The organism is Kitasatospora sp. NPDC001095 (assembly GCF_053598615.1).
On record NZ_JBSFKQ010000049.1, the window covers coordinates 1 to 57,325 of the forward strand.

48 protein-coding genes (1 of these 48 cut by a window edge) are annotated in these 57,325 nt (G+C 73.8%); 30 read left to right on the top strand and 18 right to left on the bottom strand.

What is annotated here, in order from left to right:
• Nucleotides 1–138: 138 nt before the first annotated feature.
• The 3 genes from ACWDBB_RS29340 to ACWDBB_RS29350 all read right to left on the bottom strand — a co-directional run bounded on the left by ACWDBB_RS29340 (nt 139) and on the right by ACWDBB_RS29350 (nt 4,795).
• Entirely contained in the window at nt 139–1,626 is a 1,488-nt protein-coding gene (locus ACWDBB_RS29340) for a TolB family protein (RefSeq protein ID WP_449792471.1), read from the bottom strand.
• 153 nt (nt 1,627–1,779) lie between these two features.
• Nucleotides 1,780–3,210 carry a hypothetical protein gene (locus ACWDBB_RS29345; RefSeq protein WP_449792472.1) on the bottom strand — a complete coding sequence of 477 codons (1,431 nt, stop codon included), beginning with the start codon at nt 3,208–3,210 and terminating at the stop codon, nt 1,780–1,782.
• Nucleotides 3,211–3,361: 151 nt separating this feature from the next.
• On the bottom strand, nt 3,362–4,795 hold the full coding sequence (locus ACWDBB_RS29350) for a hypothetical protein (RefSeq protein WP_449792473.1): 1,434 nt from the start codon (nt 4,793–4,795) through the stop codon (nt 3,362–3,364).
• Between the two features lie 216 nt (nt 4,796–5,011).
• Here ACWDBB_RS29350 and ACWDBB_RS29355 point away from each other — a divergent pair, with 216 nt between their 5' ends.
• The 4 genes from ACWDBB_RS29355 (at nt 5,012) to ACWDBB_RS29370 (ending at nt 9,675) form a co-directional block, all read left to right on the top strand.
• A complete protein-coding gene (locus tag ACWDBB_RS29355; protein WP_449792474.1) occupies nt 5,012–5,923 on the top strand; it encodes a LysR family transcriptional regulator in 912 nt (303 codons plus the stop codon).
• Between the two features lie 76 nt (nt 5,924–5,999).
• The gene (locus tag ACWDBB_RS29360; protein ID WP_449792475.1) at nt 6,000–6,542 is read left to right on the top strand and encodes a TetR/AcrR family transcriptional regulator; all 543 of its coding nucleotides are present in this window, start codon (nt 6,000–6,002) and stop codon (nt 6,540–6,542) included.
• A gap of 85 nt (nt 6,543–6,627) precedes the next feature.
• A complete protein-coding gene (locus ACWDBB_RS29365) occupies nt 6,628–7,581 on the top strand; it encodes a Gfo/Idh/MocA family protein (RefSeq protein ID WP_449792476.1) in 954 nt (317 codons plus the stop codon).
• A 225-nt stretch (nt 7,582–7,806) separates the two neighbouring features.
• Nucleotides 7,807–9,675 carry an endonuclease/exonuclease/phosphatase family protein gene (locus ACWDBB_RS29370; protein ID WP_449792477.1) on the top strand — a complete coding sequence of 623 codons (1,869 nt, stop codon included), beginning with the start codon at nt 7,807–7,809 and terminating at the stop codon, nt 9,673–9,675.
• Between the two features lie 148 nt (nt 9,676–9,823).
• Here the strand turns inward: ACWDBB_RS29370 and ACWDBB_RS29375 are convergent, their stop codons facing one another.
• The 3 genes from ACWDBB_RS29375 to ACWDBB_RS29385 form a co-directional block, all read right to left on the bottom strand.
• Complete coding sequence (locus ACWDBB_RS29375) at nt 9,824–12,199, bottom strand: ATP-binding cassette domain-containing protein (protein ID WP_449792478.1); 2,376 nt, start codon at nt 12,197–12,199, stop codon at nt 9,824–9,826.
• A 68-nt stretch (nt 12,200–12,267) separates the two neighbouring features.
• Complete coding sequence (locus ACWDBB_RS29380; protein WP_449792479.1) at nt 12,268–12,681, bottom strand: VOC family protein; 414 nt, start codon at nt 12,679–12,681, stop codon at nt 12,268–12,270.
• Between the two features lie 216 nt (nt 12,682–12,897).
• A complete protein-coding gene (locus tag ACWDBB_RS29385; RefSeq protein ID WP_449792480.1) occupies nt 12,898–14,130 on the bottom strand; it encodes a C40 family peptidase in 1,233 nt (410 codons plus the stop codon).
• A gap of 283 nt (nt 14,131–14,413) precedes the next feature.
• On the opposite strand from ACWDBB_RS29385, the gene ACWDBB_RS29390 reads away from it, so the two are divergent.
• From ACWDBB_RS29390 to ACWDBB_RS29410, 5 genes are all read left to right on the top strand, one after another.
• A complete protein-coding gene (locus ACWDBB_RS29390; protein ID WP_449792481.1) occupies nt 14,414–14,677 on the top strand; it encodes a response regulator transcription factor in 264 nt (87 codons plus the stop codon).
• Nucleotides 14,678–14,800: 123 nt separating this feature from the next.
• Complete coding sequence (locus tag ACWDBB_RS29395) at nt 14,801–15,181, top strand: CU044_2847 family protein (RefSeq protein WP_449792482.1); 381 nt, start codon at nt 14,801–14,803, stop codon at nt 15,179–15,181.
• Nucleotides 15,182–15,187: 6 nt separating this feature from the next.
• Nucleotides 15,188–16,954: a VMAP-C domain-containing protein gene (locus ACWDBB_RS29400; RefSeq protein WP_449792483.1), complete on the top strand. Its 1,767-nt coding sequence runs from the start codon at nt 15,188–15,190 to the stop codon at nt 16,952–16,954.
• Nucleotides 16,951–17,979, top strand: a complete 1,029-nt coding sequence (locus ACWDBB_RS29405) for an AAA family ATPase (RefSeq protein WP_449792484.1) — start codon at nt 16,951–16,953, stop codon at nt 17,977–17,979. The genes ACWDBB_RS29400 and ACWDBB_RS29405 overlap by 4 nt, the downstream gene beginning before the upstream one ends.
• Nucleotides 17,966–20,971 (top strand): TIR-like protein FxsC, encoded by a 3,006-nt coding sequence (locus tag ACWDBB_RS29410; RefSeq protein ID WP_449792485.1) that lies wholly within the window; start codon nt 17,966–17,968, stop codon nt 20,969–20,971. The genes ACWDBB_RS29405 and ACWDBB_RS29410 overlap by 14 nt, the downstream gene beginning before the upstream one ends.
• Before the next feature lie 276 nt (nt 20,972–21,247).
• On the opposite strand, the gene ACWDBB_RS29415 is transcribed toward ACWDBB_RS29410, so the two are convergent.
• Nucleotides 21,248–21,382 carry a class I SAM-dependent methyltransferase gene (locus ACWDBB_RS29415; protein ID WP_449792486.1) on the bottom strand — a complete coding sequence of 45 codons (135 nt, stop codon included), beginning with the start codon at nt 21,380–21,382 and terminating at the stop codon, nt 21,248–21,250.
• A gap of 249 nt (nt 21,383–21,631) precedes the next feature.
• On the opposite strand from ACWDBB_RS29415, the gene ACWDBB_RS29420 reads away from it, so the two are divergent.
• From ACWDBB_RS29420 to ACWDBB_RS29450, 7 genes are all read left to right on the top strand, one after another.
• The gene (locus tag ACWDBB_RS29420; RefSeq protein WP_449792487.1) at nt 21,632–23,359 is read left to right on the top strand and encodes an acyclic terpene utilization AtuA family protein; all 1,728 of its coding nucleotides are present in this window, start codon (nt 21,632–21,634) and stop codon (nt 23,357–23,359) included.
• Nucleotides 23,356–24,954: an acyl-CoA carboxylase subunit beta gene (locus ACWDBB_RS29425; RefSeq protein WP_449792488.1), complete on the top strand. Its 1,599-nt coding sequence runs from the start codon at nt 23,356–23,358 to the stop codon at nt 24,952–24,954. The genes ACWDBB_RS29420 and ACWDBB_RS29425 overlap by 4 nt, the downstream gene beginning before the upstream one ends.
• 15 nt (nt 24,955–24,969) lie before the next feature.
• The gene (locus tag ACWDBB_RS29430; protein WP_449792489.1) at nt 24,970–26,976 is read left to right on the top strand and encodes an acetyl/propionyl/methylcrotonyl-CoA carboxylase subunit alpha; all 2,007 of its coding nucleotides are present in this window, start codon (nt 24,970–24,972) and stop codon (nt 26,974–26,976) included.
• A gap of 13 nt (nt 26,977–26,989) precedes the next feature.
• Entirely contained in the window at nt 26,990–28,162 is a 1,173-nt protein-coding gene (locus ACWDBB_RS29435) for an acyl-CoA dehydrogenase family protein (RefSeq protein WP_449792490.1), read from the top strand.
• Between the two features lie 284 nt (nt 28,163–28,446).
• Nucleotides 28,447–30,045: an AMP-binding protein gene (locus tag ACWDBB_RS29440; RefSeq protein WP_449792491.1), complete on the top strand. Its 1,599-nt coding sequence runs from the start codon at nt 28,447–28,449 to the stop codon at nt 30,043–30,045.
• Nucleotides 30,046–30,158: 113 nt separating this feature from the next.
• Nucleotides 30,159–30,779, top strand: coding sequence for a TetR/AcrR family transcriptional regulator (locus tag ACWDBB_RS29445; RefSeq protein WP_392871252.1), 621 nt, complete (start codon nt 30,159–30,161; stop codon nt 30,777–30,779).
• Between the two features lie 145 nt (nt 30,780–30,924).
• A complete protein-coding gene (locus tag ACWDBB_RS29450) occupies nt 30,925–33,405 on the top strand; it encodes a SpoIIE family protein phosphatase (protein ID WP_449792492.1) in 2,481 nt (826 codons plus the stop codon).
• A gap of 84 nt (nt 33,406–33,489) precedes the next feature.
• On the opposite strand, the gene ACWDBB_RS29455 is transcribed toward ACWDBB_RS29450, so the two are convergent.
• From ACWDBB_RS29455 to ACWDBB_RS29490, 8 genes are all read right to left on the bottom strand, one after another.
• Nucleotides 33,490–35,061: an MFS transporter gene (locus ACWDBB_RS29455; RefSeq protein WP_449792493.1), complete on the bottom strand. Its 1,572-nt coding sequence runs from the start codon at nt 35,059–35,061 to the stop codon at nt 33,490–33,492.
• Between the two features lie 69 nt (nt 35,062–35,130).
• The gene (locus ACWDBB_RS29460) at nt 35,131–35,763 is read right to left on the bottom strand and encodes a TetR/AcrR family transcriptional regulator (protein ID WP_449792494.1); all 633 of its coding nucleotides are present in this window, start codon (nt 35,761–35,763) and stop codon (nt 35,131–35,133) included.
• A gap of 170 nt (nt 35,764–35,933) precedes the next feature.
• Nucleotides 35,934–36,326: a cell division protein SepF gene (locus tag ACWDBB_RS29465; protein ID WP_449792495.1), complete on the bottom strand. Its 393-nt coding sequence runs from the start codon at nt 36,324–36,326 to the stop codon at nt 35,934–35,936.
• 282 nt (nt 36,327–36,608) lie between these two features.
• Entirely contained in the window at nt 36,609–37,124 is a 516-nt protein-coding gene (locus ACWDBB_RS29470; RefSeq protein WP_449792496.1) for a DinB family protein, read from the bottom strand.
• 102 nt (nt 37,125–37,226) lie between these two features.
• Entirely contained in the window at nt 37,227–37,970 is a 744-nt protein-coding gene (locus tag ACWDBB_RS29475; RefSeq protein WP_449792497.1) for a TVP38/TMEM64 family protein, read from the bottom strand.
• A gap of 48 nt (nt 37,971–38,018) precedes the next feature.
• Entirely contained in the window at nt 38,019–38,570 is a 552-nt protein-coding gene (locus ACWDBB_RS29480) for an RICIN domain-containing protein (protein WP_449792498.1), read from the bottom strand.
• A 17-nt stretch (nt 38,571–38,587) separates the two neighbouring features.
• Nucleotides 38,588–39,367 (bottom strand): dienelactone hydrolase family protein, encoded by a 780-nt coding sequence (locus ACWDBB_RS29485; protein WP_449792499.1) that lies wholly within the window; start codon nt 39,365–39,367, stop codon nt 38,588–38,590.
• 159 nt (nt 39,368–39,526) lie between these two features.
• Nucleotides 39,527–40,762 (bottom strand): MFS transporter, encoded by a 1,236-nt coding sequence (locus ACWDBB_RS29490; RefSeq protein ID WP_449792500.1) that lies wholly within the window; start codon nt 40,760–40,762, stop codon nt 39,527–39,529.
• A 106-nt stretch (nt 40,763–40,868) separates the two neighbouring features.
• On the opposite strand from ACWDBB_RS29490, the gene ACWDBB_RS29495 reads away from it, so the two are divergent.
• The 12 genes from ACWDBB_RS29495 to ACWDBB_RS29550 all read left to right on the top strand — a co-directional run bounded on the left by ACWDBB_RS29495 (nt 40,869) and on the right by ACWDBB_RS29550 (nt 51,452).
• Nucleotides 40,869–42,053, top strand: coding sequence for an ROK family transcriptional regulator (locus ACWDBB_RS29495; RefSeq protein ID WP_449792501.1), 1,185 nt, complete (start codon nt 40,869–40,871; stop codon nt 42,051–42,053).
• Between the two features lie 91 nt (nt 42,054–42,144).
• Nucleotides 42,145–42,561 carry a TOBE domain-containing protein gene (locus ACWDBB_RS29500; protein WP_392871285.1) on the top strand — a complete coding sequence of 139 codons (417 nt, stop codon included), beginning with the start codon at nt 42,145–42,147 and terminating at the stop codon, nt 42,559–42,561.
• Nucleotides 42,562–42,674: 113 nt separating this feature from the next.
• Nucleotides 42,675–43,133: a hypothetical protein gene (locus tag ACWDBB_RS29505; RefSeq protein ID WP_449792502.1), complete on the top strand. Its 459-nt coding sequence runs from the start codon at nt 42,675–42,677 to the stop codon at nt 43,131–43,133.
• Nucleotides 43,130–43,834: a glycerophosphodiester phosphodiesterase gene (locus ACWDBB_RS29510; protein WP_449792503.1), complete on the top strand. Its 705-nt coding sequence runs from the start codon at nt 43,130–43,132 to the stop codon at nt 43,832–43,834. The genes ACWDBB_RS29505 and ACWDBB_RS29510 overlap by 4 nt, the downstream gene beginning before the upstream one ends.
• Nucleotides 43,831–44,100, top strand: a complete 270-nt coding sequence (locus ACWDBB_RS29515) for a hypothetical protein (RefSeq protein WP_449792504.1) — start codon at nt 43,831–43,833, stop codon at nt 44,098–44,100. The genes ACWDBB_RS29510 and ACWDBB_RS29515 overlap by 4 nt, the downstream gene beginning before the upstream one ends.
• A gap of 101 nt (nt 44,101–44,201) precedes the next feature.
• Nucleotides 44,202–45,308 (top strand): AI-2E family transporter, encoded by a 1,107-nt coding sequence (locus ACWDBB_RS29520; RefSeq protein WP_449792505.1) that lies wholly within the window; start codon nt 44,202–44,204, stop codon nt 45,306–45,308.
• A gap of 60 nt (nt 45,309–45,368) precedes the next feature.
• Nucleotides 45,369–46,241, top strand: coding sequence for a Vgb family protein (locus tag ACWDBB_RS29525; protein WP_449792506.1), 873 nt, complete (start codon nt 45,369–45,371; stop codon nt 46,239–46,241).
• Nucleotides 46,242–46,468: 227 nt separating this feature from the next.
• Nucleotides 46,469–48,247, top strand: coding sequence for an aa3-type cytochrome oxidase subunit I (gene ctaD, locus ACWDBB_RS29530; protein ID WP_449792518.1), 1,779 nt, complete (start codon nt 46,469–46,471; stop codon nt 48,245–48,247).
• A 117-nt stretch (nt 48,248–48,364) separates the two neighbouring features.
• Nucleotides 48,365–48,898: a hypothetical protein gene (locus tag ACWDBB_RS29535; protein WP_449792507.1), complete on the top strand. Its 534-nt coding sequence runs from the start codon at nt 48,365–48,367 to the stop codon at nt 48,896–48,898.
• 134 nt (nt 48,899–49,032) lie between these two features.
• Nucleotides 49,033–49,749, top strand: a complete 717-nt coding sequence (locus ACWDBB_RS29540; protein WP_449792508.1) for a response regulator — start codon at nt 49,033–49,035, stop codon at nt 49,747–49,749.
• Between the two features lie 159 nt (nt 49,750–49,908).
• Nucleotides 49,909–50,382: a pyridoxamine 5'-phosphate oxidase family protein gene (locus tag ACWDBB_RS29545; RefSeq protein WP_449792509.1), complete on the top strand. Its 474-nt coding sequence runs from the start codon at nt 49,909–49,911 to the stop codon at nt 50,380–50,382.
• 230 nt (nt 50,383–50,612) lie between these two features.
• Nucleotides 50,613–51,452 carry an alpha/beta fold hydrolase gene (locus ACWDBB_RS29550; RefSeq protein ID WP_449792510.1) on the top strand — a complete coding sequence of 280 codons (840 nt, stop codon included), beginning with the start codon at nt 50,613–50,615 and terminating at the stop codon, nt 51,450–51,452.
• Nucleotides 51,453–51,538: 86 nt separating this feature from the next.
• On the opposite strand, the gene ACWDBB_RS29555 is transcribed toward ACWDBB_RS29550, so the two are convergent.
• Nucleotides 51,539–53,236 (bottom strand): sensor histidine kinase, encoded by a 1,698-nt coding sequence (locus tag ACWDBB_RS29555; RefSeq protein WP_449792519.1) that lies wholly within the window; start codon nt 53,234–53,236, stop codon nt 51,539–51,541.
• A gap of 573 nt (nt 53,237–53,809) precedes the next feature.
• Here ACWDBB_RS29555 and ACWDBB_RS29560 point away from each other — a divergent pair.
• The gene (locus ACWDBB_RS29560) at nt 53,810–54,661 is read left to right on the top strand and encodes a universal stress protein (protein ID WP_449792511.1); all 852 of its coding nucleotides are present in this window, start codon (nt 53,810–53,812) and stop codon (nt 54,659–54,661) included.
• A 195-nt stretch (nt 54,662–54,856) separates the two neighbouring features.
• Nucleotides 54,857–55,864: an Acg family FMN-binding oxidoreductase gene (locus ACWDBB_RS29565; protein ID WP_449792512.1), complete on the top strand. Its 1,008-nt coding sequence runs from the start codon at nt 54,857–54,859 to the stop codon at nt 55,862–55,864.
• 96 nt (nt 55,865–55,960) lie between these two features.
• On the opposite strand, the gene ACWDBB_RS29570 is transcribed toward ACWDBB_RS29565, so the two are convergent.
• Both ACWDBB_RS29570 and ACWDBB_RS29575 read right to left on the bottom strand, forming a co-directional pair.
• The gene (locus ACWDBB_RS29570; RefSeq protein WP_449792513.1) at nt 55,961–56,440 is read right to left on the bottom strand and encodes a copper chaperone PCu(A)C; all 480 of its coding nucleotides are present in this window, start codon (nt 56,438–56,440) and stop codon (nt 55,961–55,963) included.
• 2 nt (nt 56,441–56,442) lie between these two features.
• Nucleotides 56,443–57,325: the end of a heavy metal translocating P-type ATPase gene (locus ACWDBB_RS29575; protein ID WP_449792514.1), read on the bottom strand. It continues 1,355 nt past the right edge of the window; the window shows 883 of its 2,238 coding nt (coding positions 1,356–2,238); the start codon falls outside the window, past its right edge; it ends in the stop codon at nt 56,443–56,445.

Consider the following 57,325-nt stretch of genomic DNA (forward strand, 5'->3'; position numbering starts at 1 on the left):
CGCTCTTCCGTTCGGTGGAGGCGAATCGATTCGCCTCCACCGCACGGCCCAGAACCACCTGCCCCACCCTCCCGCTGCGGGGGCGGGACGCCGGCCCGGCCGACGTCCCGCCCCCGTCGCGGTTCCTCCGGGGGCGGGTCACTGCTCGTCGCCGTCCTCGCCCTGGTCGTCGTCACCCGCGTGGAGCCCGGTGGGCTTGGCGAAGACCTGGGAGTTCTCGACCGCCGGGCCGTTGCCGCCGGCGACCAGGTTGCCGCTGGTCGAGCCGAACAGCACGGTCCTGCCGTCGGCCGACACGAACGGGTCGTTCGACGAGCCGTTGCCGAGCGAGCCGTCCGCAGCGGTGGTGACCCGTTCGGTGCGGCCGGTGCGGAGGTCCTGGCGGTAGACGTCCCAGCCCGGGTGCTGCGGGCCCGGCACCAGGTTGTCGGCGGCGGACGAGAAGTAGACCCAGCGGTGGTCGGCGGTGATCGAGCCGTGGCCGGAGGAGGCGACCGAAGCGGTGCCGGGCAGGCCGCCGCTGACCCGCGTCACGGTGCCCGTCCGCAGGTCCCGGACGTGCACCACGGTGTGGTAGCGGTGGCCGCCGGTCGAGCCGCCGGGCTCGGGTAGGGCGTAGACCGCGTACCGTCCGTCGGGGCTGATGGTGGCGTCGAAGGCCGCGTTGGTGAGCTTGCCCTCGGTGTCGTAGCTCGCGGGCGAGATCGTCCGGGAGGCCACGTCGTACGTGTAGTAGGTGGCGGTCGTCGGGCGGGCCAGGAGCGGCGACGCCCCGGCGGACGCGGCGGGGGCGGGCGTCTCCTCGGGCGGCAGCAGCGCGGAGCTGGAGCCGAAGCCGATGGTGCGGCCGTCCGCGCTGATCGTCGGACGGAAGGACGTGTTCTCACCCGCCCGGCCGTTGTGGTCGCGGGTGACCAGCCGGGTGGTGTGGGTCCAGCGGTCGGTGAGGTAGACGTTGATCTTCCAGGTGTACGGCCTGGTGAGCGAGGGGCCGGTGGTGGGCTCCGTTCCGGGCTCCGGCTCCGGCTCCACGACGGTCGGGTCCAGGTCGTTGCGCGAGGACACGTAGACCACGTACCGGCCGTTCCCGCTGACCTGCGCGTTGTACGAGGCGTGGTACTGGTCCTTGTCGGTGTTGGTGGGGCTGCTGCTGACCAGCTCGGTGTGGCCGGTCCTGCGGTCCCTGATGTACACCTCGGTGCGGTCCTTGACCTGCGCGCCGGGCGCCACGTTCTCGCCGTCGCTCTCGAAGACGACGTAGCGGCCGTCGGCGCTGATCCCGGCCTGGTCGGTCGAGCCGCTCGGCGCCGCACCCGAGTCGGACAGGTTGACCTGCTCGACGCGGCCGGTGCGCAGGTCCTTCACGTAGGCGTTGCTCCAGCCCGCCGGGGGCTGGGGCAGCAGGTTCGTGGCCCGGGACGTGAACAGCGCGTAGCGGCCGTCGGCGCTCAGGCCCTGGGCCGAGGACGGGTTGTCGGGCACGGTGCCGTTGACCCCGGTGCTGACCTGTGAGGTGCCACGCGGCGGCGTGGCGGCCTGGGCGGGCGCGGCGGTGACGGCCAGTACGGCGGCGGCGGCCAGCACGCCGCCGCCCGCCGACCACCGGTTGCGGGTGGTACGTGTCATGAGGTTGTCCTCCCCAGCGATCGCCCGGCCGGGCTCCCTCCCGGCGACGGGCTTTCGCAGAGCCAATCGTCGGGAGGGTCGGAGGGTCAACGTCCTCGGTCGATGTCGGCGGAAAATACGTCAACGGACGTATGCGGAACGGGAGTCAGGGCGTCACAGGCGGCGCAGGAAGACGTCCTGCTGGTCGCCGGTGTTCCCCGGGACCAGGTTGCCGCCCACGGCGGTGAAGATCACCGTGTTGCCGGCGGCGTCCACGGCCGGGCTGTAGGAGGCGGCGCCGGTGGTCTGCTCGCCGTCCCGGGTGAGGCTGACGCGTTCGATCAGGCCGGTCCTCAGGTCGCGGCGGAACACGTCGGTGCTGTCGTTGGTGTCGCCGGGGACGAGGGTCTCGGCGTCGGAGGCGAAGTAGACCCAGCGGTCGTCGAACGTCATGACGCCGCCGAAGGACGACCACTTCGTGCTGGTGCCCGGCAGGTCGGTGTTGACCTTGGTGACCTTGCCGGTGGCCAGTTCGTGGACGTACACGTCCATCCGGATGCCGTGGGCCGGGCCGGGGAAGCCGCCGATGAAGATCGGGAGGCTGTAGACCGCGTAGCGGCCGTCCGGGCTGATCCGGCCGTCCCGGGAGCCGATCAGCTTCCCGGTGTCGTCCAGACTGCCGCCGACGATGCCGGTGGCGGCGTTCCAGACGTAGTAGCGGTAGTAGTGGGGCCCGGTCAGCCCGGGCGCCCCGCCGTCGGGCGCGGACTCGGCGTCGGCAGTCGGGTCGGCGGTCGGGTCCGTGCCCGGGTCGGTGGCCGGGTCCGGCGGTTCCGGGAGCAGGTTGCCGGCCCGGGAGGTGAAGCCGACCGTGGAGCCGTCCGCGCTGATCGTCGGCTCGAAGGAGTTGTTGTTCGCGCCCTCTCCGTCCGCGCCGACGGTGACCAGCCGGCTGGTGTGGGTCCAGCGGTCGGTGATGTAGACGTTGTTCTTGCCGCGCCGCAGGACGCCCGGGGCGAGGTCGCTGCGGTTGGAGACGTAGGCGACGTAGCGGCCGTCCCGGCTGATGCTGGGGCTGAGGGCGCCGTAGCGGCTCTGGTCGTCGGTGCTCGGCAGGGCGGCGGCGGTGACCAGTTCGGTGTGGCCGGTCCAGCGGTCGCGGACGAAGACGTCGCTGGCGTGCGGCACCTGGCCGGGCACCACGTTGGTGGCGGCGGTGCTGAACGCCACGTAGCGGCTGTCGCCGCTGATCGAGGCCTCGGTGGTGGGGGCGTTCAGCGGGGAGCCGTCGTCGGCGACGCTGGCCCGCTCGATGTGCCCGTTGCGCAGGTTCCGCACGTAGATCTCGTCGGAGTTCGGGGTGCCGGCCACGGGCAGCAGGTTGGTCGCGGCGGACGTGAAGAGCGCGGAGCGGCCGTCCTCGCTCAGCCCGAGCGCGGACGAGGGTCCGTTGAGCTGCTCGCCCTTCGGGCCCTCGCTGACCTTGGCGGTGTCGCCCTTGGGCGGCTTGGCCTCGGCGGCGGGCATCGCGGCGCCGGCCACGGCGGTGGCCGCCAGGACGGCGGCGGTGCGGGCCAGCCATCGGCGGGTGCGTGCGGTGGTCATGGATCGTCCTCCCCTGGGGTCGCCCGGCCGCGCTCCCTCCCGGCGGCGGGCTTCCGCAGAGCCAACCGTCGGGAGGGCCGGTGGTCAACGGCCACGGGTGATCCCGTCGGGAAATACGTCAACAGGCGTATCCCGCAGGGGAGTCAGGCCGTCACAGGCGGCGCCGGAAGACGTCGGTGGTGGCGCTGTCGACGACGGGCGCCAGGTTGCCGTCCTCGGCGCTGAACAGCAGCGTCGTGTCGCCGTCGTCGACCTGCGGGAAGAAGGCGGAGGTGGTGCTCTGCGAGCCGTCCTGGGTGAGGGGGACCCGCTCGGTGAGCCCGGTGCGCAGGTCGGTGCGGAAGATGTCGGCCTGCCCGTTGGTGTCGTCGGGGACGAGGTCGGTGACCTCGGAGGTGAAGTACACCCAGCGGTCGCCCAGCGACATCACGGGGTTGTAGGACGATTCGAGGGTGCTGCCGGACAGCGGCTGGTCGACCTTGGTGGTGCGGCCGGTGGCCAGCTCGCGGACGTAGACGTCCTGGTGGCGGCCGTGCGAACCGGGCCGGCCGCCCTCCTCGTAGACCGTGTAGAGCGCGTAGCGGCCGGAGGGGCTGATCCGCCCGTCGCTGCCGGTGCCGATGAGCTCGCCGGCCGCGTCGTAGCTGGCGCCGGTGATCTTCCCGGTGCGGGCGTCCCAGACGTAGTACGGGTAGGCGCGGATGGCGGCCAGCGCGGCCTGGGCGCCGGCGGTCCGCGGGGACTGCGCCGCCTCGGCCCGGTCGGCGCCGCCCGAGGCGGCTTCCGCGGCGGCCGCGGGCGGGGTCTGGTCGGCCGGGAGCAGGTTGCCGGCCCGCGAGTTGAAGCCGATGACGGTCCCGTCGGCGCTGATCGTCGGGCGGGAGGAGTTGTTGTCGGCCGGGGTGCCGTCCGCCCCGGTGGAGATCAGCCGGGTGGTGTGGGTCCAGCGGTCGGTGACGAAGACGTTGAACTTGCCGCGGCGCACGCCGGGGGCGAGGTCGGTGCGGTCGGAGGAGTAGACCACGTAGCGGCCGTCGGCACTGATGTCGGCGTCGAAGGCGTTGCGGCCGCTCTGGTCGTCGCCCGCGCCGGAGCTGCCGTCGCCGGTGGTGACCAGCTCGGTGCGTCCGGTCCAGCGGTCGCGGACGAAGACGTCGGTGGGGTGCTTCGGCTGGCCGGCCACCACGTTGCCGGCGTAGCTGCTGAACACCACGTACCGGCCGTCGCCGCTGATCGCCGCGTCGTAGGTGCCCGCGTCCAGCGCGGAGCCGTCGGGTGCGACGCTGATCCGCTCGGTGTGGCCGTTGCGCAGGTCCCGGACGTAGACGTCGCCCACCGCCCCGGCGCCGCCGGGCAGCAGGTCGGTCGCCGAGGAGGAGAACAGCGCGTAGCGGCCGTCGCCGCTCAGACCGAGGGCGAGCGAGGGCCCGTTCAGCGCCTCGCCCTTGGCGCCCTCGCTGACCCTGGCGGTGTCTCCCTTGGGCGGCCGGGCCTCGGCGGCGGGCATCGCGGCCCCGGCCACGGCGGCGGCCACCAGGACGGCGGCGGTGCGGGCCAGTCGGCGGCGGGTGCGTGCGGTGGTCATCGATCATCCTCCCCAGATGACGGCCCCGGGCCCTCGGCCCCCCGTGGCCCGGTCGGTAAGAGCCAAGCGCCGTACGGACGGTCGGTCAACGACCTGGAGGGATCTCGTCCGGAAATGCGCCTCCCGTGCCGCCTCCGGCCGAAACCGCTGCTCCGGGCACTGCCGCCGCCGCTCCGGCCGGTCCGGCGTGCCGCGCCGCGCTGGCAGAATTGGTGCGTGATCGACGCACGACGGCTGCGGACCCTGCGGGCCGTGGCGGACCACCGCACCGTGACCGCCGCGGCGGCCGCCCTCTACCTGACCCCCTCCGCGGTCTCCCAGCAGCTGGCCGCCCTGGAGCAGGAGACCGGCCACCACCTGCTCGCCCGGGAGGGCCGGGGCGTGCGGCTGACCGCCGCCGGGGAGATCCTGCTCGGCCACGCCGACGTGGTGCTCGCCCAGCTGGAGCGCGCCGAGGCCGACCTCGCCGCGTACAGCGCGGGCGTCTCCGGGGAGGTCACCGTGGCCTCCTTCGCGACCGCCATCGCCTCCGTGCTCTCCCCGGCCGTCGGCCTGCTCGCCGAACGCGCGCCCGGGGTGCGGCTCAAGGTGCTGGACGCCGAGGGCGACGCCAGCCTGCCGATGGTGCTGGACGGCCGGGCCGACCTCGCGGTGGCCGTCGAGTACCGGGGCGCGCCGCGCGCCGACGACGCCCGGCTGACCAGGGTGCCGCTGTACGCCGAGCCCTTCGAGGCCGTCCTGCCGGTCGGCCACCGGCTGGCCGCCGAGTCGGGACCGCTGGCCGTCGCCGCGCTCGCCGACGAGCCGTGGATCGGGCCGTACCCGGGCAACCCCTGCCACGACGTGGTGCTGCTGGCCTGCGAGCACGCCGGGTTCCAGCCCCGGCTGCTGCACTCCTCCGACGACTTCCGGGCCGTGGTCGCGCTCGCCTCGGCGGGCCTCGGGGTGGCGCTGGTGCCGCGCTCGGCGCTGCGCGGTGTGGACCTCCGCGAGGTGGCGGTGCGCCCGGTGGACAGCGAGCTCGCCACCCGCAGGGTCTTCGCCGCCGTCCGGGCCGGCGCGGACGGGCATCCGCTGGTGCGGCCGGTGCTGGACTCCCTCGCCGAGGCGGCCGCCTCGGGCGCGTGAGCCCGCCGGGCGCGTACCGATGCAGGACGGTACCGATCGGTGCCGTTCGGCGTCGGGGGTGGCTAGGATCTGCCGCATGGCAGTCAACGCGAGGGCGCGCCTGCTGAGCACGGCGGAGTCCCTCTTCTACGCCCACGGGATCCGCGCGGTCGGCGTGGAGCGCATCCTCTCCGAGTCCGGCGTGGGCCGGGCCTCCTTCTACCGGCACTTCGCCGGCAAGGAGGCGCTGGTGACGGCGGTCCTGGAAGGCCGCGACGCCCGGTGGCGGGCGTGGCTCACCGAGCGGGTCGCGGCCCACGGCGGCCACCCGCTGTACGTCTTCGACGCGCTGGCCGAACGCTTCGCGGCACAGGACTACCGCGGCTGCGTCGCGATCAACACGATGACCGAGATCGCCGACCCGGCCAGCCCGGCCCGCCGGATGGCGGCCCTGCACAAGACCCGCGTCATCGAGCTGGTCGAGCAGCTGATGCGGGGCGCGGACGTCCCCGAACCCGGGGAGCGGGCACGGCAGTTCGCGCTCCTGATGGACGGCGCCATCGTCACCGCCCTGCGCGAGGGCACCCCGGACGCCGCCTGGCGCGCCCGGGGCATCGCCGAGGCCCTGCTGGCGGCCTGACCCACTGCCGGAGGCCGGGCGAGCCTCCGCCCGACCCGCCCCATAGGGTGGGGGCGGCCGACGACCGCGCACCACAGGAGCCCTCATGAGTTCGACCGCCGCACCCGAGACCCGGCTCCCGGTCGGGGTGATCGGCCTCGGCGACATCGCGCAGAAGGCCTACCTGCCGGTGCTCACCGCGCTGCCCGGCCTCGACCTGCGGCTGATGACCCGGGACGCGGCCAAGCTGGACCGGCTCGGCGAGGCCCACCGGATCGCCCCCGAGCACCGCTTCACCGACCTCGGCGCGCTGATCGACGGCGGCATCCGCGCCGCCTTCGTGCACGCCGCCACCGACCAGCACGTCCCGATCGTCGAGCAGCTGCTCACCGCCGGGGTGGACGTCTACGTCGACAAGCCGCTCGACTACACCCTGGACGGCGCCCGCCGGCTGGTCGACCTCGCCGACCGCACCGGCCGCTCGCTGATGGTCGGCTTCAACCGCCGCCACGCGCCCGGCTACGTCCAGGCCAGGGAGCGTCCGCGTGACCTGATCGTCCTCCAGAAGAACCGCGAGGGCCTGGCCGAGGCCGCCCGCACCCTGGTGTACGACGACTTCATCCACGTCGTGGACCTGCTGCGCTTCCTGGCCCCCGGCGAGATCGAGCACGTGGACGTCCGGGCCCGCACCCGGGACGGGCTGGTCGAGCACGTGGTGCTCACCCTCGGCGGAGCGGGGTTCACCGCGCTGGGCATCATGAACCGGGTCTCCGGCTCCACCGAGGAGGTGCTGGAGGTCTCCGGCGGCGACTCCAAGCGCGAGGTGCGCAACCTGGCCGAGGTGATCGACCACCGCGGCCAGCCGACCGTCCGCCGCCGCGGCGACTGGGTGCCGGTGGCCCGTCAGCGCGGCATCGAGCAGTGCGTACTGGCCTTCCTGGCGGCCGTCCGCTCCGGGCAGACCCTGGACGCCCACGACGCGCTGCGCACCCACGAGCTGTGCGAGCTGGTCGTCGAGCGGATCGAGGCTTCCTGGGAGTCCGCTGGGAGCGGCCTGTGAGGAGCTCGGACTGACCGTGTGTCACGTCACCCCGGTGGAACCGACAGTTCACCGGCAGGGTCTTGTCGGGGCATTTTCTACGCGCGTATCTTGAGGGGCGCCGCGGGGGGCGGGAGTCCGTCCTCCGCTTCTTCCCCACGCGAGTAGCGCGCGCTCGAAGCGCGCCTCCGCCCGGACCGTCGTGCTGCACCAGTGCGGCACGACGGAGCTAGGAGTCCTGCCCCGGTGACCACCGCCCCCGCACCCCGTCCCCGCAGAGCCCTGCTGCGCGCCGCCCTGATCCCGGCGTCGCTGGCCGCCTCGCTGGTGCTCGTCCCGCTGCCGGTGGCCACCGCCGCCTCCACCGCGACTCCCGCCCCGACCGAGGTCGGCCCGCTGCGGATCCACGACATCCAGGGCAACACCCGGATATCCCCGCAGGCCGGCAAGCCGGTCACCGGCGTGCCCGGCATCGTCACCGGTGTGCGCGCGTACGGCAGCTCCAAGGGCTTCTGGATCCAGGACCCGAACCCGGACGCCGACCCGGCCACCAGCGAGGGCGTCTTCGTCTTCACCGGCGGCAACCCGACCGTGAAGGTCGGCGACTCGGTGCTGGTGAGCGGCAAGGTCACCGAGTACTACCCGAACTTCGGCGGGGGCTCGCAGTCCCTCACCGAGATCTCCGCCCCGGGCACCACCGTCCTGTCGGCCGGCAACCCGCTGCCCGCCCCGGTCGTCGTCGACACCCGCAACATCCCCGGCACCTACGCCCCGCCGGCCGGTGCGGACGGCTCCATCGACGGCGTGAAGCTCGACCCGGAGAAGTACACCCTGGACTTCTACGAGTCCCTGGAGGGCATGCTCGTCCAGGTCAGGGACGTCCGGGTGATCCAGGCGACCGACAAGTACAACGAGCTGTGGGTCGCCGCCGACAAGCAGGACCAGCGCAGCAAGCGCGGCGGCGTGCTGTACGAGTCCTACCGCGAGCCCAACGTCGGCCGCCTGATGATCCAGCAGCAGGCCGCCGTCTCCCAGCAGCCCTTCCCGGTGGCCAACGTCGGCGACGAGCTGACCGGCGCCACCACCGGCCCGCTGGACTACAACAACTTCGGCGGCTACACCCTGGTCGCCGGCACCATGGGCACGCTGAAGGACAACCACCTCCAGCGCGAGGTCACCGCCCAGGCGACCGACCGCGAACTCACCCTGGCCACCTACAACGTGGAGAACCTGGCCCCGGGCAACCCGGACGCCAAGTTCGCCGAGCTGGCCCGGGGCGTCGTCACCAACCTGCGCTCGCCCGACATCGTCGCCCTGGAGGAGATCCAGGACAACAACGGCGCCAAGAACGACGGCACGGTGGACGCGAGCCAGACCGTCGCCAAGTTCGTCGCCGCCATCAAGGCGGCCGGCGGCCCGGCCTACGACTGGCGCTCGGTCGACCCGCAGGACGGCAAGGACGGCGGCGAGCCCGGCGGCAACATCCGCCAGGTCTTCCTGTTCAACCCGCAGCGGGTGTCCTTCACGGACATTCCCGGCGGCACCGCCACCACCGCCGTCGGCGTGACCGGCACCGGCGCGAGCACCGCGCTGACCGCCTCGCCCGGCCGGATCGAGCCGAACGACGAGGCCTGGACCAACAGCCGCAAGCCGCTGGTCGGCCAGTTCTCCTTCCGCGGCAAGAAGGTCTTCGTCATCGCCAACCACTTCAACAGCAAGGGCGGCGACCAGGGCATCGACAGCCGCTTCCAGCAGCCGACCCGCAGCTCCGAGGTGCAGCGGATCAAGCAGGCCACCGTCGAGCAGGCCTTCGTCGCCCAGCTGCTGGCCGCCGACAAGGAGGCCAAGGTCGTCTCCCTCGGTGACTTCAACGACTACCAGTTCTCGCCCGCGCTCGCCGCGCTCACCAAGGGCGGCGTGCTGCGCGACCTGGTGAACGAGCTGCCGGAGACCGAGCAGTACTCGTACGTCTACCAGGGCAACTCGCAGGTGCTGGACCACATCCTGGTCAGCCCCGAGGTCGGCTACGCCAAGTACGACGTGGTGCACATCAACGCCGAGTTCGCCCAGCAGGCCAGCGACCACGACCCGCAGGTGGTCCGCATCAAGCCGTAGTTCCACCCGCGGTTCCTCCCGCGGTTCCTCCCGCGGCCATCCTGCCTCCGCCGCCGGTGATCACCGGCGGCGGAGGCGGTACGTCCTGGACGCCTCGGCGCGGATCCTGGAGTGGCCCTCCCGCTCGACCCGGCCGAGGCAGGACGACTCAGCCCAGGTAGTCGGCCAGCGCCTCGCCGGTCAGAGTGGAGCGGGCCGCGACCAGCTCGGCCGGAGTGCCCTCGAAGACCACCAGCCCGCCGTCGTGGCCGGCGCCCGGGCCGAGGTCGATGATCCAGTCGGCGTGCGCCATCACCGCCGGGTGGTGCTCGATCACGATGACCGACTTGCCGGACTCGACCAGCCGGTCCAGCAGGCCGAGCAGCTGCTCGACGTCGGCCAGGTGCAGCCCGGTGGTCGGTTCGTCGAGGACGTAGACACCGCCCTTGTCCGCCATGTGGGTGGCCAGCCTGAGCCGCTGCCGCTCGCCGCCGGAGAGCGTGGTGAGCGGCTGGCCGAGGCTCAGGTAGCCGAGCCCGACGTCGGCGAGCCGCTCCAGGACGCGGTGCGCGGCCGGGAGTTTCGTCTCGCCCGAGCCGAAGAACTCCTCCGCCTCCGTCACCGACATCGCCAGCACCTCGGCGATGTCCCGCCCGCCCAGGTGGTACTCCAGCACCGCGGGCTGGTACCGCTTGCCCTCGCAGTCCTCGCAGGTGGTGGCCACCCCGGCCATCATCGCCAGGTCGGTGTAGACCACCCCGGCGCCGTTGCAGGTCGGGCAGGCGCCCTCGGAGTTGGCGCTGAACAGGGCCGGCTTCACGCCGTTGGCCTTGGCGAAGGCCTTGCGGATCGGCTCCAGCAGCCCGGTGTACGTGGCCGGGTTGCTGCGCCGGGAACCCTTGATCGCGCCCTGGTCGACGGAGACCACGCCCTCCTCCGCCCGGATCGAGCCGTGGATCAGCGAGCTCTTGCCCGACCCCGCCACCCCGGTCACCACCGTGAGCACCCCGAGCGGGACGTCCACGTCCACGTCCCGCAGGTTGTGGGTGTTCGCGCCGCGGATCTCCAGCGTGCCGGTGGGCTTGCGCACGGTCTCCCGCAGCGCCGTACGGTCGGCCAGGTGGCGGCCGGTCGCCGTGCCGCTGGTGCGCAGCCCCGCCACGTCGCCCTCGTAGCAGACCGTGCCGCCGGCCGCGCCGGCCCCCGGGCCGAGGTCGACCACGTGGTCGGCGATCGCGATGGTCTGAGGCTTGTGCTCCACCACCAGCACCGTGTTGCCCTTGTCCCGCAGGCGCAGCAGCAGCCGGTTCATCCGGTCGATGTCGTGCGGGTGCAGGCCGGTGGTGGGCTCGTCGAAGACGTACGTGGTGTCGGTGAGCGAGGAGCCGAGGTGGCGGATCATCTTGACCCGCTGCGCCTCGCCGCCGGACAGGGTGCCGGAGGGGCGGTCGAGGGAGAGGTAGCCGAGGCCGATCTCCACGAAGGAGTCGAGGGTCTGCCGGAGCGTGCCGAGCAGCGGCCCCACCGAGGGCTCCCGGAGGTCGCGGACCCAGGCGGCGAGGTCGCTGATCTGCATCGCGCAGGCGTCGGCGATGCTGATGCCCGCGATCTTCGAGGAGCGGGCCGCCGCGCTGAGCCGGGTGCCCTCGCAGTCGGGGCAGGCGGTGAAGGTCACGGCCCGCTCCACGAAGGCCCGGATGTGAGGCTGCAGCGCGTCCTTGTCCTTGGACAGCATGGATTTCTGGATCTTGGGGATAAGGCCCTCGTAGGTGAGGTTGACGCCGTTGACCTTGACCTTGGTCGGCTCCCGGTACAGGAAGTCCTGCAGCTCCTGCTCGGTGAACTCGCGGATGGGCTTGTCCGGGTCGAGGAACCCCGAGTTGGCGTAGACGCCGACCGTCCACCAGCTGTCCGTCTTCCACCCGGGGATGGTGAACGCGCCCTCGGAGATCGACTTGCCGTCGTCGTACAGCTGGGTGAGGTCGATGTCCGAGACGGTGCCTCGGCCCTCGCAGCGCGGGCACATGCCGCCGGTGATGCTGAAGCTGCGCCGCTCCTTGACCGCCTTGCCCGCGCGTTCGACGGTGACGGCGCCGGCGCCGCTGATCGAGGGGACGTTGAAGGAGAAGGCCTTGGGGGAGCCGATGTGCGGGGTGCCGAGGCGGCTGAACAGGATGCGCAGCATCGCGTTGGCGTCGGTGGCGGTGCCGACGGTGGAGCGCGGGTCGGCGCCCATCCGCTGCTGGTCGACGATGATCGCGGTGGTCAGGCCTTCGAGGACGTCCACCTCGGGCCGGGCCAGGGTGGGCATGAAGCCCTGGACGAACGCGCTGTAGGTCTCGTTGATCAGCCGCTGGGACTCGGCGGCGACGGTGTCGAAGACCAGGGAGCTCTTGCCCGAGCCGGACACCCCGGTGAACACCGTCAGCCGGCGCTTGGGGATGTCGACGCTGACGTCCTTGAGGTTGTTCTCGCATGCGCCGTGCACGCGGATCAGGTCGTGGCTGTCGGCGACGTGCGGCCGCGCGTCCGTCCGGTTGGGCATCGTTGTCTTCGCTCCCTGGCTCTCGGTGGTCCGTGGGGTGTCCTGAAGGGTACGGGTACCGGCGGGGGTCAGCCCAGCTCGTTGAGGCGGACCATGTTGCCCGCCGGGTCGCGGAACGCGCAGTCGCGGACGCCGTACGGCTGCCGGGTCGGCTCCTGGACCAGCTCGGCGCCGCCGGACTTCAGCCGGTCGTAGACGCCGTCCAGGTCGCGGGTGCCCAGGACGATCCGGGCGAAGGTGCCCTTGGCCATCATCTCGGTGACGGTCCGCTGCTCCTCCTCGGTGCGGCCCGGGTCGGCGGACGCCGGCTCCAGTACCAGGGAGACGTCGGGCTGGCCGGCGGGGCCGAGGGTGATCCAGCGCATCGGGCCGCCGCCGATGTCGCTGCGCACCTCGAAGCCGAGCAGGTCGCGGTAGAAGGCGAGGGAGGCCTCGGGGTCGGTGTGCGGGAGGAAGGTCCAGTGAATGGTGATGTCGCTCATGACGGCAACGCTAGGCGCGCACCCCGGTCGGGCGCTTCTCGAATCCTGATCGGTCGCGGCGGGTCCTGGCCGGTCTGGGCGGGTCCTGAGCGGCGGGGCGGGCCCTGATCGGTCACGCGCTGGCGCCGACCGGTCACGCGCGGGCGCCCCGGGAAACGCGACCGTGCCGGCCGCACCACCTCGTCGGTGGCCGCGGCCGGCACGGTCGGCCCGCTGCTAGCAGTCGGGGATGGTCGTGCCGTTGTTGTCCTTGGCCGTGTCGTTGCCCCAGCGCGACAGGTAGTACGCGGAGACCCACTGGCCGGCCGGGCCGCCGTCCGAGTCCGTCTTCAGCCACCAGTGGTTGTAGCTGCTGCCGTTCGACACCTCGCGGCCCCAGGCCTTGCAGTAGACGTAGTTCGTCCCCTGGTTCAGCGTCCCGGTGGCGTTGGTGGAGGTCGACGAGGCGTAGACGCTCGCGCTGGTGAAGGTGTCCACCCAGTACTTCCCGGTGGCGGGCGGGGCGCCGCCACCGGCGCAGGTGGGGATGGTGGTGCCGTTGTTGTCCTTGGCGACGTCGTTGCCCCACCGGGAGAGGTAGTACGCGGACACCCACTGGCCGCCGGGGCCCACGTCCGGGTCGGTCTTCAGCCACCAGTGGTTGTAGGCGCTGCCGTTGGAGACCTCGCGGCCCCAGGCCTTGCAGTAGACGTAGTTGGTGCCCTGGTAGAGGGTGCCCGTGCTGGTGGTGGAGGTCGGGGAGCCGTACACCGGCGCGTTGGCGTTGGTGTCCACCCAGTACTGGCCGCTGTTCGACGGGGGCGGCGTGGTGGGCGGGGTGGTCGGGGTGGAGTTGCCGGGGCCGTACAGGCGGATGGCGCCGTAGTAGTCGCTGTGCGAGGAGAGCGCCACCACCCGGACGTAGCCGCCGGAGTACGGGGCCTCGACGATCCAGCCCTGTCCGAGGTACATCGCGACGTGGTGGATGGTGGAGGCGGTGTTGCCGAAGTACACCAGGTCGCCGGGGAGCAGCGGTGCGGTCCCGTCCGACTTGTAGTAGCGGGCGACGGCCCGCGAGGTCGGCCACTGGGTCCGCGTGGTGCCGTTGATGACGTCCGTGCCGACGGCCAGGTAGTACGCGTAGCGGACCATGCCGGAGCAGTCCAGGCCGCGCACGTTGCAGTCGTTGGGCGCGCCGTTGGCCGAGTCGCAGAGGCCGTACGTCGGGCCGGGCTGGGAGCCGTGGCCGCCACCCCACGAGTACGGGGTGCCTATCAGGCCGCAGGCGGAGCGGACGGCGGCGTCGGCCTGCGAGGCCGCGCCGGTGGAGAGCACCGCGCAGGAGGGCGCCGCCTGGGCCTCGCCGGCGCCGGCGAAGAACACCCCGACCGACACCAGCAGCGACAGCAGGGCCGCCAGCCGGAGCGGGGCGATCAGCCGTCTTGACAGAAGGTTTACGCGCGTAGTCATGGTGGCGCATCCTTCCGGAATCGCTGACTCCGGGTCAATGGTTGTGGCCCACACACCCCGTGTGGCCGTCCGACCTGCCGGTTTACGGCTCGCGGGCCCCGCCGGCGGCAACTGTGCGGCAAGTTGCCGGGAGGGCTGTCGGGGGCTGTGGGGCCTCCCGCCCGGCCAGGGGTCGCCGGTCCGGAGTCCGGCTGTCCGCCGGTTCGCCGTCGGCGCTGTGACTGGAACCGATAGTTGGCGGTCTTCAGACCCCGAGCCTGCTGCTGCCACTGCGGACGGCGGAGTGCACGGGCGCGCCCCGCCCCCGGGCCCCAAGGCCGGGACCAGCCCGGTCGAAGCCCGGATCCTGGCCGCGGCGGCCCGGGGCGACACCACCGCGCAGATCGCCCGGGAGATCGGCATCACCCCGGGCGGGGTCAACTACCACCTGGCGCGGCTCTCCCGCCGCTGGCGCGTCCCCAACCGCACCGCCCTGGTCGCCCGGGCCTACGCCACCGGCGTCCTGGCCCCGAACACCTGGCCGCCGCGGCCGGCCGAGCGAGTGTGATTGCCCGTCAAGTCCACGGACACGAAAACGCATTCATGATTTCAATCGGCTGCCCGTAGGCACCTGGAAAGGGCATACTGTCCGACATACGTGCGGGGTTCAGGTCTGAACAGGGGGGATCCGGTGGATTCGCTGGTCGAATTTCGGACCGACGGCGGCGCGAACGTGGTCATCGAGGTCGACGACGAGGGGCCCGGTCTCGAACTGGTCGCCCGCGGGGACGGCGCCGTCGTCCAGGCGGGCCACACCTTCGAGCACGCGTTGCAGGGCATCCACAGTGCGGCCGAGTCAGCTCTGAGCGTCTTCCGTGACGGGCGGCTGAAGCCCGACTCGGTCGAGATCGAGTTCGGGGTCAAGCTCACCACCGAGGCCGGTGCGGTGATCGCCAAGAGCAGCCTGGAGGGACACCTGGTGGTGAGGCTCTCCTGGCAACCTGAGCGGCACCGGCAGGTCGAGCAGCGTTCGGAACCGGACGACCACGGGACCGGTGACGAGAACAGCTGACCCGAGGTGCCCACCGCAGCCTGGCAGGTGAGGATCACTTGCGGCGGCGAGACCGGGTCAGGGTTCCTCGTCGGCGAGCGCGAGGTACTGACCTGCGCCCATGTGGTCGGCCGCGACCGCCGGGCGCAGGTGGTGTTCGTCGGACGGCCGGACCTCGAGCCGATCGGCGCCACCGTGGTGGAACGCGGCGGCTGGAGCGGGAAGCTCGAGGACCCGGGCGATGTCGCGGTCCTGATTCTGGACACCGTGGTCCCGGTCGAACCGGCCCGGTTCGCCGCGCTCGACGAGGCCTACGCCCACCCAGCACCGAAGCTGATCGGCTACGGCTTCCCGCGCGGCTACGAGAGCGGAACGCTCGCCGAGTTCCGCGTGACGGCCGACCAGCTGATCGCGGGCGAGTGGATCCAGCTGGAGGCCTGGACACCGAACGGTCAGCCACTGGCCCGCGGATTCAGCGGCGCCGCGGCCGTCGTCCAGGGCACCGGGCGGGTCGTCGGCATGATCTCCGCTGCCGCCAGGTCCTCCGACGTCCGGAGCGGTCGAATGATTCCCGCCCACGTCATCGCCCGTCACTGGCGGCCCGCCGCCGACCTCGTCCCCACCCGCGACTTCACCTCGGACGCCAAACGCCTGCTGCGCACCGCCCTGGTCGGCCTGGGCAAACCGGCCCGGCCGGGAGAGCTCGACACCCTGTACGCCGACGCGGTCGGCCCGCTCGGACCGGCGCATCCCGCCCGAAAGTTCGAATCCTACTGGGACCTCGCCTGGTACCTGCTGTCCGAGGTCGTGGCCGCGCCCGGTGAGTGCCCGGTCACCTCCCTGGTCGAGGCGCTCGCCGCGCGGACCGAGGACATCGTGGCGCAGCGCGCGCTGCGCCACTGGCTGCACCGCTACCGGCGACAGTCCGACGCGGTACCACCCGACCCCCCGCCCCGACCTCGGTGGTCCCCGATACTGGTCGAGGTCGACCGCAGCGGCTCGGGGCCCGGTTCCTTCGTGGTCGAGGTCTCCGCGTTCCGCGCCGGGCACCGCCACGTGGTCGGCACCCGGACGCTGCCGAAGGCCCGGATCCGCTCCTTCGTACTGGAGCACATCGACGCCGCGTTCCACGAACTCGACCCCCGGGGCAGCGCCCTTATCGCCTTCGCCGTCCCGCGTGAATGGCTCAACCAGCCGCTCGACGAATGGCACCGGGCCAAGGACGACACCACGCCCCTGGGCTGCTTCTCCCCCGTCGTCCTGATGGACATAGACCGACGGCGCAGCGGCGCGCTGCAGTTCAAACTGCACCAGAAGTGGGAGAGCCTGGACCGGCTCAAGACCTCCGTCGTCCAGCGGATCGACTGCGGAACCACCCACACCGCGGAGCGCCTGGCCGTCCGGCTCGGTTCGACCCACGATCCGGTGGGGTTCGGCCGCCCACCCAAACTGGCCGACGCAAAGCGGCTACTCGCCGCCAGCCTGAACGCCGCCGTTCCCATCGTGGTCTGGTCGCGCACCGGGTGCGGCGGCACGCACGCGCCCGACGCGGCCGACAGCTGCACCGGGCGACGTTTCCTCGACCTGCTCGTCGAGCAACTGGCCACTGTGGCTCCGGCCGAGTTGCCCGAGCACGTGCACGCGCTGCGCCGCACCGCCTTCGTCCACGACGGCGAAACGGCCCACTGGGCCAGGGGGCTGACCCTGCTGTGGGAGGATCCCCGCTGGTTTCCCGAGCCCGGAGGCTCCCGGCACTCGCCAGTGGACCAGGAACACTGGAGAGGACCCGTATGACCCCCTGGCCCGTCTTCACCGGCGTCTCGGAACCGCATGACGCCATCCGCCACCTGCCCGCCCCGCCGCCCTGGCGCGCCTTCAACGGCGGGCCGGTCCTCGAGCCGCCACGAATGGAGGAGTCCTCCCCCGAGCAGCGTCACCGGGCGCGTACCTATCGGCCCACCGGGGAGGCCGTCCAGCTGGTCAACGCCGCTCTGTACCTGCGCCGCCCGCTGCTGGTCACCGGCCCGCCCGGCAGCGGCAAGTCCAGCCTGCCGTACGCCGTCGCGCGCGAGCTGTCGCTCGGCCCGGTGCTGCGCTGGAACATCACCAGCCGCACCACCCTGGAGGACGGACTGTACAGCTACGACCCGCTGTCACGGCTCTACGCGGCCAGCCGGGCGGCCGACGGCGGGCCGGTTGGTGGGGGGCCGCGAGATCGCGCTGCGGGCGAGGCGATCGAGGACCACCTGCGGCTGGGCCCGCTCGGCACCGCGCTCCTACCGTACGAACAACCACGGGTGCTGCTGATCGACGAGATCGACAAGTGCGACCTCAACTTGCCCAACGACCTGCTGAACGTCCTGGAGGGCGGCCAGTACGAGATCCCCGAGCTGGTGCGTGCCGCGCGCGGCACGCCCGAGGCCGAGGTGATGATCGACGGCACCGACCAGAGGGTGTCCATCAATCGCGGCCAAGTCCGCTGCCGTGCCTTTCCCTTCGTCGTACTGACCAGCAACGGAGAGCGGGAGTTCCCGCCGGCTTTCCTGCGGCGCTGCATCACCCTCAGGTTTGCCCGACCGGGGCCGCAGGAATTGGAGGAAATCGTCCGCGCCCACCTCGGCGCACTCGACGACAACGCCCGCCGGCTGGTCGACCGTTTCCTCATCCGCGCCGAGGCCGGGGAACTGGCTACCGACCAGCTCCTCAACGCCATCTACCTCACCGGCGCCTGCGGGCTGGACGCCGACTCACGCGACGAACTCGCCGAGCACCTGATGGCCTACATCGAACCGGAGAGCGTCGGCGATGACTTCCTCTGAGGCCGGAGCGGACGAGCCGAGCGAACAACCCGGTCCCCGCGGCCCGGGCGGACTGGCGAGGTTGGCGGCGCTCCTCACCCGGGCGTCGGGGCACCACCCCACTCCGACCGAACTGGCCGAACTGCTCTGGCTGGCAGAGCACAGCTCGCTCGGCGCCGGCCGGCGGCCTCCCGAACCGGCGCCCGGGCAACGCGCGGACGGCGAGACCGACCGTCCTCCGGCCCCCGGCGACGGCCGCGGCCACTCGCCACTGCACACTCCCGGGCCGGCGGCCACAGGCCCAGGGTCCGCCACCGAAGCCGCTCCACATCTGTCGCTCCGCACGCCGGCCCCGCCCCTGCTCAGCCGCCCCCTCCCCCTCCAACGTGCCCTGAGACCACTGGCTCGCCGGGTGCCGACCGCCCGCGGCTGGGAGCTCGACGAGATCCGCACCGCGCACCGGATCGCAGCGCACGACGCCGAGCCGAGGTTCTGGCTCCCGGTGCTGCGCCGCACCACCGAACCCTGGCTCGACCTGGTGATCGCCTTCGACGACGGCCCGACCATGACCGTATGGCGGCCACTGGCGCGGGAACTGCGTCACCTCGCCGCCCAGAGCGGCTTCTTTCGGACAGTCCGACTCTTGCGCGTGTCACTCGCCGGAACCGTCCCGCGCCTACGGATCCCCACCGCCCGCCCGGACCGGACCGCCCTGCTGGTCGTCAGTGACTGCGCCGGGCCGCAGTGGTGGGCTCCCGCGGGCACGGCCGGTCCCTGGCAACGGGCGTTGCGCGACCGGGCCGCCACCATGGCCACGGCCGTCGTCCAGCCACTGCCCGAACGGATGTGGCGACGGACGGCCCTGCCCGCCTCTGCCGGACTGTTCTCCACACCCGGAGAGGCCGCCCCCAGCGCGAGCCTGGCGTTCACGCCCTACCGGGACGACGGAGGGGGGCAGGGAACGCCGATTCCGGTCCTGGAACTCACCACCGGCTGGCTGGCGCACTGGGCAGAGCTGGTGGCCGGCCGCACCGGCCGGGTGCCCGGTGCGGCCGCCCGCCTCCCGCCGACTGGCACAGCGGCGTCTGCGAGCGAGGACCGCGACGGCCTGTCCGCGCAGGACCTCGTCCTACGGTTCCGGGCGGTGGCCTCGCCGGAGGCTTTCCGGCTCGCGGGGCATCTGGCGGTCGGCGTCCCGAGCCTGCCGGTCATGCGGCTGGTCCAGGCCGTCGTCGAGCCGCGCCCTCACCCGCAGCAGCTCGCCGAGATCGTCCTCAGCGGGATGCTCACCGCGTTGCCCGGAGCCGGCGGCCACTACGCTTTCCGGTCGGGGGTGCGGGATGTCCTGCTGCGGACACTGACACGGTCGGCGGCCTGGCAGACCGTCGAACTGCTGCACCGCGTGGGCGGGTACATCGAGGAGCACACCGCTTCGGCCCGGGAGACGTTCCCCGCCTTGAGCCCGGGCTCCGGCTCCGGCTCTCGACCAGCCCCGGACGGTCCCGCGTTCGCCCTGGTCAGCCCGGCCGCTCTCGCCCTGTTGCGCGGCGGACACCCGAGCCCGGACACGTCGTCGCAGCCGTCCACCGCGATACCCCCGCCGAACAGGAGCAGGAGCTCCCCCCTGCGTGGCAGGCCCATCTCCCCTGAACGAGACCGCGCCTTCGGGGAGGCACTTCGCCCGTACTTCTTCTTCAGCTACGCGCGTCGGGACTTCGAGGCCGAAGACGCCTTCGTCGACCAGTTCTTCAACGATCTGCGGAACGAACTAGGCTGGCTGGTCGGAGCCGGCGGGAACGTGGAGGACCTGGCCTACCGTGACACCGAGCAGCTGCGCTTGACCGACGACTGGGACGAGACACTGGCGAGAGTGCTGGGCCGCAGCCGGACCATGATCGCGCTCTACTCCCCGGCCTACTTCGCCAGCCTCTACTGCGGCAAGGAGTGGACCGCCTTCCGCGGCCGGGTACGGCGCCACCACGAGGACACCGGGGAACAGGTTCCGGCGCTGATTCCGGTGCTCTGGGAGCCCATCTCGCCGGGCGACCTGCCGGGTGAGGTGACCAAGGTCCAGTGGGCCCAGCCCGACATGGGCGAGGCCTACGCCCGGCATGGCCTGCGGGCCCTGATGCGCACCGCGCAGTCCGGGGCGTACGAGCAGGTCGTCCGGGTGGTCGCGAAGCGGGTCCGGGACGCGGCCGCGCGCCGGCTCGGCGAGCTGCCCGAGTTCGACCTCGGCGCCGTGCGGGGCTACTTCCCTGCATCGGCAGCACTCGTGTCCGCCCATCCCTCCGAGGGCAGGGTGCGGCTGTTCATCGCGGCCGGGCGTGCTTCGGAGGCATCTTCCGGACGCGGCGGATGGTACGGCACCAAGCCCTGGCACTGGGCCCCCTACCATCCACCCACCCAGCCCTCCCTGGCCGCCCGCGCCCAACAGGTGATCACCGCGGCCGGGCACACCACCACACTGGAGGAGATCGACGACAACCTCAACGAGAAGCTCGACCAGGCCCGCGAGGACAGCCAGGTCAGCATCCTGCTGGTGGACCCGTGGGTGGTCGGGCACGCCCGCTACCAATCCGCGCTGCGCGCCTTCGACGAGCACAACCACCCTGTCACCGGCGTCATCGTCCCAACCTGCAGCGACGACCCAGCCGACGGGCCCGAGCACGACGCGCTCTGGGCAGGCGTTCACGGCGTCTTTCGCCGCAACTGGCCACGCCGAACCGACGCAGAACACATGTTCCGGACCAATGTGAACCAGGAGAGCTTCGACCGCGACCTCGCCATCATGGTGACGATCGCTCAGAACAAGCTCATGGATGAAAGATTGGACTGGCAGGACGATGGGCAAGACGTCTTCGGTCTCGACCGCGGCGGCCCGGACACCAGCCGGACGACACCCGGACTGGCCATCCCCGGTCCGCCTCCGCGCCCCCCGGCCCACCCGCTGCCCCCTCCCGCCGAAACCCAGCCGGAGCCAGTCTTCGATCACAATGCCGACCAGGACTGAGAAGTCCCCCGGTCGAGTCAAACCGTTCCGCCTCGATGAAGGCCGTCGTGGCGGAGGGGTTCGGGAACGGGCGTCTGTGGACCTCACCGAGCCGGACGAGGGTGGTGACCTCCGACGCCCAGCCGTTCCCGTCGAGCCATTCGTCGGTGCCCGGGCCGAGTCCGCCGCGCCAGAGCGCGACCATCTCGGCGAGCGCCGGGTCGTACGCGGTGAGGCTCACGTCGCGGCCCTGCTCCAGCAGCCGACTGCCCGCGGCGGCCAGCCCGGTCACTGCCGTCAGCAGTCCGGCCGCCTCCTCGGGGTGAGGTAGACCAACAGGCCCTCGGCCAGCCAGACCGAGCGCCGCGCGGGGTCGAACCCGGCCGCGACCAGCCGCTCGGGCCACTGCGGGTCCAGCAGGTCGGCGGGCATGGGCGGTGCGCTCGACGCGCGGCACGGCACCGTCAGTTTCAATCACTGAACGTAACGAGACCGGGTAGCCGCCAACTATCGCTCACCATCGCCATCTATCGCTGACGGTCCCAGCGCGCCCGTCGAGCGGGGCGAACTGATGTCGGAAAAACAAGCAAGCATGATTGCTTTTTTCTCGGGGCGGTGCCACGCTGCTGGTCGGCGCCGCCCGCCCGAGGGTGCGCCCAACTCACCGGCAGGGGAGGCGCATTGGCGCGCGACGGCACGGTACTGCGGATCGGCAACGCCTCCGGGTTCTACGGGGACCGCTTCGCGGCGGTGCGGGAGATGCTCACCGGCGGGCCGCTGGACGTGCTCACCGGGGACTACCTGGCCGAGCTGACCATGCTCATCCTCGCCCGGGACCGCTTGAAGGACCCGTCGCTCGGCTACGCCAGGACCTTCCTGCGCCAGATGGAGGAGTGCCTCGGCCTGGCCCGGGATCGCGGCGTGAGGATCGTGGTCAACGCGGGCGGCCTCAACCCGGCCCGGCTGGCCGAGGAGTTGCGCGCGCTGGCCCGGCGGCTCGGCGTCGAGGCGGCCGTCGCCCATGTCGAGGGCGACGACCTGCTTCCGCGCCGCGCCGAACTGGGCCTGCCCGAAGGCCTGTTGGCCGCCAACGCCTACCTCGGCGGGTTCGGCGTCGCGGCCTGTCTGGCCGGCGGTGCCGACGTGGTGGTGACCGGCCGGGTGACGGACGCGGCGCTGGTCGTCGGCCCCGGGATCGCCCACTTCGGCTGGACCCCGCAGGACCTGGACGCCCTGGCGGGCGCCGTGGTGGCCGGGCACGTCCTGGAGTGCGGCGCCCAGGCGACCGGCGGCAACTACGCCTTCTTCCACGAGCACGACGTCACCCGCCCCGGCTTCCCGATCGCCGAGCTGCACGCCGACGGCTCCAGCGTGATCACCAAGCATCCGGGCACCGGCGGCGCCGTCACCACCGGCACCGTCACCGCCCAACTCCTGTACGAGACCGGCGGACCGCACTACCTCGGCCCCGACGTCACGGCCCGGCTGGACACCGTGCGGCTCACCGGGCAGGGCCCGGACCGGGTCCGGATCGACGGCGTGCGCGGCGAGGCCCCGCCGCCGACCCTGAAGGTGGGCCTCAACCGGCTCGGAGGCCACCTCAACGAGGTGGTGTTCGTCCTCACCGGCCTGGACATCGAGGCCAAGGCCGCACTCGTCCGGCGGCAGTTCGACGACGCCCTGCCGGCCGGTGCCCGCCCCGCCGAACTGCGCTGGACCCTGGCCCGCACCGACCACCCGGACGCCCCGACCGAGGAGGCCGCCTCCGCGCTGCTCCGGCTGGCCGCCCGGGACCCGGACCAGGCCAAGGTGGGGCGTGAACTCGGCAAGGCGGCCGTGGAGTTGGGGCTGTCCGGCTATCCGGGCTTCCACCTCACCGCCCCGCCGGGGCCGGGTTCGCCGTACGGGGTGTTCAGCGCCGCGTACGTCGACGCCAAGGCCGTCGAGCACACCGCCGTCCTGCCGGACGGCCGCCGGATCGCCGTACCGCCGCCGCCCGTCACCGGGCAGGCCCGCCCGGTGGAGGGCGAGCTGCCCGAGCCGCTGCCGGTCGGCCCGACCCGGCGGGCCCCGCTCGGCCTGGTGGCCGGCGCCCGCAGCGGCGACAAGGGCGGGGACGCCAACCTCGGCGTCTGGGCCCGTTCCGCGGACGGCTGGCGCTGGCTGGCGCACGCCCTCACCGTCGAGAAGCTGCGCGAACTCCTCCCCGAGACGGCGGAGTCGACCGTCACCCGGCACGTGCTGCCGAACCTGCGCGCGGTCAACTTCACCCTCACGGGACTGCTCGGCGAGGGCGTCGCCGCCCGGCACCGCTTCGATCCGCAGGCCAAGGCCCTGGGGGAGTGGCTGCGCTCCCGTCACCTCGACATCCCGACCACGCTCCTGGACAGCCCGGAGGCCCCGCTGTGACCGTCCTGACCACCCGCGTCGACCCGGCCGGGCCCGAGTACGCCGAGCACCGCGCCACGATGCTCGGCCGGCTCGCCGAGCTCGACGCCGAGCACGCCAAGGCGCTGGCCGGCGGCGGCCCCAAGTACGTGGAACGCCACCGCAAGCGAGGCAAGCTGCTGGCCCGTGAGCGGATCGAGCTGCTGCTCGACCCGGACTCGCCCTTCCTGGAGCTGTCCCCGCTGGCCGCCTGGGGGAGTGACCACCCGGTGGGCGCGGCGCTGGTCACCGGCATCGGCGTGATCGAGGGCGTCGAGTGCGTGGTCACGGCCAACGATCCGACGGTGCGCGGCGGCGCCAGCAACCCGTGGACCCTGCGCAAGGCCCTGCGGGCCAACGAGATCGCGCTGAACAACCGCCTCCCGCTGGTCAACCTGGTCGAGTCCGGCGGCGCCGACCTGCCCAGCCAGAAGGAGATCTTCATCCCCGGCGGTGCCCTCTTCCGCGACCTCACCCGGCTGTCCGCCGCCGGGATCCCCACCGTGGCCGTGGTGTTCGGCAACTCGACGGCCGGCGGCGCCTACGTGCCCGGCATGTCCGACCACACCGTGCTGGTCAAGGAGCGCGCCAAGGTGTTCCTCGGCGGCCCGCCGCTGGTGAAGATGGCCACCGGCGAGGAGGCCGACGACGAGTCGCTCGGCGGTGCCGAGATGCACGCCCGGGTCTCCGGCCTGGCCGACCACTTCGCGGTGGACGAGGCGGACGCCCTGCGGATCGCCCGCCGGATCGTCGCCCGGTTGGACCACCGCAAGCCCGGCCCCGCCCCGGATCCGTCCGCCGAGCCGCCGAAGTACGCCGAGGAGGAGCTGCTCGGCATCGTCCCGGGCGACCTCAAGGTGCCCTTCGACCCGCGCGAGGTGATCGCCCGGATCGTCGACGGCTCCGACTTCGACGAGTTCAAGCCGCTCTACGGCGGCAGCCTCGCCACCGGCTGGGCCCGCCTCCACGGCTACCCGGTCGGCGTCCTGGCCAACGCCCAGGGCGTGCTGTTCAGCCAGGAGTCCCAGAAGGCCGCCCAGTTCATCCAGCTGGCCAACCAGCGGAACACCCCGCTGCTGTTCCTGCACAACACCACCGGCTACATGGTCGGCAAGGACTACGAGCAGGGCGGCATCATCAAGCACGGCGCGATGATGATCAACGCCGTCGCCAACTCCAAGGTCCCGCACCTGTCCGTGCTGATGGGCGCCTCCTACGGGGCCGGCCACTACGGCATGTGCGGCCGCGCCTTCGAGCCGCGCTTCCTGTTCGCCTGGCCGAGCGCCAAGTCCGCGGTGATGGGCCCGCAGCAGCTCGCCGGAGTGCTGTCGATCGTCGCCCGGCAGTCCGCCGCGGCGAAGGGGCAGCCGTACGACGAGGACGCGGACGCGGCGATCCGGGCGATGGTCGAGCAGCAGATCGAGGCCGAGTCGCTGCCGGTGTTCCTCTCCGGCCGGCTCTACGACGACGGCGTGATCGACCCGCGAGACACCCGTACGGTGCTCGGCCTGTGCCTGTCCGCGATCCACAACGCGCCGGTCGAGGGCGCGAACGGCTACGGCGTCTTCCGCCTGTAAAGGACCCCCGAGACAATGATCACCAACCTGCTGGTCGCCAACCGGGGTGAGATCGCCCGCCGGGTCTTCCGCACCTGCCGGGAGCTCGGCATCGCGACCACCGCCGTCCACTCCGACCCGGACGCCGGGGCCCCGCACGTGCGGGAGGCCGACGCCGCCGTCCGGCTGCCCGGCGCCGCGCCCGCCGACACCTACCTGCGCGCCGACCTGATCGTCGGGGCCGCGCTCGCCGCCGGGGCCGACGCCGTCCACCCCGGGTACGGATTCCTCTCCGAGAGCGCCGAGTTCGCCCGGGCGGTGCTCGACGCCGGCCTGGTCTGGGTCGGCCCGCCGCCGGCCGCGATCGCCGCGATGGGCTCCAAGACCGCCGCCAAGCGGCTGATGGCCGAGGCCGGGGTGCCGGTGCTGGGCGCGCTCACCGAGCCCACCGAGGCCGACCTGCCGCTGCTGGTCAAGGCCGCGGCGGGCGGCGGCGGGCGCGGCATGCGCGTGGTGCGGAGCCTGGCCGAACTCCCCGGCGCGCTGGCGGCCGCCAGGGCCGAGGCGGCCAGGGTCTTCGGCTCGGACGAGGTCTTCTGTGAGCGCTACCTGCCCGCCGGACGCCACGTCGAGGTCCAGTTGCTGGCCGACGCCCACGGAACCGTCTGGGCGGTGGGCGACCGTGACTGCTCGCTCCAGCGGCGCCACCAGAAGGTGATCGAGGAGGCCCCGGCCCCCGGCCTGCCGGCCGAGGTCCGCGCCGACCTGCACGCGGCGGCCCGCAGCGCGGCCCGGGCGATCGACTACACCGGCGCCGGCACCGCCGAGTTCCTGCTCGCCGAGGACGGCCGGTTCTTCTTCCTGGAGATGAACACCCGGCTCCAGGTCGAACACCCGGTCACCGAGGCCGTCACCGGACTGGACCTGGTGGCGCTGCAGCTCGCCGTCGCCGAGGGCGCCGCGCTGCCGCCCGAGCCCCCGGCCTCCCGCGGGCACGCGATCGAGGCCCGGCTCTACGCCGAGGACCCGGCCAGGGACTGGCAGCCCGCCACCGGCACCCTGCACCGGCTCGAACTGACGCTCCCGTACCAGGAGTTCACCAGTACCGGTGCCAGTGCCAGTGCCAGTGTCGGAGCCGGAGCCGGTGTCGGAGCCGGAGCAGAAGCCGGAGCCGGAGCCGGAGCGGGCACCGGACTGCGGCTGGACTCCGGCGTGGCCGCCGGCAGCGAGATCACCCCGCACTACGACGCGATGCTCGCCAAGGTGATCGCCTGGGCGCCCACCCGCGCCGCCGCCGCCCGCCGGCTCGCCGACGCGCTCGCCCGCGCCCGCCTCCACGGCCCGGCCACCAACCGGGAACTGCTGGTCCGCGCCCTGCGCCACCCGGCGTTCCTGGCCGCGGACCTGCACACCGGCTTCCTGACCGAGCACTCCGCCGAGCTCACCGCCCCGGACACCAAGGGCGCCGACCGCGCCGCCCTGGCCGCCGCCCTCGCCGACGCGGCCGGCCGCCGCGGCGCCCTGCCCTCCGGCTGGCGCAACCTGCCCTCCCAGCCGCAGCTCAAGCGCTACCGGGCCGAGGACGGCACCGAGTCGGCCGTCCGCTACCGGCTCACCCGGGCCGGCCTGCTGGCCGAGGACCACCCGGGCGTCGAGCTGGTCGAGGCCGCGCCGGACCGGGTCGTGCTGTCCGAGGACGGGCTCCGCCGCACCTACCACGTCACCCGGTACGGCGACCGGGTGCACGTCGACACCCCGGCCGGCTCCGCCGCGCTCACCGCCCTGCCGCGCTTCCCCGACCCCACCGTCCGCCCCGATCCCGGCGCCCTGCTCGCCCCGATGCCCGGCACCGTCGCCCGGGTCGTCGCCGCCGTCGGGGACACCGTCACCGCCGGCCAGCCGCTGCTGGTGCTGGAGGCGATGAAGATGGAGCACCGCATCGCCGCCCCGACCGACGGCACCCTCGTCGAACTGCGCGCCGCCCCCGGCCGCCAGGTCGAAACCGGCACCCTGCTGGCCGTCGTCCAGCCCACCGAAGCCTGAGGAAGGACCCCGCATGTCCACCATCGGCAGTCAGCTCCTGGAGACCCCCGAACGCCAGGCCCTGCGCCGGGCCGTCGGCGACCTCGGCCGCCGCTACGGCTCCGCCTACTACCTCGCCAAGGCCCGGGCCGGCGAGCCCGCCGACGAACTGTGGGCGGAGGCCGGCAAGGCCGGCTACCTCGGCGTCAACCTGCCCGCCGAGTACGGCGGCGGGGGCGGCGGCATCACCGACCTCGCCATCGTCCTGGAGGAGCTCGGCACCGCGGGCTGCCCGCTGCTGCTGCTCATCGTCTCCCCGGCGATCTGCGGCACCGTGATCGCCCGCTACGGCACCGAGGAGCAGAAGCGCCGCTGGCTGCCCGGCCTGTCCGACGGCAGCCGCCGGATGGCGTTCGGCATCACCGAACCCGACGCCGGCTCCAACGCGCACCGGATCTCCACCGTCGCCCGCCGGGACGGCGAGGACTGGGTGCTGACCGGCCGCAAGGTCTTCGTCTCCGGCATCGACCACTGCGACGCGGTGCTGTTCGTGGCCCGCACCGAGGACGCGCGGACGGGCAAGCTGAAGCCCTGCCTGTTCGTCGTCCCGCGCGAGACCCCCGGCTTCGAGTACCGGGCGATCCCGATGGAGCTCGTCGCCCCGGAGAAGCAGTTCCAGGTCTTCCTGGACGACGTGCGACTGCCCGCCGACGCCCTGGTCGGCGACGAGAACGCGGGCCTGCTCCAACTGTTCGCCGGCCTCAACCCCGAGCGCGTCCTCACCGCCGCGTTCTCGCTCGGCCTCGCCCGCCAGGCCCTCGGCAAGGCGGTCGAGTACGCGAAGACCCGCACCGTCTGGTCCACCCCGATCGGCGCCCACCAGGGCCTGGCCCACCCGCTGGCCCAGTGCGCGGTGGAGATCGAGCTGGCCCGGCTGATGACCCAGAAGGCCGGACTGCTCTACGACGCCGGCGAGGACCTCGCCGCCGGGGAGGCCGCCAACATGGCCAAGTACGCCGCCGGCGAGGCCGCCGCCCGGACCGTCGACCAGGCCGTGCAGACCCTCGGCGGCAACGGCCTGACGCAGGAGTACGGGCTGGGCGCGCTGCTGGCCGCCACCAGGGTCGGCAGGGTCGCCCCGGTCAGCCGGGAGATGGTGCTCAACTACGTGGCCCAGCACACCCTCGGGTTGCCCAAGTCGTACTGAGTCTCGACGTCGCGAACGGACGTGCGGACACCCTCGCACCGGTCCCGGTCCCGGTGGCCGGTGCGACGGTCCGCGGTCGGGGGGAGGCCCAGGGGCGCGCGGGTACGGTGCGCACCGCCGCGTCGGGCGCCCCCCGGGAGCAACCCGCGCCACACGAGGTCCCGCACGGGTTCCCCACAATGGCCGAGCCAGGCCCCCGACTGTCCGTATGCTCCTGAACGTGCCCCGCACGGAACTGTTCGCCGGTTTTGTTGCTACGTCAACTTCCTTACTGGAGGCTCACCTTGGTGTTCCGCAGCGAGTTCCCCGACGTTCCGGTGGTCGACCTGCCGATCCACGAAGCGGTGCTCGGCGCCGCGGCGAGGCACGGCGACCGCCCGGCCCTGATCGACGGCGTCACCGGCGACATCGTCACGTACGCCCAACTCGCCGTCACCGTCGAGCGGATGGCCGCCGGCCTGGCCGACACAGGCGTCCGCAGCGGTGACGTCGTCGCCCTCTTCAGCCCCAACTCGACCGCCTACCCGATCGCCTACTACGGCGCGAGCAGGGCCGGCGCCACCATCACCACGGTCTCCTCCTTCGCCACGCCCACCGACCTGGCCGGCCAGCTGAGCGACAGCGGCGCCCGCTGGCTGGTCACCGTCTCCGCCTTCCTGCCGACCGCCCGTGCGGCCGCCGAACTCCTCGCCGAGCAGGGCCGCCCGCTGGCCGAGATCTTCGTCCTGGACGGCGCCGAGGGCCACCGCTCGCTCACCGACCTGGTGACCACCACCGCCCCCGTCCCCGAGGTCGCCGTCGACCCGGCCGAGGACATCGCCGTGCTGCCGTACTCCAGCGGCACCACCGGCCTGCCCAAGGGCGTCATGCTCACCCACCGCTCGATCGCCACCAACCTCGCCCAGTGCGACGCCCTCTACCGCCCCGCCGAGGGCGAACGGGTGCTCGCCGTCCTGCCGTTCTTCCACATTTACGGCCAGGCCGCGCTGCTCAACCAGCCGCTGCGCTGCGGCGCCACCGTCGTCGTGCTGCCCCGCTTCGAGCTGGAGCAGTTCTGCCGCACCGTCCAGGAGCAGCGGGTGCAGGCGCTGGTGGTGGCCCCGCCGATCGCCATCGCGCTCGCCCGGCACCCGATCGTCGACCAGTACGACCTCTCCTCGGTCGAGTACCTGCTGTGCGCCGCCGCCCCGCTCGACCGCGAACTCGCCGACGCCTGCGCCCGGCGCCTGGGCCTGCCGCACCTGCTCCAGGGCTACGGCATGACCGAACTCTCCCCGGTCAGCCACGTCGTCTCCCCGCGCGAGGGCGACCCCTCGCCCGGCTCCGTGGGCCGGATGCTCCCCTCCACCGAGCTGCGGATCGCCGCCCTGGACGGCTCCGACGGCGACCTCGGACCCGACGAGCGCGGCGAGCTGCTGATCCGCGGCCCACAGGTGATGAAGGGCTACCTCGGCCGCCCCTCCGAGACCGCCGCCGTGGTCGACGCCGAGGGCTGGCTGCACACCGGCGACGTCGGCTTCGTGGACGGACGCGGCTACCTGCACATCGTCGACCGGGTCAAGGAACTGATCAAGTACAAGGGCTACCAGGTCGCCCCCGCCGAGCTGGAGGCCGTCCTGCTCGGCCACCCGCAGATCACCGACGCCGCCGTGATCGGCGTCCGGGACGCCGAGGGCACCGAGTGCCCCAAGGCCTTCGTGGTCCGCGCCCCCGGCAGCACCCTCACCGAGGACGAGGTCACCGGGTACGTCGCCGGGCAGGTCGCCCCGTACAAGAAGGTCCGCGTCGTGGAGTTCGTGGACACCGTCCCCAAGTCCGCGGCCGGCAAGATCCTCCGGCGCGAACTGCGCGCCCGCGAGGCCGCCCGCGCCGCCGTCCGCTGACCGGCCCCAGGCGCCCCGGCGGCCGCGGACCCGCACCCGTCTGTGAGGATCTTCCTGCCGCGCCCCGACCGGGAGCCGCCGCGCCCCGACCGGAACAGGAACCGCCCGCCGTCATGACCAGCCACCCCGCCGCCCGCACCCCGCAGCAGGACCGCAGCCGAGCGACCAGGGCCCGGCTGCTGGCGGCGGCCGTGGACTGCCTGGCCGAGCTCGGCTGGCACGGCTCCACCGTCGCCGTCGTCGCCGAGCGGGCCGGGGTCTCCCGGGGCGCGGCCCAGCACCACTTCCCGACCCGCGAGGACCTCGTCACCGCGGCCGTCGAGCACGTCACCGCCGAGCGGCTGGCCGCCGTCCGCGCCCACGCGGACGAGCTGCCGGCCGCCGGACCGGACCGCACCCGCGCCGTCGTCGACATGATCGTGCGCCTCTACACCGGCCCGCAGTTCCGCGCCGCCCTGCACCTGTGGACCGCCGCCGCCACCGAGGAGTCGCTGCGTGAGCGGATCATCGCCCTGGAGGGACACGTCGGCCGCGAGGCCCACCGGGCCGCCGTGGAGTTCCTGGACGCCGACGAGAGCCGCCCCGGCGTCCGCGAATCGGTGCAGGCCACGCTGGACCTCGCCCGCGGACTGGGCCTCGCCAACCTGCTCACCGACGACAGCCACCGACGTTCCGGAGTGATCCGGCAGTGGGCGGGCGTTCTGGAGAGTACGCTGCGGCCGGTACGCCCATGACGCCCGTACACCCGGAGCGGCCGGAGGCCCTGACCAAGGGGTCGCCGGGCGGCCGATGTCCGTGCAGTCTGGAGAAGAACCCGGCCGGCACGGACCGCGTGGCCCAACCGGCCGGGCACGAGCCGAACCGGGGTGCTGCCTGATCATGCACGGACACGAGTGGGACGCTACCGACGCCGCCGACCCGGCACCGGGCGGTACCCCGGGCCGCCCCGAGGGCGCGCGCCCCGAAGGCCACCGGCTCGTCCCGTTCGCGACGGCGCTGCTCCAGGGCGACGGACTGATCCTGCACTGGAACGAGGACGCCGAGGCCCTCCTGGGCTACACCGCCGAGGAGGCCGTCGGCAGCTACGCCGCCCAACTGCTCACCGACGAGTCCGACCGCACCGAGGTGCTCGACCTCTTCCAGCGGATCATGAGCGGCACCGGCTGGTCCGGTGTCTTCCCGGTCCGCCACCGCGACGGCCACAAGGTCGACCTGGAGTTCCGCACCTACCCGATCGCCGGCCCGGTCGGCACCCTGCTGCTGCTCGCCACCGCCTCCGACACCCGCGCCCTGCACGCCGTCGAGGCCGACCTCGCGGTGCTCGACGGCATCTTCGACCGCTCGCCGATCGGCATGGCCGTCTACGACACCGAGCTGCGCTACGTCCGGATCAACGAGGCACTCGCCCGGATGAACGGGGTGCCGGTCGCCGCCCACCTCGGCCGCCGGATACCCGTCGTGCTGCCCGGCATCAACAGCGCCGAGATCGAGCAGATCATGCGCCAGGTGCTCAAGACCGGCAAGCCCGTGGTGGACGCCCGCTCGCACGGCAGGGTCCCCGGCGACCCCCAGCGGGACCGCGCCTGGTCCGCCTCCTACTTCCGGCTGGAGGACTCCACCGGCCGCATCTTCGGCGTCTGCTCCTCGATCATCGACGTCACGGAGCGCTTCCAGGCCGAGGCCCGCGCCGCCCGCGCCCAGGAACGGCTCTCCACCATCGCCGAGGCGACCGCCCGGATCGGCACCACCCTCGACCTCCAGCGCACCGCCGAGGAGCTGATCGAGGCCGTCGTCCCCCGGTTCGCCGACTTCGCCACCGTCGACCTGCTGGAGCCGGTGCTGCGCGGCGCCGAGCCCACCGCGATCCCCTCCGACCGCAACATCACGCTGCGCGCCGTCGCCGTCGGGGAGTCCTACGAGACCGGCCTCGCGCACGCCGTGGACGTGATAGGCGAGACCTCCGAGTACGCCCCCGACCGCAGCTACGTCCAGTGCCTGCGCAGCGGGAAGCCGCTGCTGCGCGCCCAGGTGGACGAGGAGGCGCTGCGCGGACTGGTGGCCAGCGAGGACCGGGTGGCCCCCGGCATGGCGGCCGGCATCCACTCGTACCTGATGGTGCCGATCACCGCCCGGGGCATGGTGCTCGGCGGCTCCGAGTTCATCCGGATGCGCAACCCCCAGCCGTTCACCGCCGCCGACGTCGCCCTCGCCGAGGAACTGGTCGCCCGCACCGCGCTGGCGCTCGACAACGCCCGGCTCTACCGCCGCGAGCGGGAGACCGCCCTGACCCTCCAGCGCAGCCTGCTGCCGCAGGAGGTGCACCGCACCCTTGGCCTGGAGATCGCCTACCGCTACCTGCCCAGCAGCGTGGTCAGCGAGGTCGGCGGCGACTGGTTCGACGTGGTGCCGCTGTCCTGCGGGCGGGTCGCCCTGGTGGTCGGCGACGTGATGGGCCACGGCATCCGGGCCGCCGCCACCATGGGCCAGCTGCGCACCGTCGCCCGGACCCTCGCCACCCTCGACATGCCGCCCGAGCAGGTCCTCACCCGACTGGACGAGACCGCCTCGGGAATCGGCGAGGGCCAGTTCGCCACCTGCATCTGCGCGGTGTACGACCCGCTGGAGCGCACCGTCCAGGTCGCCTCGGCCGGACACCTGCCGCCGGTCCGGGTCGCCCCCGACGGCACCGCCACCCGGGTGGACGTGCCGCCCGGGGTGCCGCTGGGCGTCGGCGGGGTGGCCTTCGAGTCGATCGAGTTCACCATCCCCGAGGGCGGCATGGTCACGCTCTACACCGACGGCCTGGTCGAGCGGCGCGGCCAGGACCTGGACGCCGGGATCGACCAGCTCGCCCGCACCCTGGCCGGCCCCGGCCGGACCCTGGAGGAGAGCTGCGACGCCGTCCTCGCCGCGCTGGTCACCGACGGCACCGAGGACGACATCGCGATGATCATGGCCCGGGTGCTGCCGCTGCCCGCCGACCGGATCGCCAGCCTGCCGCTGTCCGGCGGCGGCCGGCTGCCCGGCAGAGCCCGCCGCTTCACCCGCGCCACCCTCGCGGCCTGGGGCCTGTCCGCGCTCACCGACTACGCCGAACTGCTGGTCAGCGAGCTGGTCACGAACGCCCTGCTGCACGCGGACGCCCCACGCCGGCTGAGACTGTTCCGCGACCGGGTGCTCACCGTGGAGGTCTCCGACGCCGGCGGCCAGACCCCGCAGCTGCGCCCGTTCGCCGAGCAGGACGAGGGCGGGCGCGGGATGTTCCTGGTCAGCGAGCTGGCCCAGCGCTGGGGCAGTCGGCTCACCCGGGACGGCAAGGTGGTCTGGGCGGAGCTGGAACTGCCCTTGGGAACCTCGTAGGAACGACCGTTCCGCGGACGGGAACGGCCGTTCCCCAGGGGGAAACGGCCGTTCTCATCCGTTCTCGGGCGCCCTTGCGGGCCCCTACGCGTCGACCTTCGGCTGGACGGCCGGTGCGTCGACCGTGCCCCCCGCGCCGGTCTGCGCCCCGGCGCTCCGCCCGGAGAGCCCGCGCAGCATCCGCCAGGCCATCACGGCCGCACCGACCAGCAGCGCGGCGGCCAGCAGTCCGGCGCTGTTCATGCCGTGGACGAAGGACTCCCGGGCGCTCGCCAGCAGCGGCTGGGCGAGCTCCGGCGACAGGCCCCGGGCCGTCTCGACGGCCGAGCCCAGCGACTCGCCGGCCCGGGCGGCGGCCGTCGGGTCCGTCCCGGCCGGGACGGCCAGACCGCTCGCGTACATCGAGCCGACCACCGAGCCCACCACCGCGATGCCGAGCGCGGTGCCCAGCTCGTACGCCGTCTCCGAGACCGCCGAGGCGGCGCCGGCCTTGTCGGCGGGCGCGGCGCTCAGCACCAGGTCGGCGCCGAGCGTGTAGACCACGCCCTCGGCCGTCCCGACCAGCAGGAAGGAGGCGGCCAGCAGCAGGTAGGCGGTGTCCTGCGACAGCCAGCCGAGCGCGCCCACGCCCAGACCCATCGCCAGCAGACAGGCCGTCAGCGCCTTGCGGGCGCCGAAGCGCCGGGCGATCGCGGCGGTCAGCAGTCCGCCGGCCACCGATCCGGCGAAGGCCGGCAGCTCGGCCAGGCCCGCCTGGAGCGGCTGGTAGCCGCGGACCAGCTGGAGGTACTGCGAGACCACGAAGATCACGCCGGAGAGTCCGAGCAGGGAGATCAGCGAGGCCGAGACGGCCGCGGTGAACCGCCGGTCGCGGAACAGCCGGACGTCGAGCAGCGGGGTCTCCAGCCGCAGCTGGCGGCGGACGAAGGCGAACAGCGCGGCGGCGCCCAGCACGAACGCGACCGGCACGTCCCAGCGGTCCACGCCGTGCGCGGCGGCCTCCTTGACCGCGTACACCACGCCGATCACACCGGCCATCGACAGGAACACGCTCAGCACGTCCCAGCGGCCCGGCTTCGGGTCCTTGGACTCCGGCAGCAGCCAGGCGCCGGACACCAGCAGCAGGATCAGCACCGGGATGTTCATCAGGAACACCGAGCCCCACCAGAAGTGCTCCAGCAGCACCCCGCCGACCACCGGCCCGAGGGCGGCGCCGGCGGTGGCCGCCGCACCCCAGATGCCGATCGCGGTGGCCCGCTCCCGGTCGTCCGGGAAGAGCCCGCGGATCAGCGAGAGGGTGGAGGGCATGATCGTCGCCCCGGCCACGCCGAGCAGCGCGCGGGCCAGGATCAGCCAACCGGCGCTCGGCGCGTACGCGGCCAGCAGCGAGGCGGCGCCGAACGCGGCGGACCCGGCCAGCAGCAGCTTCTTGCGGCCGATCCGGTCGCTCAGGGCGCCCATGCTGACCAGCAGGCCGGCCAGGACGAAGGAGTAGGAGTCGCCGATCCAGAGCAGCTGGGTGCCGCTGGGGCGCAGGGTCTCGCTGATCGACGGGATGGCGAGGGAGAGGACGGTCGCGTCCAGGGCGACCACGGTCACGGCCAGGACGAGGACGGCGAGGCCGGTCCAGCGCTGGCGGGCGGTCAGGGTGCTCACGCTCCCGCCCCGCTTCGCTCGGCAGGCGCTTCGCACGCTGCGCGCCTCGTGATGATTCGCTCGCTTCGCTCACTCATGGTTTATCGGTGTCCGGCCTGTGGTCGGCGGTGCTGTGGGTGGGGTGGGGGTGCTGTCGGCGACGGGAGCGGTGCGGGCGTCCGGTCTGCGCAGCGCGCCGCCGAGGAACAGCTCGGCGAGCGAGAAGGCGGCGTCGCGCGGGGCGAGCCGGCCGTCCTGGATGGCCCAGCCGACGCCGGCCACCAGGTCGAAGAAGGCCTCGCTCAGCCAGGCGGCGCTCAGCTCGATGCGGAACACGCCGTGCTGCTGGCCGCGCAGGAAGAGCGCGTGCAGCCGGGCGATCTGGACCTCCCAGAGGTCGTTGATGTCGTCGTGCTCGTAGAGCTGGTTCTCGCCGGCCAGGAAGGCGCAGAGCGCGGCGTCCGGGACGGAGGCGTCCACCAGGCGGCGCAGCGCGGCCTCGGCGTCACCCTGCTCGACCTCGGCGGTGTCCAGCGCGGTGGCGAACCGGCGCAGTCCGAGCAGGCCGATCTCGCGGATCAGCGCGTCGCGCCCCGGGAAGAGCCGGTGCAGCGTGGCGCGGCTGATCCCGGCGGCGCGCGCGATCTCGTCCAGGTGGGCGGTCGGGCGGCGGGAGAGCACGCCGACGGCGGCTTCCAGGACGGTGTCGCGATCGGTGGCCATGAGTCGAGTCTAGTTCATGTGAGACATGGATGTCTCATTATTGATTTCCGGCTCTCAGATGAGGCGTCGGAGATCAGAGTCCGGGCAGCAAAAAACCGGGGACGGCGGGTGTACCGTCCCCGGTTCCGGGGTGTCGCGGTCGCGGCTCTGCTCGGCCCTGTCGCGGCGGCTCAGCTCTGGTTGTAGAAGCCGGTGTCGTCCATCGGGCGGTCGATCACCATGACCTCGACGTCGGCCGGGGTGAGCAGGAACACCCGCTTGGCGATCCGCTCGATGCCGCCCCTGGTGCCGAAGATGAGCCCGGAGGCGAAGTCGACCATGCGCTTGGCCTCGGCCTCCTCCATTTCGGTGAGGTCCATGACCACCGGGGTGCTCGCCCGGATGTGCTCACCGACCGTCCGGGCCGCCTCGAAGCCCGTCGGCCGCAGAGAGACGATCTTCGCGGGCGCGGGGACGGCCGGAGCCGTCTCCTGATCGATCCACTCGTCGTCGTACACCGCGGCCGGGTAGTTCCCCGAGGGCATCAGCCACCCGTTGTGGTGCTCGTCGCGAAGTGCTCCCATGCCGCGCCTCCCTGCCTCGTCCCGTCCTGGTCCCCCGGGGGCGCGTGCCGTTCTTGACACGTCATCCACTCGTCGGAACTGTCCGAGTATCGCACTGTTCACCGGTCCCGTGCCCGCTCGCAACCCCCGTACGAGTCGTGCCGCGCCGGAAACCCGGGCGAACCCGGGCACTCCCACTGACGCGGCGCAGCGTCGTACGGTTGCGCGCGTTGACCTTATCGGTCACCGTCACGGCGTATTTGACCTTCTGTCAACAATGCGGAAACGATTTCACCCGCGGCGTCACTCGCCGGTCGCACCGTCGATCAATTCGCGCAGAAGATCCGCGTGGCCGTTGTGTCGCGCGTACTCCTCGATCATGTGGGTGAGGATCCAGCGGAGCGTCACCGGCTCGCCCCGGCGCGGCTTCTTGCCGACGGTGTCCAGCGGCAGGCCGGCGGCGGCGCCGCGGGCGGCCTCGACCTCGGCGCGCCAGGTGGCGAAGTCGGCCGCGACGTCGGCGGTGTCGACGTCGTCGAAGTCGCCGTCCTCGTTCTCCTTCGTCCAGAAGTGGCCGTTGGTGGTCTCCCGGCCGAGCAGGACGGACTGGAACCAGTACTGCTCCACCTCGGCCATGTGCCGGACCAGGCCCAGCAGCGAGAGGTTGGACGGCGGGACGGAGCGCAGCCGCAGCTGGTCGTCGGTCAGGCCCTCGCACTTCAGCGCGAGGGTGTCGCGGTGGTAGTCGAGGAAGGCGGTCAGGGTGGCGGCCTCGTCGGCCGTCGTCGGCGGGTCCACCCGCGGGTCCGGTTCGATCATGCGTGCCATCCTGGCGTCCGGCCGCGCCCGGGGCGAACGATTTTCGCCGCGGAGCCGCGGAGCCGCGAGTCGCCGCGCCGTGATGGCCTGCTCGCGCCGGGTTCAGCCCGCCGTCGCCCGGCGGCGGGCGCGGGCCGTCCGCCACAGGCCGACCACGCTGCCCAGCACCAGCAGCGCGATCACCCCCGCCGACAGCAGGAAGGCCGCCGAGCCCGGCCGGCCCGCGCTGGCCGCCGCCGTGACGTACACCGCGGTGGTCGGCACCACGCCGATCGCGGTGGCCAGCACGAAGGGCAGGAAACGGACGCCGGAGAAGGCCGCGCCGTAGTTGGCGGCCTGGAACGGCATGCCCGGCAGCAGCCGCAGCACCAGCACGCTGCGGAAGCCCTGCTCGGTGAACCGCCGGTCCAGTGTCCCGAGCACCTTGCCGCGCAGGTACGGGCGCAGCGCCTCGCGGCCGAGGCCCCGCCCGAGCACGAAGGCCAGGGCGGCGCCCACCGTGGTGCCGAGCACCGCCAGCAGCACGCCCAGCTGGATGCCGAGCAGCAGCCCGGCCGCCGCGTTGAGCGCCGGCCGGGGCACGAAGGCGAGTGTCCCCACCGCGTAGACCAGGGCGAACAGGGGGCCGAACCAGTACCCCGGCATCCGCTCCGCCAGCCCGCCGGACAGCAGCTCCGTCGGGCTCCACAGCAGCAGCGACCCGGCGGCCGCCGCGAGCACCACCACCAGCAGGGCGAACCGCCACCAGGGCGAACGCGACGGGACGGCGGCGGGCACCGGCGGCGCGACCGGCGGCGCGGGCAGGGCCACGACGGGCGGCGCGGGAACGGCATCGGGCTCGAACACCGCCCGAGCCTAACCGGTGCTCGGGCCCCGCCCGCGCCGGGTCCCGGCTCAGCTGTACGGGCTCTTCTCCGGGTTGTAGTGCCAGTACTGGTTGTAGGCGCCCGCGAGGTACTTCCACTGGATCACCGGGGTGCCGTTGTCGATGACGCCGCCGGAGACGTCGAGGACCAGGCCGCTGTTGGCGTTCACGATCCGGCGCGGGGTGCCGGGGTGGCTGGCCGGCGGGTCGCTCCACTGCTGGTTGCGGCCGCCGTTGCAGCTCCACTGGCTGGCCTGGACGCCCGGGGCGGTGCTGAAGGCGGCGATCTCCAGGCACTTGCCGCTGTGCAGGTTGATCCAGCCCTGGGCGGTCTGGGTCCACTTCTGGTTGTCGCCGCCGGTGCAGGTCCAGATCCGGACCGGGGCGCCGTTGTCGGTGCGCCAGTCGGCGACCTCCAGGCAGAGGTCGTTCGTCCCGGCGTACATCCCGGTGCGGATCTCGGCGGGTCCGAAGTCGGCGGTGGGGGAGGTGGTGGTGGCGGTGGCGGGCGGGGCGGTGAGGGCCACCGCCGCGGTGGCGAGGACGGCGGCGGCGACGGAGAGACGGGCTCTGAGGGGCATCTGTTCGACCTCCGTGGTCAGTGCACCTGGCGCGGCCGGACGAGGAATCCCAGCAGTCGTTGCCAGGAGTCCCGGGCCGCGTCGGCGTGTTCGACAGCGGAGAGTTCGAAGAAGTTGTGCGGGGCGCGAGGATATTTGACGAACTCGTGCGGGCAGCCGGCGGTGGTGAGGGCCGCGTCGAAGGCCGCGACCGTGTCCGCCGGGATGTGCTCGTCGGCGCCGCCCCAGAAGGCGAGGATCGGGGCGGTCAGCTCCCCGGCCAGCTGGGTGGGCCCCGGGGCGCCGTTGATGGCGTCCGGGTAGCCGTAGTAGCCGACGGCGCCGGCCAGGCCGAAGCGCGGTGCGGCGGTGCGGAAGGCCTGCCGACCGCCGAAGCAGAAGCCGAGCGCGACCACCTCGGCGGGCCCGACGGCGCGCAGCCGGGCCAGGGCGGCGGTGATGTCGGCGTCCAATCCGTCGGGGGTGAGCGCGAGCAGGTGGGGGAGCAGGTTCGGCAGTTCGCCGAATTCCGCCGGGCGCTTTTCCGGGAATGCGCCGGCGGTGCGGCCGTAGTAGTCGAGGACGAGCGCCGGGTGGCCCTGTTCGGCGAGGCGGGCGGCGGTCTGCCGGTAGAACGCGGAAAGGCCCTTGTTGTCCGGCAGGACGAGCACGCCCGGCCCGGTGGCGATCTCCGGGCGGGCCAGGAAGGCGCCGAAGCGGGTGCCGTCGGCCGAGGTGAGGACCAGTGGAGCGGCCTCGGCCAGCGGCCACGGGGCGGGGGTGAAGGCGGGCGGGGCGGCGTCCGGGTCGTAGCACACGGGGAATCCCTCTCGTGGAACACGAAGAACCGCCGGGCGCGGTTGCGCCCGGCGGTTCGAGACCTTAGTCGGGAATTCCCTCGGGAATTCACCATCGTATCGCGGGGAGATCTTTTCCGGAAGTCCTTTCCGGTGACGGTGTGGTCACGTTTTCACTGGTCACGTTTTCACCGGTCCCGCTTTTGCCGGAGGCGTTTTTCCGGCGGTGCTTTCGCGGTCGGGATTCCGCTCGGCCAGCCGCAGTGCCCCGGCGCTCAGCAGCAGGGCGCAGGCGAGCGCGGTGACCAGCCCGAAGGAGACGGTCAGCGAGGTGGCCTGGGCGAGGGCGCCGATGACCGCGGGGGCGATCAGGCCGGAGGTGTAGGTGACGGTGGCGACGCCGGCGATGGCCTGGCTGGGATTGGTGCCGATCCGGCCGGCCGCGGCGAAGGCGAGCGGGACGATCACCGCGATGCCGATGCCGATCAGGCCGAAGCCGGGGATGGCCAGGGCCGGGCTGTCGGCGGCGACCACCAGCAGGCCGCCGGCGGTGGCGACGGCGCCGCCGACGCGGGTGGTGCGGACGGCGCCGAGGCGGCGGATCACCGCGTCCCCGGCGAGCCGGCTGACCGCCATGGTGAGCGAGAAGGCGGTGTACGAGGCGGCGGCGACGGTGGCCGAGGCGCCGGTGACGTCCCGCAGGTAGACGCCGCTCCAGTCCATCGAGGCTCCCTCGGCGAAGACCGCGCAGAAGCCGACCAGCCCGATCACCAGCGAGCTGCGCGGTGGCAGGGCGAACCGCGGCGGCTCCTCCGCGCCCTCGTGCGCCCGGATGTCCGGCAGGCCGCGGCAGACGGCCTGGGCGAGGACGAGCAGGACCGCCGCGGTGACGGCCAGTTGGAGCCGGGCGTCGAGGTCCAGGTGGGCGGCGAGGATGCCGAAGGGGGAGGCCAGCAGGCCGCCCGCGCTCCACATCCCGTGCAGCCCGGACATGATCGAGCGGCCGAGTCGCTCCTCGATCTCCACGCCCTGGGCGTTCATCGCCACGTCCGCCATCCCCGAGGTGGCGCCGTACGCCAGCAGCGCCACGCACAGCGCCGGCAGCGAGGGGGCGAGCGCGGGCAGGGCGAGGGCGAGGCACCAGAGCGAGAGCAGTCCGCGCACCGCGGCCCGGCCGCCGTAGCGGTGGACGAAGCGGCCGGCCAGCGGCATGGCGAGGGAGGAGCCGATGGCGGGCATGACCAGGGCCAGTCCGAGCTGGCCGGCCGAGAGGTGGAGGTGGTTCTGGATCCAGGGGATGCGGGTGACGAAGCTGCCGGTGACGGCCCCGTGCACGCAGAAGACCAGGGCGATGCTCGCCCGGGCCCGGCGCGGTGCGGTCAGCGGCTCCGGTGGTGGTGTGGTGGTCCCGGTCATGCGGTGTCCCTCCCGGTCGCGCGGCGCGGGCGCGACAGTGCCCTTGACGGTCGATAAATTATCAGGGAGGGATCCTGATAGAAAGGCTCTGGAAGGATGATCTGCCATGACCACCGCGCGTACGGCCACGCCGAGCACCGCCCGGGCGATCAACGACCGGCTGGCGCTCAACCTCCTGCTCGAACAGGGGCCCCTCACCGCGACCGAGCTGCGCGACCTCACCGGCCTGTCCCGGCCGACCGTCGCCGACCTGCTCGAACGCCTCCAGCGCACCGGCCTGGTGGCCGTCGTCGGTGAGCGCGGAGAACAGCGGCGCGGCCCCAACGCCCGGCTCTACGCGCTGGTCGCCTCCCGGGCGCACCTCGCCGCCGTCGACGTCCGCTCCGGCGGCGTCAGCCTGGTCGTCGCCGACCTGGCCGGGCGCAGCCTGGCCACCGCCGAGGTCCCGGTCGACGGGGACGGCGGGCCGGACACCACCGGGGCGATCGTCGCCACCCTGTTGGAGACCGCCCGCGGCGTCGGCGTCGAGCGGCTGCACACCGTCGCGGTCGGCGCCCCCGGACTGGTCGACCCGGCCACCGGGCGGCTGCAGAGCACCGGCAAGCTCCCCGGCTGGCACGCCGAGCTCCTCGCCGCGCTGCAGGAGCTGCCCGGCACCGAGGTGATCCTGGAGAACGAGGTCAACCTGGCCGGGCGCGCCGAGTACCGGGTCGGCGCCGCGCGCGATCGCGACACCTTCGTGCTGATGTGGCTCGGCCACAGCGTCGGCGCCGCCGTGATCCTGGACGGCCGGCTGCGCCGGGGCTTCTCCGGCGGCACTGGCGAGATCTGCTTCCTGCCCGTCCCCGGCACCGTCGGCCTGCCCAGCGCCGACAGCTGCGAGGGCGGCTTCCACGGCCTGGTCGGCAGCGCCGCGATCTGCGCGCTGGCCCGTGCCCACGGACTGCCCGCCGACCGGGCCGGGGACGCCTCCGCCGCCGAGGCCGCCGTACGGGCCGCCCTGGTGGCCGGCCCGGAAGGCGAGGGCTTCCTGGACGCGCTGGCCGAGCGGATCGCACTCGGCGCGGCGAGCGTCTGCGTGGTGCTGGACCCCGGCTGCGTGGTGCTCGGCGGCGAGGTCGGCCGGGCCGGCGGGCCGGAGCTGGCCGGCCGGGTCGAACGGCGGCTGGCCCTGCTCTCCCCGCTGAGCACCGAGGTGCGGGCCGGTACGGCGGGCGGCGGCGCGGTGCTCGCGGGCGCGGTGCTCACCGCCGGCGACGCGGTGCGGCGCGATCTCTTCGGCGAGCCGTGACGGCCCTCGCGTGACCGTCCGTGCCGTCGGTACGGCAGGATGGCGCGGGGGCGCACGCCTCCCGATCCCGAACCACCGTCAGGAGACGCACATGGGCCAGCCCGAGGCGCCGGCCAACCCGTACCGCATCGGCGAGGCCGCGGCGCTGCTCGGCGTCAGCGCCGACACCATGCGGCGCTGGGTGGACGCCGGGCGGGTCGCCGCCGCGCGGGACGAGAACGGGCACCGGATCATCCCGGGGGCCGAGCTCGCCGCCTTCGCCCGGGAGCTGGCGCGGCCGGAGAACGCCGAGACGGAGGGCCGGCCGTCCTCGGCCCGCAACCGCTTCCCTGGGATCGTCACCGACGTGGTGCTCGGTGACGTGGCCGCGCAGGTGGAGATCCAGGCCGGGCCGTTCCGGGTGGTGTCGCTGATCAGCCGGGAGTCGGCGGAGGAGCTGAACCTGGTGCCCGGCGCGCCCGCCACGGCGGTCATCAAGTCCACCAATGTGATGATCGAACGGCGCTGACGCTCCCCGCAGGAGCCGTCGCACCGAGTCGCCGCAGGAGTCCCGCACGAGTCCCCGCAGGACTCGCCGCAGGACCCCCGTCACGAGTCCTGGAACCGAACGAGAGGCCCCGGATGCCACCCCAGCACCTGCCGACCACCCAGAGCGCCGTGCTCGCGATCGAGGCCGTGGCCGCCAGGCACGGCCGCACCGTCCGCGCCCAGCACGACATCGGCCGCGACCGGACCTTCGCCGGGCTGGTCGGCCCGGACGGCCCGGGCGACGAACTCGACGGGGCCTGCGGCACCATCCCGCACGAGGCGCTGCTGGAGTTCGACGGCAGCCCCGCCGTCACCGTCCGGCTGTTCACCCACGACGAGGTCACCGTCACCGTCGAGGGCATAGCCTTCGACGTCGACCGCGACCGCGTCCCCGGCTTCCTGAACGCCGTCTGGTCCGACCTGGCGCACGTCAAGGCGCGCACCTTCCCGCCGTCCACCACGCTGATCGTCACCGTCCCCGGGGAGCCGAGCCACCGCGAGGACGTCGGCGTCCGCGACCTCACCCCGTGGCTCGCCGGAAGGATCCGATGAACGCCGCCGCCAAGCCGCTCGCCGTCGCCCACCGCGGCGACCCGTTCCGCTTCCGCGAGAACACCCTGCCCTCCGTCGAGTCCGCGTTCGCCGCCGGGGCCGACGCCGTCGAGGTGGACGTCCAGCTCACCCGCGACCGGGTGCCCGTGCTGCTGCACGACCGCACCCTGGACCGGCTCTGGGGCGACCCGCGGCCGATCGACCGGGTCACCGCCGAACAGCTGGAAGAGCTGCGCCAAGGCCCGCTCGCCGTCCCCACCCTCGCCGAGGCGGTCAAGGCGGTGGCCGCCGTCGAGGGCCGCCGGCTGCTGATCGACCTGGACGACGCCCGGCCGGCCGCGGCCACCTGGGAGGTGGTCACCGGCCTCGGCGCCGAACGGGCCGTCGCCTTCTGCGGCCCCACCACCGCCATGCTCGCGGTGCGCGAACTCAGCCCCGACGCCGAGATCGCGCTCACCTGGAAGCAGCTCCGGATGCCCGTGCGCGCCCTGCTGGACGACCTGCGCCCGCGCTACCTCAACCCGCCGTTCGGCCTGGTCACCCCCGACTTCACCGCCGCCGCGGCGGACGAGGGGCTCGCCGTGGCCACGTGGACCGCCGACCTGCGCCGCACCATGCGCCGACTGCGCGACACCGGCGTCGCCTCCATCACCTCCAACCGGATCGGCGTGCTGCGCTCGGTGCTGGACGGCCGCCGGTGACCGACCCGGTCCTCGGGCGGCGGGCGCTCGGCCGGGGCCTGCCGGCCCGCCGGCACCTGCTCGCCCGCACCGACCCGGCGCCCGCCGCGCTGGTCCACCACCTCGGTGGCCTCCGGGCCCAAGCCGTACCCCGACCGCCCTCCGTCCTCCCGTTCGCGCCGCCGCGCCGGGCCGATCGGCGGGCGGCGGAGGCCGAGGCGGAGCGGGTGCCGGCCTTCGCGGGGGCGGGCGGCGGCGGGTCCGTGCGGTTCGGGGAATCCGGGTAGCCCGTTCGGGTGCTCCCGGCGGATCCGCCGCGCGGGCCGTCGGAACCTCTGCTGAGCTGGGGCGGTTCGGAAACGTCGACGACCCCCCGGCGGAGGTGGCCGTGTCCGTGGAGCGTGCGCCCGGCGAGGAGCCGCGGCCGGACCACCGCAGGCCGTACCTGATGCTGCCGCCCGCGCTGCGCCGGGCGGCGGCCTGGTCGCTGGCGGTGATCCTGCTGATCGCCGTCGCCTCGCTGGTGGTCTTCGCGCTGGTCGAACTGCGGGCGGCCACCGTGCCGTTCATCCTGGCCCTGCTCGGGGCCTCGCTGCTCTACCCGGTGGTGCCCTGGCTGGTGCGCCGGGGCGTCGGACGGAGCCTGGCCGCCGGGCTGACCTGCGCGGTACTGGTGGCCGCGGTCGGCGGGGTGATCGCGCTGCTGGTCAACTCCCTGGTGCACAGCGCCCCGCAGATCGCCGCCTCGCTCCCGGCGGCCGGGCGGCGGCTGTCCGGCTGGCTCGGACCCTTCGGGGTGAAGATCGAGCACGCGCTGAGCAACGCCAGGGGCGAGACCAACTCGCTGATCTCCGCCCTCACCAACGGGGTGCTCTCCGGGCTCGGCCTGCTCACCCAGGTGATCACCGGCGGGGTGCTGGCGCTCGCCCTGGTGTTCTTCTTCCTCCGGGACGGGCACCGCACCGGCGACGTCATCCGCTCGTACCTGCCGGAACGCAGTGCCACCACCGTGATCGCCTGCGCGGAGCGGGCCTTCGAGGCGATGGCCGGGTTCATGCGCGGCACCACCCTGATCGCCCTGATCGACGCGAGTTTCATCACCGTCGGCCTGGTCGCCCTCGGCGTGCCGGGCGCGCCGGGGCTCGGCGCGCTGGTCTTCATGGGTGCCTACATCCCCTTCGTCGGAGCGTTCCTGTCCGGCACGGCGGCGGTGCTCGTGGCCCTCGCCAACGGCGGCCTCGGCACGGCCCTGTGGGCGCTCGGCGTGGTGCTCGCGGTGCAGTTGATCGAGGGCAACATCCTCCAGCCCGTCATCCAGAGCCGCACGGTCGAGCTGCACCCGGCCACCATCATGGTCGCCGTGGTGGCCGGCGCCGGCATCGCCGGCATCATCGGCGCCCTGCTCGCCGTCCCGGTCTGCGCCGCCGGCATGGGTGTCGTCACCGTGTTGCGGGGCGACCGGGCCCGGACGGGGAAGTCGCTTGCCGGGCCGTGAGTCGCCGTGTGATCATCACTAATGCGAAATGAGTCGCAATAGTGTCTGAGGGGGGCGTTCATGGAGCTGATCGAGGTTGCCGGGACGGGTGCCGGGCCGTACGGGGTGGCGATGGGGGCCGACGGGGGTGTCTGGTTCACCCTGGTGCACGGCGGGGAGATCGGACGGCTGGCTCCCGACGGGGCGGTGGAGCGGTTCGGGCTCGGGGCGACCGGGTGCGGGCCGGCGGTGATCGCGGCGGGGCCGGACGGGGCGATGTGGTTCAGCCGGTTGCGGGACCACCGGATCGGGCGGATCGAGGCGGGCGGGGCGACGGCGTCCTTCGCGCTGCCGACGGCGGACGCCGGGCCGTACGGGATCGCCGCGGGGCCCGACGGGGCGCTCTGGTTCACCGAGTCGAACGCGAACCGGGTCGGGCGGATCACCGTCGACGGCGAGGTGACGGAGTACCCGCTGCCGGTCGACGGGGCCTTCCCCTCGCTGGTCACGGCCGGGCCGGACGGCGCCCTGTGGTGCACGCTCCACCAGGCGGACGCGGTGGCGAGGGTCGCCACGGACGGCGAGGTGACCGTCCACCGGCTGCCCACCGGGGGCACCGCGCCGGTCGGGATCGCCGCCGGGGCGGACGGGGCGCTCTGGTACGTCGGGATCGGCGGCGGGCTGGTCGGGCGGATCGCCGTCGACGGGGAGGTGGCGGAGTATCCGCTGGCCGACCGCTCGGCCAGGCCGCACGCGATCGCGGCCGGGCCGGACGGCCGGCTCTGGTTCACCGAGTGGGGTGCCGGGCGGATCGGGGTGCTCACACCGGACGGCCGACCGGACGGGTACCCGATCCCGGGCGAGCGCGCCGAGCCGCACGGCATCGCCGTCGCCCCGGACGGCACGGTGTACGCGGCCCTGGAGCGTGGGCAGATCGCCCGGCTGACGCCGTAGCAGCGCCCGACGGACGGTCAGGAGGTCCCGGCCGTGCGGTCGGGAGGTCCCGGTCGGCGCCCGGGAACTCGGGCCCAGCGGCCCCGGGCGGGCAGGCCGAAGGGCCCTGGGGTGCGGAGGCGGCGAGTTCGGATCATGGATCGCCACCCATTCGCACGACGTTCCGAAGGAGTGCGTCCTTGAGCGCCACCCAGGCACAGGGCGACCCCACCTCACCGCCAACGGCCATCCCCGCGGGGACGGTCAGGGCCAGGAGGCCCGGTTCGGCCCTGGTCAGGCTGCTGACCACCACCGACCACAAGACGATCGGCACCATGTACCTGGTGTCATCGTTCGCGTTCTTCCTGATCGGCGGCATCCTCGCCCTGGTCATGCGCGCCGAACTCGCACGGCCCGGAACGCAGATCCTCTCCAACGAGCAGTTCAACCAGGCGTTCACCATGCACGGCTCGGTGATGCTGCTGCTGTTCGCCATGCCGCTGTTCACCGGCTTCGCCAACTGGATCATGCCGCTCCAGATCGGCGCCCCGGACGTCGCCTTCCCGCGACTGAACATGCTGTCGTACTGGCTGTTCATGTTCGGCTCGCTGATCGCCGCGGCCGGCTTCGCGACTCCGCAGGGCGCCGCCGACTTCGGCTGGTTCCTCTACGCGCCGCTGTCCGACGCGATCCACTCGCCCGGCGTCGGCGCCGACATGTGGATCATGGGCGTGACGCTGTCAGGCTTCGGCAGCATCTTCGGCGCCGTCAACTTCATCACCACCATCATCTGCATGCGCGCTCCCGGAATGACCATGTTCCGGATGTCCATCTTCTGCTGGAACGTGCTGCTCACCTCGGTGCTGGTGCTGCTGGTCTTCCCGGTGCTGGCCGCCGCGCTGCTGGCGCTGGAGTGCGACCGCAAGTTCGGCTCCCACGTCTTCGACCCGGCCAACGGCGGGGCGATGCTCTGGCAGCACCTGTTCTGGTTCTTCGGGCATCCCGAGGTGTACATCCTGGCGCTGCCGTTCTTCGGGATCGTCTCCGAGGTCATCCCGGTGTTCAGCCGCAAGCCGATGTTCGGCTACGCCGGCCTGATCGCCGCGACGGTGGCCATCGCGGGCCTGTCGGTGACGGTGTGGGCGCACCACATGTACGTCACCGGACAGGTCCTGCTGCCGTTCTTCTCCTTCATGACCTTCCTGATCGCGGTCCCGACCGGTGTGAAGTTCTTCAACTGGGTCGGCACCATGTGGAAGGGCTCGCTGAGCTTCGAGACCCCGATGCTCTGGACGGTCGGCTTCCTGGTCACCTTCCTGTTCGGCGGCCTGACCGGCGTGCTGCTCGCGGCCCCGCCGATCGACTTCCACGTCTCCGACTCGTACTTCGTGGTCGCGCACTTCCACTACACGCTGTTCGGCACCGTGGTCTACGCGATGTTCGCGGGCTTCCACTTCTGGTGGCCGAAGATGACCGGCAAGAAGCTCGACGAGCGGCTCGGCCGGATCACCTTCTGGACGCTGACCGTCGGCTTCAACGCCACCTTCCTGGTCCAGCACTGGCTGGGCGTGGAGGGCATGCCGCGCCGCTACGCCGACTACCTGGCCTCGGACGGCTTCACCACCCTGAACACCGTCTCGACCATCGGCTCGTTCCTGCTCGGCCTGTCGATCCTGCCGTTCCTCTACAACGTCTGGAAGACCGCCAAGTACGGCGAGAAGGTCACCGAGGACGACCCGTGGGGCTGGGGCCGCTCGCTGGAGTGGGCCACCTCCTGCCCGCCGCCGCGGCACAACTTCGTCAAGCTGCCGCGGATCCGCTCCGAATCCCCGGCCTTCGACCTCCACCACCCGGACATCGCGGCCCGGGACATCCTGGAGAACAGCGGCAAGCCCGCCAAGCACCTGGGTGACGTGGAGCCGGCGAAGTACGACCGGCCGCTGAGCCGGGCGGACCGGGCGGCGGCCGCCGTCGCCACCAAGGACCGGGTCACCGGGCCCACCGATTCACCCTCCTCGGGCGGCTGATCCCGCTCCCCGAACGCCGTCCCCGCCCGCGTCGCTGCCCCCGGGCGGGCGGGGACGGCTCCTCCACTCCTGATCTCTCCCCTCTCCTCACCCCTTCGTGACCAGGAAGGCCGGGTCGTGAACCACACCGTTCTCGCCATCGGCACCGCCGCCCTCACCGCGAGCGGCTGTGTCTGGTACCTGCCCGCCATCGCCGACCTCCAGGCCGGTGCCGACCGGCCCCGCTCCACCCGCACCGCCGCCGCGGCGTGCGTGCTGTGGTGGGCCGGGCTCGCGCTCGCGGGCGGGCTGCTGCTCGTCCTCACGGACTGGCGGCCCGCCGCGCAGGTCGCGCTCGCCGGACTGGTCGGCGGCACGGCGCTGCGGCTGCGGGCCCTGTGGGACCGCCGCCGGGAGGTGCGCGAGACGGCGGCCCGCTGGGCCGCCCTGGACGCCGGGCCCGCCCCGCGCTCCAACCGCCCGCCGGCGTTGGCCCTGGCCGGGTGGCTGGTGGTCGGTACGGCCGTCGCCCTGCTCGGGGCGGTGGCCATCCTGCTGTCCGGCGGCGGCGAGGTCGTGCCCCGGGTGGCGCTCGCGGCGGTCAGCGGCGCGGGCGTCGCGCTCGCCTTCCTGCTGATGGGCCTGGGGAACGTCCGGCGGCAGGGGCGCTGAGACGCGCCCGCCGGCCGGGCCCTGTGTCCCGGCCGCAATGGGGCCCTTGGGCCCTGGGCCGACGGCCGGCCGTGCGGGATGATGCCCTGGGCCCCGCTGGGAGTGTGCGGGGGTGACGAAGGTGGAGCCGCGTGATGGCGACCAAGACGGAGGGTGCCGAGGCCTCGGCGCCGGTCCGGGTGTTCCTGCTGGACGACCACGAGGTGGTCCGCCGCGGGGTGCACGACCTGCTGGACGGCGAACCGGACCTGGAGGTGGTCGGGGAGGCGGCGACGGCCGAGCAGGCGCTCGTCCGGGTGCCCGCGCTGCGGCCCGACGTGGCCGTGCTGGACGTCCGGCTGGGCGACGGCGACGGCGTCTCGGTCTGCCGTGAGCTGCGCTCGCGGATGCCCGGCCTCGCCTGCCTGATGCTGACCTCCTTCGACGACGAGGAGGCGCTGCTGGACGCCGTGATGGCGGGCGCCGCCGGGTACGTGCTCAAGCAGATCAGCGGGACCGACCTGGTCGCCGCGGTCCGCACCGTCGCCTCGGGGCGCTCGATGCTGGATCCCGGCGCCGCGACCCGCCTCCTCAACCGGCTGCGCAGCGACGCCGAGCCCGCCCAGCCGGTGACCACGGGACCCGGCCTGACCGCGCGCGAGCAGGAGGTCCTCGAACTCATCGGCGAGGGCCTGACCAACCGGCAGATCGGCGAGCGGCTCTACCTCGCCGAGAAGACCGTCAAGAACCACGTCTCGCGGCTGCTCGCCAAGCTCGGCGTCGAGCGGCGGGTGCAGGCCGCCCTGATCGCCACCGAGCTGCGCCAGGCCGCCGCCCCGCAGCCGTCCGCGCTGCGCTCCGGCCGGTACTGACCCGGCCGGTCGCGGCTGCCCGGGCCCGTCCGGTTCCGTCCGGTTCCGTTCGGGGCCGAACGGGCCTTCGGTCCCGGGGCCGGCGGTCCTCGGGGCAGGGCCCTCGCCGGGACCATCGGCCCTCGCGACCGGGGCCGGGCCCGGGCGAGCATCGCTCGCATGAACCGCGACCACGTCCCGTCCCCCCGGCCCGTCCCGTCTCCCCGGCCCGTCCCGTCTCCCCGGCCCGTCCCGTCTCCCCGGCCCGTCCCGTCTCCCCGGCCCGCCCCGTACGACCTTCCCGAACTCCGCGAACTCGACCGCAGGCGCTCGCTGGAGCTGCTGGCCAGGGCCGACGTCGGCCGGGTGGTCTACACCGTCGACGCCCTCCCGGCCGTCCTGCCGGTGCCGTTCCGGCTCGGCCCCGGCGGCGTGCTGCTCTCGGCGCCGGCCGGCTCCGAACTGGCCCGGGCCGTCGACGGCGCGGTGATCGCCTTCGAGGTCGACGAGGTGGACGGCCGGGACGGCACCGGCTGGTTCGTCACCGTCCTCGGCCGCGCCCAGGTCCGCCCGGCCACCAGGAGCACCGACCCGGGCGACACCGTACGGATCCGGATACGCCCGGAACTGGTCATCGGCCGCTGCCTGGCCTGAGCCCCCGCCGGCGCCCTCCTGCGGCCCCGGCAACTCCTCAGCGGGGCAGGGGAGTTCGGGGTCCGCCGCAAGGGTCCGGGCCGGGGCGGACGGGTGGGCGCCCTCGACCGGCACGGCGAACTGCCGGGCGCGGGAACGCCGTTCCTCCTCCGCCGGAGCCGGGCGGCGTCCGGCGAGGAGCCCCGGCACCCGCCCGGGGCCGATGGGGCGCTCGAACCTAAAATCACGTCATGACTGAATCCGCCGTGACCGGTTCCCCCGACGACCTGCGCTCCTTCGACAGCGGCCACGGCCGCCTCGCCTACCTCGACGCCGGTACGGGCGAACCGCTGGTGCTGCTGCACGGCGGCCTGCTGGACCACCGGAGCTGGGCGGACCAACTCCCCGCCCTGCTGCCCGAGTACCGGGTGATCGCACCGGACACCCGCGGCCACGGCGCCTCCGCCAACGCGAGCCGGCCGTTCCGCCCCGCCGACGACCTGGCCGACCTGCTGCGCCACCTCGGCCTCGGTCCCGTGGTCGTGGTCGGGCTCTCCATGGGCGGGACGATCGCCCTCGACCTGGCCCTCGAACACCCGGAGCTGGTCCGCGCGCTGGTGATCAGCGGCAACGGCACCGGCGAGTCCGAGTTCAAGGACCCGTGGCTCGGCGAACTCCGCGACGAGCAGAACGCCGCGCTGGCCGAGGGCGACGGCGAGCGCTGGCTCGACTCGTTCACCCGCCTCGCCTCCGGGCCGCACCGCCGCCTGGACGAGGTCGATCCCGAAGTGGTGCGCCGGCTCAAGGAGATGACCCGGAACACCGTCGCCAAGCACAGCCCCGACGAGCCCCAGTACCTGGTGCCGGTGACGGACACCTGGAAGCGGCTGACCGGGATCACCGTCCCGCTGCTGGCGATCAACGGCGGCATCGACTCCGTGGACCACATCGGCCTGGCCGAGCGGGTCGTCCGCACCGTCGTCGACGGCCGCGCGGTGATCGTCGAGGACACCGGGCACTACCCGAACATGGAGCGACCGGAGGAGTTCAACGCCCACCTGCTCGGCTTCCTGCGCGCCCTGCGGGGCTGACGGCCCGGGCCTGTCGGCGGGGGTCACCGGTGGTCGGCCGGCCACCGGTGACCCCCGGTGGCGGGCCTCCGCGTCGGGAGGGGCCCTCAGGACCCGAGCGGGGCCTCCCACACCAGCCGGGTGCCGCCGCCCTCGGCGGGGTCGACGGTGAAGGAGCCGCCGACCCGGTCGGCGCGCTCGGCGAGGTTGCGCAGCCCGCTGCGCCGCCCGCCCTCGGGCACGCCGACACCGTCGTCCGTCACGGTCAGCACCACCCGCCCGGCCAGGGCGCGCAGCGTCACCTCGACCCGGGACGCCCGGGCGTGCCGGGCGGCGTTGCTGAGCGCCTCGGCGAGGACCGCGACCACGTGCCCGGCCAGCTCCTGCGGCACGTCGGTGTCCAGCAGGCCCTCCAGGCTCAGCCGGGGCGGGAACCCGAGCGTGCCCTGGGCCTCGGTGACCACCCGGGTGGCGCGGGCGCGCAGGCCGCGGTCCGGCTCGCTGTGGGCGCGCAGGCCGAAGATGGTCGAGCGGATGATCTTGATGGTCTCGTCCAGGTCGGCCACCGCCCGGGCCACCCGGTCCGCCGCGGCCTGGCTCTCGATCAGCCTGCCCGCGCTCTGCAGCGTCATCCCGGTCGCGAACAGCCGCTGGATCGCCAGGTCGTGCAGGTCCCGGGCGATCCGGTCCCGGTCCTCCAGCAGGTTCAACTGCTCGGCGTCACGCCGCCGTTCGGCCAGCTCCAGGGCCAGCGCGGCCTGGTCGGCGAAACCCAGCAGCGGGCCGGTCTCCTCCGGCCCGAAGGCCGGCTGCCCCTGCGCCCTGGCCAGCAGCAGCACGCCCCGCCCGTACCCGGCACCGGTGCCCAGCGGCACCGCCACCGCCGCGCCCAGCCCGTCGAAGCGGCCCGCCGGGCCGGCCTTGAACCGGGCGTCGCAGGCCAGCTCGTCACTGGTGGCCGGCGAGCCGGAGGCGTACGCGGCACCGGACAGCGTGCCGTCCACCGGCACCGTCACCCCCAGCCGCGCCGACGGCGTGCCGCCCAGCGCGACCTCCACCGTCAGCTCCTCGGCCCGCTCCTCCGGGCCGGCCAGCGCCACCGAGACGTCCGCCAGCTCGGCGCCCGAGATCTCCCGCGCCCGGCGGGCGATCAGCTCGACCACCTCCAGCCGCGGCGCCCCCGACAGCAGGCTGCGGGTGATCTCCGTGCTCGCCCGCAGCCAGCGCTGGCGCAGCTGCGCCTCCTCGTACAGCCGGGCGTTGTCGATCGCCACGCCGGCCGCGACCGCCAGGGTGGCGATCACCGCCTCGTCGTCCTCGTCGAAGTCCAGTCCGCCGCGCTTGTCGGTCAGGTAGAGGTTGCCGAACACCTCGCCGTGCACCCGCACCGGCACCCCCAGGAAGGTGTGCATCGGCGGGTGGTTCGCGGGGAAGCCGACCGAGGCCGGGTGTTCGGACAGCACCGGGCAGCGCAGCGGCTTCGGCTCGCGGATCAGCTCGCCCAGGATGCCGCGGCCCGACGGCGGCGGGCCGATCTCGGCGATCTCCTCCTCGGTCAGGCCCACCGTCAGGAACTGCGACAGGGTGTGCCCGTCCGGCCCGATCACCCCGAGCGCCGCGTACCGGGCGTCCACGAGGTCGGCCGCCGCCTCCACGATCCGGTGCAGCGCCTGTGCCAGGTCCAGCTCCCGCCCGACCGCCAGCACCGCCTCCAGCAGGCTGTGCACCCGGTTCTGGGTGCCGCGCGCCGCGTCGATCCGCCCCTGGAGCTCCTCCAGCAGCTCGTCCAGGCGCAGCCGTGGCATCCGCGCGCCGCCACCCGTCGCGCTGCCGTCCGCTCCGCCCACCGCTGTCCTCCTCGTCGTGCCGCCCTGACCGGCCCGTCCACCGTCCGGACGTGCCCCATCCGCCCTGCGGACGGCCGCTCCCACCGCCCGGCCCGGCTCGGCGCCGTCCGACCAGCGGGAATGTCCATTACACGATAGACCGAACGGGGGACCCCACACCGGGCCGGGGAGGGATCCGGGCGGCCGGCGGGCCCGAGGTGTCAGTGGCGTGTGTCAGCCTTCCGGTGGGCGCGGGACAGAACGGGGCGTAACGGGACGGCGGTGAGGTGGTGACGACGCGGCAGGACGCCGTGGGGAGCGGGGCGGTGGGAGCCGGGCACCGGATGCCGTGTCATTGGTGGGGACGGCGGGGTCGGCCGTAGGCTCCGTCGGGCGGGCCTTTCGTCCCGCCGCAGGGGGTCCTGCGGCCTCTGCCGCCGGTCCTGCGTCGCTGCCAGGGTGGGGGAGGAGCGGACGGGGCGTCAGAGCGCACCGCGGCCCGCACCGAACCGCCGAGCGTCGACAGCGTGTCGACAGTGTGGAGGAACTCTCATGACGTCAACCGTTCTGGCCGGGGTCGACGGCTCGCCGCAGAGCACCGCGGCCGCCCACTGGGCCGCCGCCGAGGCGGTGCGCCGCGGTGCCTCGCTGCGCCTGGTGCACGCCTGGCCGTGGCTGACCGACGGGGTGTCCTCCTTCGCCGAGCAGGACGACCTGCCCGCGGCCGTCCGCCGCACCCTCGCCGAGGCCGCCGAGGACGTCCGCCGCCTGCACCCGGACCTGACGGTGGAGACCGACGCCGTCCTGGACGCGCCGGTGGACGGGCTGGTGGCCGCCGCCGCGGAGGCCGAGCTGCTGGTGCTCGGCTCGCGCGGCCGCGGCGGCTTCACCGGCCTGCTGCTCGGGTCGGTCAGCATGTCGGTGGCCGGCCGCAGCAGCGTGCCGCTGGTCGTGGTGCGAGAGGAGGGCGAGGCCGGCGAGGGCGAGGTGGTGGTCGGCGTCGACGCCCACGCCCCCGAGACGGAGGTGCTCGACTTCGCCTTCCGTGAGGCGGCCCTGCGCGGCGCCCGGGTCCGGGCGGTGCACGGCTGGGACCTGCCGCCGGTGTTCGGCTACGCGGGCGGCGCCGTCCCGGCGGCCGAGCTCGCCCAGCTGGAGGCGCTGGAGGCCGAGCTGCTCTCGCTCGCCCTGGCCGGCCCGCGCGAGCAGCACCCGGAGATCGAGGTGGTCGAGGACGTGCAGCTCGGCGCCGCCCGCGCCCTGGTCGAGGCCTCCGCCGGAGCCGCGCTGGTCGTCGTCGGCCGTGGCCGCCGCCCGATCGAGATCGGCCCCCGGCTGGGCCGGGTCGCGCACGCCGTCCTGCACCACGCCGAGGCCCCCGTCGCGGTCGTTCCGCACGGGTGACGGAGCGGCCCGTCCGGTGGATCCGCCCCCGTCCCGGATCCACCGGACGGGCCCGATGGCGGGCCGAAGGACGGGCCCAAGGGCCCTGTCCCCGGGCACCACCGGGCGCGCACGCTCGGAAGCAGCGGGACCTCCTGGCGGGTGCGCGTGCCCGGAGGCGAAGCCGACGCCCCGCGGTTGAAGGAGTGGATCGCCATGACGCTCGACCCGGCTCTCACCCAGATGCTCAGCGCGGCCGACCTGCGCCTGCTCGCCGCCGCCGGCGGCGCGGCGCCGTCGCTGCACAACAGCCAGCCCTGGCGCTTCGTGCCGACCCCGGACGGGCGCGGGCTCGCCGTGTACGCCGACACCGCGCGCTCCGTACCGCTGGCCGACCCGGTCGGTGCCGCCGTGCACATCGCGGTCGGCGCGGCCCTGTTCAACCTGCGGGTGGCGGCCGGGCAGCTGGACCGGGAACCACTGACCCGGCTGCTGCCGGACGCCGCCGAGCCCGAACTGCTCGCCGTGCTGGACCTCTCCCGCCCGGCCGCCGAGCTCACGCCCTTCGGCCGGGACCTCTACCCCGCCATCGCCGCCCGGCACTCCAGCCGTGAGCCGTTCGCCCAGCGCGACGTGCCCGAGGCGGTGATCGGCGAGCTGATCGACGCCGCCCGCGAGGAGGGCGTTACGCTGGCCGCGCTGGAGGAGGAGGGCGTACGGCGGGTGCAGGCGCTCACCGCCGAGGCCGAGAGCCGCAACGCCGCCGACCCGGCCCGTGCCGCGGAGTCCCGGGCCTGGCTGCGGTCCGACGACGGCACCGCCGAGGACGGCATCCCGCACGCCGCGCTCGGCCCGCAGGACCACGACGCCCGGGTGCCGATGCGCGAGTTCGGCGGCCGCCCGCCGCAGGCCCCCGCGCAGCCGTCCCGGCGATTCGAGGCGCTGCCCCAGCTGTGCACCCTCACCACCCCCGGCGACGGCCCGCTGGACTGGCTGCGCACCGGGCAGGCGCTGGAGCGGGTCTGGCTGCTGGCCACGACGCACGGCGTCCGGCTCTCCATCTGGCACCAGGCGATCGAGTGGCCGGACACCCGCTGGGCGCTGCGCGACCCGGACACGGGGCCGGGCCACGTCCAGCTGGTGCTGCGGGTCGGCTACGGCCCCTCCGGCGCGGCCACCCCGCGCCGGACGGTCGAGGAGACGCTCGGGGAGCGGCCTTCCTGATTGCTGCCCCGAGTCGGTGGGAGTGGCCGGAGTCGACAGGAGTGGCCCGGGTCGGTGGGAGCGGCCCGGGCCGTCGCCGTCGCTCGCCACCGTCGCTCAGCGCGGTCGCTCGGCCGCGGGCAGCACCCGGGCGCCGAGCCGCAGCGGCGGGCTGTGGCGGAAGGTGAGGGTGAACTCCACCCACTGGCCGGCCCGCAGCGGCGGCGGGTCGGCGATCATCAGGTCCGCGTCCTCCGGGGTCATCCGCAGCTCGCCGCGGCCCGGCACCGGCAGTGCCGACGCCGGCTCCCAGCGGCCCGCCGCACCCTGGTGCAGATGCCGTTTCGGGGTGATCCGGCCGCCGAACTCCCAGCTGGCGCCGGTCAGTTCGTCGGGCACGTCGCCCGGATTGCGGACCGTGAAGAAGGCCGCCGTGGCGGCGGACGCGCCCGCCGTCGGCAGCAGAACCCAGCCCGACCCGGCCTCCACCGGGCGGGTGCGGCCGGCCCCGCCGACCACCGTCCACCCGGTGAGCAGGACCAGCGCCAGTGCCGCCGCGCCGACCGGCGGGCCCGCCACCCTGAACCTCTCGGACACCCTCACCGGCGTCCCCCTCGGCTCCTGGCCCGCCCCGGCTCCCAGGTGCGCAGCCGCAGGCTGTTGCCCACCACGAGCAGCGAGCTGAGCGACATGGCGACCGCCGCCAGCATCGGGTTGAGCAGTCCGACGGCCGCCAGCGGGATCAGCACCAGGTTGTAGCCGAAGGCCCAGAGCAGGTTGGCCCGGATGGTCGCCAGGGTCTGCCGCGCCAGCCGTACGGCGTCCACCACCGCCTCGATGTCGCCGCGCACCAGGGTCAGCCCGGCCGCGCCGATCGCGGCGTCGCTGCCGGAGGCCAGCGCCACCCCGAGGTCCGCCGAGGCGAGGGCCACCGCGTCGTTGACGCCGTCGCCGACCACCGCCACCGTCCGTCCGGCGGCGCGCAGTTCGGCCACCACCTCGGCCTTGCGCTCGGGGGAGGCCGAGGCGTGCACCCGCTCGATGCCCAGCTCGGCGGCCACCGCCCGGGCGGCGCCCGGACCGTCCCCGGTCAGCAGGACGGTCTCCAGGCCCAGCCCGCGCAGCCGGTGGAGCGCCCGCCAGCTGCCCGGGCGCAGCGTGTCGCCGACCGTCAGCACGGCCGCCGGCCGTCCGTCCAGCTCGACCACGACGGCCGTACGGCCGGCCTTCCCGGCCCGCGCGGCCGCCTCGGCCAGGTCCGGCGGCAGGACGGTGTCGTCCGGCCGCACCACCCGTACGGCCCGGCCCTCGACCGTCCCGGACACCCCGAGCCCGGTGGCGGCCCGGAAGCCCTCCACCGCGGGCAGCGGCCCGCAGCGCTCCCGCGCCGCCTGCGTGACCGCCCGGCCGATCGGGTGCTCGGAGCGGTGCTCGACCGCGCCGGCCAGGCGCAGGGCCTCGTCCCGGGTGAGGCCGCCGGTG

Bases quoted from the DNA above. Each gene is read 5' to 3' on its own strand.
- ACWDBB_RS29340 (WP_449792471.1), bottom strand. From the start codon at position 1,626: ATGACACGTACCACCCGCAACCGGTGGTCGGCGGGCGGCGGCGTGCTG.
- ACWDBB_RS29345 (WP_449792472.1), bottom strand. From the start codon at position 3,210: ATGACCACCGCACGCACCCGCCGATGGCTGGCCCGCACCGCCGCCGTC.
- ACWDBB_RS29350 (WP_449792473.1), bottom strand. From the start codon at position 4,795: ATGACCACCGCACGCACCCGCCGCCGACTGGCCCGCACCGCCGCCGTC.
- ACWDBB_RS29360 (WP_449792475.1), top strand. From the start codon at position 6,000: ATGGCAGTCAACGCGAGGGCGCGCCTGCTGAGCACGGCGGAGTCCCTC.
- ACWDBB_RS29365 (WP_449792476.1), top strand. From the start codon at position 6,628: ATGAGTTCGACCGCCGCACCCGAGACCCGGCTCCCGGTCGGGGTGATC.
- ACWDBB_RS29375 (WP_449792478.1), bottom strand. From the start codon at position 12,199: ATGCCCAACCGGACGGACGCGCGGCCGCACGTCGCCGACAGCCACGAC.
- ACWDBB_RS29380 (WP_449792479.1), bottom strand. From the start codon at position 12,681: ATGAGCGACATCACCATTCACTGGACCTTCCTCCCGCACACCGACCCC.
- ACWDBB_RS29385 (WP_449792480.1), bottom strand. From the start codon at position 14,130: ATGACTACGCGCGTAAACCTTCTGTCAAGACGGCTGATCGCCCCGCTC.
- ACWDBB_RS29405 (WP_449792484.1), top strand. From the start codon at position 16,951: ATGACCCCCTGGCCCGTCTTCACCGGCGTCTCGGAACCGCATGACGCC.
- ACWDBB_RS29410 (WP_449792485.1), top strand. From the start codon at position 17,966: ATGACTTCCTCTGAGGCCGGAGCGGACGAGCCGAGCGAACAACCCGGT.
- ACWDBB_RS29415 (WP_449792486.1), bottom strand. From the start codon at position 21,382: ATGCCCGCCGACCTGCTGGACCCGCAGTGGCCCGAGCGGCTGGTCGCG.
- ACWDBB_RS29430 (WP_449792489.1), top strand. From the start codon at position 24,970: ATGATCACCAACCTGCTGGTCGCCAACCGGGGTGAGATCGCCCGCCGG.
- ACWDBB_RS29435 (WP_449792490.1), top strand. From the start codon at position 26,990: ATGTCCACCATCGGCAGTCAGCTCCTGGAGACCCCCGAACGCCAGGCC.
- ACWDBB_RS29445 (WP_392871252.1), top strand. From the start codon at position 30,159: ATGACCAGCCACCCCGCCGCCCGCACCCCGCAGCAGGACCGCAGCCGA.
- ACWDBB_RS29450 (WP_449792492.1), top strand. From the start codon at position 30,925: ATGCACGGACACGAGTGGGACGCTACCGACGCCGCCGACCCGGCACCG.
- ACWDBB_RS29460 (WP_449792494.1), bottom strand. From the start codon at position 35,763: ATGGCCACCGATCGCGACACCGTCCTGGAAGCCGCCGTCGGCGTGCTC.
- ACWDBB_RS29465 (WP_449792495.1), bottom strand. From the start codon at position 36,326: ATGGGAGCACTTCGCGACGAGCACCACAACGGGTGGCTGATGCCCTCG.
- ACWDBB_RS29470 (WP_449792496.1), bottom strand. From the start codon at position 37,124: ATGATCGAACCGGACCCGCGGGTGGACCCGCCGACGACGGCCGACGAG.
- ACWDBB_RS29480 (WP_449792498.1), bottom strand. From the start codon at position 38,570: ATGCCCCTCAGAGCCCGTCTCTCCGTCGCCGCCGCCGTCCTCGCCACC.
- ACWDBB_RS29490 (WP_449792500.1), bottom strand. From the start codon at position 40,762: ATGACCGGGACCACCACACCACCACCGGAGCCGCTGACCGCACCGCGC.
- ACWDBB_RS29495 (WP_449792501.1), top strand. From the start codon at position 40,869: ATGACCACCGCGCGTACGGCCACGCCGAGCACCGCCCGGGCGATCAAC.
- ACWDBB_RS29500 (WP_392871285.1), top strand. From the start codon at position 42,145: ATGGGCCAGCCCGAGGCGCCGGCCAACCCGTACCGCATCGGCGAGGCC.
- ACWDBB_RS29505 (WP_449792502.1), top strand. From the start codon at position 42,675: ATGCCACCCCAGCACCTGCCGACCACCCAGAGCGCCGTGCTCGCGATC.
- ACWDBB_RS29510 (WP_449792503.1), top strand. From the start codon at position 43,130: ATGAACGCCGCCGCCAAGCCGCTCGCCGTCGCCCACCGCGGCGACCCG.
- ACWDBB_RS29525 (WP_449792506.1), top strand. From the start codon at position 45,369: ATGGAGCTGATCGAGGTTGCCGGGACGGGTGCCGGGCCGTACGGGGTG.
- ACWDBB_RS29540 (WP_449792508.1), top strand. From the start codon at position 49,033: ATGGCGACCAAGACGGAGGGTGCCGAGGCCTCGGCGCCGGTCCGGGTG.
- ACWDBB_RS29545 (WP_449792509.1), top strand. From the start codon at position 49,909: ATGAACCGCGACCACGTCCCGTCCCCCCGGCCCGTCCCGTCTCCCCGG.
- ACWDBB_RS29550 (WP_449792510.1), top strand. From the start codon at position 50,613: ATGACTGAATCCGCCGTGACCGGTTCCCCCGACGACCTGCGCTCCTTC.
- ACWDBB_RS29555 (WP_449792519.1), bottom strand. From the start codon at position 53,236: ATGCCACGGCTGCGCCTGGACGAGCTGCTGGAGGAGCTCCAGGGGCGG.
- ACWDBB_RS29560 (WP_449792511.1), top strand. From the start codon at position 53,810: ATGACGTCAACCGTTCTGGCCGGGGTCGACGGCTCGCCGCAGAGCACC.
- ACWDBB_RS29565 (WP_449792512.1), top strand. From the start codon at position 54,857: ATGACGCTCGACCCGGCTCTCACCCAGATGCTCAGCGCGGCCGACCTG.